The organism is Bradyrhizobium sp. Ec3.3 (assembly GCF_000472925.1).
Taxonomy (GTDB): domain Bacteria; phylum Pseudomonadota; class Alphaproteobacteria; order Rhizobiales; family Xanthobacteraceae; genus Bradyrhizobium.
The window spans coordinates 1-57,671 of the sequence record NZ_AXAS01000054.1 but is presented as its reverse complement, the minus strand read 5'-3'; the positions used below and the strand labels follow the sequence as shown (position 1 = coordinate 57,671).

The following is a 57,671-nucleotide window of genomic DNA, read 5'->3' as shown; positions in this document are numbered from 1 at the left end:
TGCGAACGAATTGATTGTCGGTGACTCGCAGCTCTTTGATTTTTGCGGAAACGTCCGGTGCCACGCTTGCAACTTGCACTCGCACTCGCCCATCTCGCGTCCACGGCCCGGCGTTGTACTGGTCCCAAGTCACGAGAGCGGCGGTCGCTGCAACGGCGGCGATGCCGACCGTCGCCAGCTTGCGCAGCAGATGCCTCGCGGTTCGCGAGCCATGACTTCGCCGCGGCGGCTTTGATTTTAGTGGAGGCAGGGCGATCTGTTCGTTGTCCGGGCAACCTTCCGATACCCTTAGGGCGACCTTGTCGAACTCGCTCGTTTGTCGAACCGGTTCCTTGGCCTCAACCGGCGACGAGCGCACGAGGCTTGTCTGCGCCGCGTTTTCCTGAACAGCTTCGTCATAAACGACAGCGTCCATGGTAACCCTCCTCTAGAACAACAGAATTAATAGGCCGATAACCGTCACATACAGGCTCATCTCAGCGACTGCGGCGTGACTGAACACCTTCGCAAACCCGACGACATGCAGAAGTGGTCGGAGCGCGAGGATGACGACAAGAGCTACCGCCAGGTAGGTTACAAGCGGCGCCATCAAGACGCCTCCGACCACCAGTTCTGCAAAGGTGTGTGCCATCAGGTTGCCTCCAAGAAATCGAGATTTTGTTTCCGATCGAAGATGTCGCTTGTCAGGGAAAGGCACGCCGCAACTTCTGCCTCAATCGAATCGTTGTGCGTAGCCTGTTCACGAAGCCTGTGCGCAATAGCGCGCAGCGCGGCCGTATCTCGCCTGACGATCGCCGCGCGCACTTCCTCTGCAAGCGGCCCATCGGCGAATTCCATCAGCTTCGCATCGCAAAGCCGGAGTATTGCCGATTGATCGAAGCAGGAGATTATTTCTGCGAGGCCGCGACTGTCCTTTCCTCCCCCAGCGGCAAGAAATTGCCCTAGCCGCGAGGCGTCCCGGAACGTCGCTTCTTCCAACGCCTCTCCCTTCCGAAGGAACGGCTCCTGCAGCTCGCTGCGGACCTCTGCCAGAAACTGCTTCCTGCGTTTGTCATCGGATACAGGAGGAATCAGTGTTTGCGTTGCGAACAGGAACGCGGCTGCCGCGATAATGAACACAGAGGTGAAGAGAAAGGCCTGCGGATTGTAGGTCTGTGGATTACTCGGCGCCAGGATGAGCATGGTGAAAGGTAGAATGGCGCGACCAAGTGACGACCACAGAAGGGTTTTGGAGGTGATAAGGAGTGCCGCGCCGATCACAAACGGCGCAAGGCCGATAGCCAGTAGAGGGAAGGCGTCGGCGCCATTGAGAATGATGAACTCGAGTATACCGGTCAGGACAATTGCGATCGGCGCAGCAACAAGTGCGACGGCGGTGAAGCCGCGCGGATTTGGAGTTGTCGCCCCCAATCCGATCATCAGCGCTACGAAGGACAGCGAAACGCTCGCTGCAGGCCACCCGGCCCAGACGTAGAATGCCGAGGCGATTGCAAACCATAGGACGGCGCGGACACCGCTTTCAGCGGCAATTCGATAAGAGCGATACAGGGGTGCACGCCACAATCGCAACGGCCACCTGCCCGATTTCAGGGCGAGCAGCTCTTGGCGAACCTCTTCGTCCCGTCGAACAAACTCGCTCCGTGCCGAGACTTCTGTTCGAGCTTCACCGCCGCGGACACAACTGCTGCTCAAGGTCCGCGCGTCCTGTAATTCGGCGATTAGCGAGACCACGGTGCTGCGGGCGGCAGCGCTCCTGACCGAGCCGCTGCTCGACTCCGCAACAAGGCTTGCGATCTCTGGCCGGAGCGCCACTATTTCGCGCAGTAGCGTCAGGAACGTCATCGAGTTGCTTGCCTCGTCGCTGAAGGCGGCGCTTGCATACGCGCGGACGCGGCGATGGATCGCCGCCAGCTGCGCAACCAGGCCCGGTTGACGGTTGGGAGCAAACATGAACGTATTCACCACGGCGATCGAAAGAATGCCGACCGCGATCGCGGCGCCACGCGCCATGCCGGACTCAAACACATGCTGCGGATTATCGATCTGCTGCGTCGCGATAAATGCGATCGTATAGCCGGACAGTACCGCCGCATAAGCTCGATAGCCGTCCAGGAGCTTTGCCGCAAAGACGCAAATGCCAAGCCACACCGCAAAAGCCACGAGGATCAGATCCCTGGCCTGCGAGAAGAGGCCGGTGACTGCGATTGACACTGTTACGCCCACCACAGTGGCGAGCAATCGAAAGCCTGCCTTGTCCAACGCCTGGCCGCGGGTTGGTTCGGCGAGAACTGCAACCGTAAGCGCGGCTGTCGTCGGCGATTCGAGCTGCAGCCAAAAGCTCACGAACAAGGCGAGGATGGTAGCCAGCCAAACGCGGATGGCGAAGCTCCAGGAGCTGACCGGAATATTCGCTACAGTGTACCGCTGCTCTGTCGTTATCGCGACCACGGTCGTGCCTCTGCGGATGCTTCGCCACTCGCGCTCAGTTGTCACGTCCCGATACATCGACCGAGGCGACGAAACAGTAGCCACGCCCAGGGACGTTGACGATGAACCGATGGCCGTCCCGGCCGTCACGCAGGGCGCGACGCAGCGCGGATATATGGACCGTGAGGTTCGCAGGCTCGACGAAGACATTGGGCCAGACCCGAGCCATCAAGTCCTGCTTACTGACCAGCTGACCGCGGCGTTCAAGAAGAGCAATCAGGATCTCCAGAGCACGACTTCCGAGGCACACGGGCTTGTCTTCTTCCAGCAGAAGAAACTGCGTCGGAAGCAGGCGGAATGGTCCGAAGGAAACGTCGGCTAGAGCGGCACCGACCGATTCGCTTCGTTTCTGGGAGAGTGGCGTAGCCGCGTTAAAAGGCCGAGCGGCGCGTCCGGTGTCAAGCTCCGGTTCGGGATGAAATTGCTCCAAGCGTCCGAAAGCTGCAGTCGAAGCTGATGCGCGCATTATGACCTCGCGTGCTTTGGCAGGCTAATCTCGCAAAGATGCCACTGACCCGTAATTTGACGATTTGGAGCACCGCGAGCTATTCCACGCGGGTCGTGCGCAATGACAGATTTGGTTGCATTGCCTAAACCTAGATTTACAAGCCGGGTGGAGGCGTTCGAACCGCGCATTGTGATTGCTCAGGCCGGATCAAGGAGGCCTGAAACTCTTGTCGCTGTCGCGCCTCTGCGTGGTGCTCGTGATCGATATAAACCGACGTATGATTAGCTGTATCTGGATTCAGTAATGCGCCTCGCTCTCCGTACATTCGCGCCCTACCGACGTGTAATGGCGTCAGTTGTCATCCTGCGATAACGTCACTCCATGCAGATCGCCAAGTGCACGCCAATCCAGATTTGGTTGTGCTCAGAGAATCGCAGCGGAACCGGACCTGCGAGCCGGCAGTTGCAAGAGGAGGCCGCCGGCGTAGCTGCCCGTCGGCCTTTTCTCTTTTCCGCTACAAGATCGCGCCCATCAAGGAATCCGCCAAAATACGCGAGAGCCGTTCCTGAGCTCCGAGCTACTTCGTCAACCCAATCTCGGAAAGCGCGGCACGCCGACTCGTGGCGAACAGCCTGATCTATCTTAGGCCGAGTGCCATAGACGCGTTGGGCTGAAGCGACGAGGCCGCATCAGCTTTGCTTCGTTAACTACCAAATTGGCGCGACGGCACAATATGTCGAAGGATCACCAGCGGACATCGTCTCGTAGTTCGTCTTACGTCCCAACCTGCTTCAACGAGTGGATAGTCGGCTTACCGTCCATGAATTCAGCCATCGCCCCCATGAGTGACTTGAAATATTCTGTGCTGAGATGGGCATCGACCGCTGCCTGATCGGTGTACCCTTCTCGTTTTCGTTGACCTTCTTGACGAGCTCCGTCGCGACCTTCTCGAAATCCGCGTTTTTGCCTTCCTTTATCTTGGTTGTTGCGACAGTTCCAAACATTCGCGTCTCCATCGAGTTTTTGAGTGCGTCGTTCTATTGAACGGCGTATGGGCTACTTTACCGACATGCGAAGGCGCCGGGAGTAAAGCTCGGCAAATCGTGCCAATTGCTGCTAGATCATGTCGACCGAGCAGGGATCGCAAACTGAAAGAGAGCCCCGCGTGGCTGGCACGCGTTGACCCACAGGCATCCGCCATGGGATTCGACGATTGGGGCGAGCAAAACGCGGCTTGTGAGATTGCGGCCATCGGCCGATAGGGGCTGTCGCCTGAGCGCGCCAATAGCGCGCCACGCAAAGGGACAGCTCAAGAGCGTTGCGGCCTATCAGGTACCAGCTTGAGCTTGTCAGCCATCCGGCCGAGCTCGGGAAGCGAACCGGCCTGCATCTTCTGCATCGCCCTGCTGCGATGCACCTTCACGGTGGCTTCGGCGATGCCGATATCGTGGGCGATCTGTTTGCTCAGGCGGCCGCGGGCGACCTGAATCATGATCTCGCGCTCCCTGGGGCTCAGCGACCCGAAGCGCTCCCTGAGAGCGACCAGGTCCTTCTCATTTTCCCGCCGCGCACGATCACGTGAGAGACCGAGCTCAATGGCGTCGAGGAGATCCTGGTCGCGGAACGGCTTAGTCAGGAACTCGATGGCGCCCCTTTTCATCGCCTGCACGGACATTGGTATGTCACCATGTCCTGTGACGAAGATAATCGGGATTTCCCTATTTGCCGTAACGAGCTCGCGCTGAAGATCGAGGCCGCTTTGGCCGGGCATTCTGATGTCAAGCACCAGGCAGGTGGGGCAATCCGGGAGATCGGACTTGAGGAACTCGGAAATGGACGCAAATAGCTGAACGTCGATGCCGAGCGATCGCAGTAGCCGCCCGACCGACGCTCGGAGGTCAGGGTCGTCGTCGACGACCAACACGGTGGAGGTGGAATCAGGCATCGCTGCTGCTCGAAGGGACCGCGAAAATGAGCCTGTGTCCTGGTCTTCTGCCAGATCGCGCATTTCTAGCCCTAATCCCCGAACCTGAACAGTCCCATTGTTCCCAAGCATGCGCGCGGGTACACTCAAGTTTACGACTCCGACTCAGCTTGCCCCCGACGTGCTGATCGACTTTAGGATCTATGGCTCGCCAGATCGCAGCTGAGCGATGCCCATCGCATCATGCATACCACTCGCCTTCAGCGCTGACAGCCGATCGAGCGAGTGCCTTGGCCGCATCGTCGCGGGAAGCCTTCTCAGCTCGCCGTTGATAATCGTCGGCAAGAGCCCTTAGCTGACCCGCGATCACCTCGTCAGTCATGGTTTTGGCGGAGCGGAGCAAGGTCTGCGCGGTCTTTAGATATTGCTTGCCTCGTTGTGAGATCTGAAGCGTCATGACGCCCTCGCGCGGTGTTCGGGCGACTGGTCGAAGGGCATTTGGAGCCAGCCCAACCAATTACGGTCACTCTGGCGGCGAGCTGCGAAGCGATCGACGCACTCCCGGGAGCAAAGCGGGGTTCGCCAAGAATAATGCCGGACGAGACCGAACTTGCCATCGCACATTGCGCATCGATTGGCCCTGTCAGACCCGTGAGTTTCTAAGCGGTAAGCCATTGTTTTCTCCTTTTCGCCCCTGCGCATTTCGGACGCATGCAGACTATTAGGATCGTTACCAGCACCTCAATTGAGCGCAGGTCGAAATCGGGCATCCAAAGAGGCGGGACGACGATACGAAGGCTTACAAACGCCCGGACGTGGGTCCTGAGGTCGCCAGGTATGATCCTAGCGATCACCTCGCCCAGCGGGGAGTTCTCCGTCCCAAGCGATGGCTGCCAGAACTCCCAATCGCCGTCGGCATAAGCCAAAGTTTAGGCGCATCGGCATTGCATCGGTGGCATTCTTGACGCAAGTCAAGCCATCCCACGCGGATCTACGGCACCGTTAGCTGCCCGCACGAAGGGGCCTGCGAATGGCATAAGGGCATGATGAAAAAGGTACTAGTTTCGGTCGTCGACGATGATCGGTTCTTTCGTGAGTCAATGTGCAGGCTCATGAGATCCCTGGGCCACACGGTCGACGTTTTCTCGTCTGCAACCGAATTTCTCGCCTCCCCGCGCCTCTCCGAAACTGCATGCCTGATCACCGACATTCATATGCCCGCCATGACCGGGCTCGAACTCTGCCGGCGCCTTATCGATGCGGGCCACGCAATTCCGACGATCCTTGTGACGGCATTTCCCAATGACGTCGACCGGGCTCGCGCGCTAAACGACGGCGTCCTGTGTTACCTGCGCAAGCCGGTAGACGAGGACCAACTCACGCGATGTGTTAGCGCGGCTTTCAACTCCGGTGGCTCGCCTGAAACGCAGTCGTGAGCTCTCTTTCGGTATCGGGCAAGGTGAACTGAAATGCAGCGCCGCGAGGCTCGTTCGCTTCTGCCCACAGCTTGCCTCCGTGAGCAAGGATGATGGAGCGGCAAATCGCCAACCCCATGCCTGTTCCACTGGACTTCGTGGTGTAAAAGGCATCGAAGATCCTATCGAGATGCGCAGGATCAATGCCCGGCCCTGAATCGCGCACGGCCACGAGAGCGCCTGCCTGGTCCAGATCGGTACTGATCAACAGCCATCTTGCTCCCTCTTCAACCGAGCTCATTGCTTCAGCCGCGTTGAGAATCAAATTCAGCAAGACTTGTTGCAGCTGAATGCGGTCCCCCAGAACCGGAAGCAATCCCTCCGCAAGCCGGGTCTGGACCGACACGCCATTCCTGACGGTCGCGCTTTGCGCTAACGCGATCACTTCGTTGATCGCCGCGTTGAGATCAAACCGCTCTTTTCGCGGCGGCGCTTTCTTGATTTGCTCTCGGATGCGATCGATGATGTCTCCGGCTCGATCTGTGTCCCCGACGACACAGGAGAGTGCCTCCCTGACCTCCCTCGCGTCCAGCGGCTCCATCTTCAGAAAATTCTGGGCCGCCCGGGCGTTGTTGCGCGCGCTGGCGATCGGTTGCGCGATCTCGTGAGAGAGCGAGGCTGCCAATTCTCCCATCATGCTCACGCGGTTCATGTGAGCGAAATCCGATTGCATCTGCTGCAACCGCGCCAGCGCCTGCGTGCGATCCTCGACATCCGTCAGGAGAACATACCAGCGAGTAATGCGCCCAGAGTCATCGCGAATTGGGACGCCGCGGACGTCAAACCATCGATATTCGCCGTCGAAGCGCCTCATGCGCGTTACGGTCTCGTAGAGAACACCGGTGGCGATTGATTTTGTGAGAATTTCAACGACACGGGGAAGGTCATCAGGATGTATCGGTCCGTTTGTGGCCCAGTTCTTCAGCTCTTCCAGTGACTGGCCGCAATACTCGACGATCTGACGATTGAGAGTTTCGATCTCACCATTCGGGGCCAAGACCGCGACGAAACCCGGTATCCCGTCAATTGCCGAACGCAAACTTCGCTCGCTCTCACGTAGCGCCTCCTCCGCACGTTTGCGTTCGGTCAAATCGAGCACGAACGCAACGCCCTCGTCGCCGCCTTGTTTGAAAAGCGTGGCGCCAATAAGCACGGGAACACGGCTGCCGTCTTTCCGAACATACTCCTTCTCGAAGGGTGGAACGATCCCCGTTGTGTCCAGCAGTGCGCGCGTGCGCAGGTCGCGCTCGCGCCATTCCGGCGGGGACAACTCAGTCCAGTGCAGCCGGCCTAAAGCCACGTCTTCGCGGTCATATCCCAAGATACGCAGGAACGCGTCATTGGCTTCAAGAATCCGACCTTCGCGATCGGCAATGAATATCCCGATGATGTTGGCGTCGACCAAACGCCGAATCTTGCCTTCCCGGTCCGCGAGGTCGCGATAAAGCCGCGAATTTTCGAGCGAGATTGCGGCCTGCGACGCCAGCATCTTCAACAAGGCGACGCGATCGGGCGTGAAGACGCTTGGTGCCAGATTGTTCTCCAGGTAGAGAATACCGGTAAGCTTTCCCTGATTGATCAACGGCAAACTGAGAATTGAGCGGACACGACACTGAAGAAGATAGGGATCAGAAAATCTCTGCTGAGAGGAAGCGTCGTCAAGAATCACCGTCTCATGCGTGCGCGTTCCATAACGAACCAACGACTCCGGCAACGCGGCTGCGCTGTAGGAGGCGTCGCGCAGATGCACGGCTACATTCTCTCCACTGGCGATCGCCTCCGCCTGTATCTGCAGCTCATCACCTCGCGGGACAATCAGAAGACCACGTTCAGCGCCGGCGTGCTCGAGGGCTGCGCGCATAAGTTTGTCGATGAGCTTTTCCAGCACCATCTCGCCAGAGAGCGCCTGCGAGACTTCGATCATCGTCGCCAGATCGAGATATTCGACCGGTGCTTCGATGGTTCCCGTCGAACCCGGAGCCCGTTCGTCGGCCCTCAGCCACGGATGGAGCTGATCGAGTTGCCGCACCTTTCCATCGGCTCCCCATCGTAGATAGTTACGCCGTGCGTTCCCCAGATACAGATGTGAGATCTCCTGAGAGCCGCGCGCCGCGTAAAAGCGAGCAGCCAACTCATAGGTAAGCGCTTCGTCGTGCACGAAGCTATTTGCGCGTGCCGACGCGATGGCGCGCTCGTAAAGGCTCATGGCATCGAGCGGCCGCCCCTCGATGCGCGCAATCTCAGCACCGAGCAGCGCGGCGCGGTGCGCGAAATTGTCCGGACAACTCTCCGCAAGGATTTCGAATTGACGGTGACGGCCGGCCATTGCCTCGAGGTGCTGTTCACGATTGCCTTCGTTGTCGGGGCCGCAGCAAGCGGCGTGAGAAAGCGCGGCGAAAAAGCCATAGTCCGACCTCGCAAATTCTGTAGGCTGGGCCCACAGCAGCTTCTCCGCGTTGGCGGCAGCCTCGAGCGCCGCTGCGTAGTCGCTCGCAAAGAACCGCGCCTGCAGCTTTCGAATCCACCACCAGCAAGCCGCAATGCCTTGACCTGCGCTACTCGGGAGTTGGCCCTCGAACTCGCTTTCGTCGAAATCCCCGTAATCGAAGCGGCCGAACGCGCGCGTAAGACCACGGAGCGTCCGGATGAGCCCGAGATGCGCCCTGGAGGTGTCGACCATGAACCCGAATCGGGCATGCTGCGCGAACTCGAAGTTAAGCTCGGCTTCGCGCTCGACCTCCGCCAGTGGATCCCCCGCGCAGAGAAGATTGGAGATAAGGATGCTCGAGCTGTACACAGCGTAACCGAGATCGCCGATCTCATTGGCAACTGAGAACGTCCGGCGCAACATACCCCTGCAGGATCGAAAGTGTTCCGCCCAGGTCTGGACAAGGCCCCCGAACCAACAATAGGTAGCAGGCTGCAAACGCTTGAGACCGCGCTGCTCCACCAGATCACACCCCAGCTGCCCGAAGCGAATGGCGTCCTTGTAGTCGCCGAAGTCACGGCCCGCGATAGTCGCGACCAAGACATATGCGCCGCAGGAGCTGTCGCTATTGCCCTTCTCGAGGCTCAAATTGATTGCCTTGCAGGAGGCGAGCGCATGGAGGTTTTTGTCCGTAAATTGCGCCGCCGGTCCGACTCTGGTCAGGACGTCGACGATCGCAAGGGACTCAGGATCGATCATCGAGGGAAGGTTGACGAGTTCCTCGATCGTACGGGAGCCAAGCAGTGACCAGATCCGATCGTATTCCCGCCGTACTTCGGCGTCCACTGGGTGTGGCGACCAGTGGATGCCGCGTTGGCGGAGATAATCGAGAGCGACCTGAACCGCTCGGTCGCTGCGGGCGAGTGCCGAATAGAGATCGATCCCCAAGCAGGCGACGAGAGCTTGCTCGACCGCGCCGGCGGTGAACGCCGACATGTTCTCCAGGCGCCGCTCCGCCGCATGGAAGTCACCGGTCAGAAATTCACATTCGGCGCGGTTGAGCTCAAGCTCGAAGGTAAGCTCGCGGCACTGTGGCCAGCGGTCGTCCGCCAGCAGCTCTCCACCTACAATCAGATAGGTAAGCGCAACAGCGTACGCTGCGGACGCCTTGGCGCGCTTTCCTGCGATCAAATTCAGCGCGGCCAATTGTTCGCGCTCCTCCCGCGAGGTGATCAGGGCCGCGGCGCGGTTGAGCTGGTTGACGATGTCGAAGATACTCTCCTCACGCTTCTCGCCGCTTGTGTGCAGGAGGATCAGCCTTCCGATTCGGAGATGCTCTTCGGGGCGCCATTCTTTCGAGATCAGCGAATAGGTGCCTTCGTGGATTCGGTCGTGCATGAATTTGTAGGAGCCGTCGAGACGCTCGATAAACTCCTGGCGCACAGCCTCCCAGAGATCTCGGTGAACCTGCTCCTCCGATGTGCCCTGAACGAGCGAGAGTGTGGCCGTTGGCGCGATATTTCCAAGGCAAGCGAACCTCGTGAGCGCCGTCTGCGTTTCAGCCGGCAGACGGCTCAACTTGCGAACCATGAGGTCCACGACGTTGTCGGTATAACCCTTTGAGTGAATGCGCGCGAGGTCCCATGACCAGCTCCCCGTGGCATGATCGAACGCGAGCAGTTCCTCATCTGCAAGAGTGGAGAGGAATTGGATGGCGAAGAACGGATTGCCGCCCGTCTTCTCGTGGACCAATTGGGCGAGCTCCGCAACCGAGGCCGGATGGCTGCGGATCGCATCTGCGATCAAACTCCCCAACTCATCGCGTGCGAGCGGCGAAAGGACAAATTCGTGCACCCGCGCTCCTGCTTTGCGGATAGCGTGCAGCTTGCGCGTCAGTGGATGGGTTGAATCGACCTCATTGTCCCGATATGCGCCGATCAGTAAGAGGTGTTGCACGTCGAACTGCGTCATCAAATCTTCGATCAAGTCGAGGGTAGCCGCATCGAGCCACTGCAAGTCGTCCAGAAAGAGCGCCAGCGGGTGCTCTGGGCGCGCGAAGACGCCGATAAAACGGCGGAACACGAGCTGGAAACGTTTTTGCGCACGTTGCGGCGGAAGTTCTGGCAGCGCCGGTTGCTCGCCGATGATGACCTGCAGTTCTGGGACGAGATCGATGATGAGCTGTCCGTTGGGCCCCAGCGCCTCGAGCAATACCCCACGCCACTCACGCAGTTCGGCTTCGCTCTTTCCGAGAAGTTGCCGGATCAGGCTTTGAAAGGCCTGCGCTAGGGTCGCATAGGGAATATCTCGTTTGTACTGATCGAACTTGCCGGAGGCGAAAAGCCCGCGCGGCAGTACCAACACCGGCTGCAATTCGTTCACGACCGAGGATTTGCCGATGCCGGAATAGCCCGAGACCAGGACCAATTCCGGGGCGCCACCGTCGACGACGCGGTCGAAGGCCGCGAGCAGGGTCTCGACTTCGCGCCGCCGCCCGTAGAGCTTCTCTGGAATCAGTAGCCGGTCGGGCGTGTCGTGTTCGCCGAGTGGAAAGTCGTCGATCCGCCGCTCCGCCTCCCATTCGGCCTGGCAGCGGCGAAGGTCGCTTTCGAGACCGGCGGCCGTCTGAAAGCGGTCTTCGGCCCGCTTCGCGAGCAGCTTCATGACGATCGCCGAGAGCGCGCCAGGGATTTCTTTCAGCCGCTCGGCAGGCGGCAGCGGCCGCCTGGCGAGGTGGCAGTGCACCCATTCCATCGGATCCGTTGCGCTAAACGGCAAAGCACCGGTGAGCATTTGGTAGAAGGTGACGCCAAGCGCGTAGAGGTCGCTCCGGGAATCGATTGACCGATTCATCCGTCCGGTCTGTTCCGGCGCCATGTAGGCGAGCGTGCCGGCGATCGTCTCCGGAGGACGAGGTGGCTGGCGTTCGCGCACGAAGCGCGAGGCGATGCCGAACCCGGTCAACCGCACTTCGCCGGTCACCTCATTCAGCAGGATGTTGCGCGGCTTGATGTCTTTGTGGACGAGCCCGCGCTGGTGAAGCTTGCCTAGCGCCACCGCGACAGGAATGGCAAGACGCAAGAAGCGTCCCGCCTCGATGGGCTCGCCGAGCAAATGGTCGAGCGGCTCGCCGCCCGCATCATCGAGCAGCAGCATGGTCCGGTCGGCATCGCGCACGAGCTCCAGCGGCCGCACCGCCCACGTCCCGTCGAGTTCATCTTTCAGTTCGTATTCGTGCGTGAGGCGCTCGAGGCTCGAACGAGGTGGGTGGTCGGCAGCAGGAGCAACGATCAGCACGGCGCGCTGGTTGCCATCATCGGCTAATCGCCAGCCACGCCGAAAGACACGTTCGTCGTCCTTCCACACGATCTGAGAGCCACCATCCGAGTACGCGACATTCAGCGAATGCGGCACCATTTGTGAGCCTCCGGCGTTCGGCCTCCCGATTGAGTTCACCAAGCCAAGCTTTGCGCGCGGCCTCTCTCCGGCCCGAAGAAATCGTATCCGATCGGCTGAGAAATGCCAGCCGTCCATCGATCTTCCGTGCTCGAAATACGCGGAAACCATGCCTTCTGGTTAGCAGCAATTTGGCGCGCTTTGCCGCGCTTTATTCGCGACAGCAGCACATGCGCGTTAAACGAGAAGTGTCGCGGTGACGTCGCGCGAGAATATCGTCCGCATCAAGTCGAAGTATGTTGTGCTGTCAACGCAAAACGAGCGGTTTTCAAAAGCGCGGTCGGTCGTAATCTGTCACGGAGGAGCTGTTATGAAAAGGCTTTGGCTTTGTGTGGCCGTCGTTATGGCAAGCCTTGTCCCGTTTGCTTCGGCAGTGCAAGCGCGCACGGCTTACGACGGATCATGGGATCTTATCTTTGTGACTCAAAGAGGCACCTGCGATCCGACCTATGACTTTTCGGTCAACATCACCAACGGAGTTGTAACCCATCCAAATCTCGTAAAGTTCAGAGGCTACGTGGCGCAGTCTGGTGCGGTTCGCGCGTCGGTGGCTGTTCAGGATAGGTATGCGTCGGGCTCGGGAAGGCTGTCGGGAGCATCCGGCCGAGGAACCTGGACTGGCCAATCGGCCGGCGCACGCTGCTCCGGCTATTGGACCGCACAGCGAAACTAGCATCTGCAATCGGAAGCGATGCGACACAACTAGGCCGCGTCTACGGAGTTGCCGGCGCGCTGCTCCTGTTTGGCGGTATGCACGAATCATGGATCGAGAAGATTGCGCCCATGGCGAGAAGGGAAAGAGACCCGGGCGTTGCGTGTCTATTTTGCCGGCTCGATCGAGCCGCACTGCATGTGCAGGATTTCTTCTTTTAAGAATAGTTCGAACTCCGCCGCCGCGACGGTAGCGTCGATATCTTGCGCTCCTCGAAGAGCCTGCTTCGCAGGCCCGGACAATCACCCCCGAACCTGCTATAATCGGCCAAATGCCCAAAGCCGCACGTGCATACGCGTCGGAGTAGAGGAACGTGGCGTATTGGGATAACGAATTTCAGCGAGTCCGGTCGCCGCCCCTGCGGTATGGGTTCGCGGTTGTTTGTGTGGGGATCGCGATTGCCGCCGCGCTCGCGATCCAACAATACCAGTTCCGTGATGTAGCGCTGCCGGTACTTGTACTCGTCATCGGCATTGTCACCTGGTACGCGGGGACCGGGCCTGCCGTCGTGGCCGTTCTGCTGGGCACGGCGGCCTTCAACTACATGTTTGTAGAGCCACTCTACACCTTCTATGTTTCAGCGCGAGACCTCCCCTACTTTCTTGTTTTTGTTCTCTCGGCGATCATAGTTGCCTCCTTCAGCGCAGTTCGGCTTCGAATCGAGGAGAATCTTCGTCACTCACGCGACCGGCTTCAGACCGAGCTCGAACAACGTCAGCGGCGCGAGGCCGAAATTCGCAAGCTCAATCAGGAGCTCAATCTGCGCGCGGCGGAGCTGGCAGCGGCTAATAGGGAACTCGAGGCGTTTGCCTATTCGGTATCGCACGACTTGCGGGCACCACTGCGTCATATCGTCGGCTACTCGGAACTGCTGCAAAAACACACGCCGAATTCACTGGACGACAAGAGTCAAAGATACATCCAGACAATTCGCGAATCAGGAAAAAGAATGGGCAACCTGATCGATGATTTGCTGGCGTTTTCTCGGATTGGCCGCACTGAAAGCAGGACGACGGCAGTGGACCTCCAGAAGGTAGTCAAGGAGGCAATTTCCGAGATAGAGCCGCAAACGAAGGGACAGGATATCTCCTGGAAGATTGATGCACTTCCGGTCTGTTATGGAGACCGTTCCCTACTAAAGCTCGTTGTCGTGAACTTGCTCTCCAATGCGGTCAAATTCTCAGGCTCACGGCGCCCTGCCAAGATCGAGATTGGCTCTGTGGATGCCAATGGAGACAAGATCGAAATCTTCGTGAGAGACAACGGTGTCGGGTTCGACATGCAGTACGTCAACAAGCTGTTCGGGGTATTTCAACGGCTGCATCGGGCTGACGAGTTTGAAGGCACGGGAATAGGGTTAGCAACCGTTCAGCGCATTGTTCATCGCCATGGCGGGATGGTGCGCGCCGAAGGCGCGGTCGATCAAGGCGCCACTTTTTATTTTTCACTGCCGAAAGCCGAACATCCAGCGAAGAGGACAGCGAACGCGCCATGAGCGAATTGGGACGAATTCTGATCGTCGAGGACGATCCGAGGGATGTTGAGCTTACGCTCACAGCTCTTGACGAGCACAAGCTCGCGAACGAGGTGGTCATTACTCGCGACGGCAAAGAGGCACTCGACTATCTGCATTGTCGAGAACAATTCGCGTCGCGCGCCGATGAAAACCCCGCGGTTATTCTGTTGGACCTAAAGCTGCCGAAAGTGGATGGATTGGAGGTCTTGCAGCAGATCAGATCAGATCAGAAGCTGAAGATGATACCAGTGGTCGTACTGACATCATCCCACGAAGAAAAAGACATGCTGGCGACCTACCAGCTCGGGGTGAACGCTTACGTCGTGAAGCCCGTGGACTTTCACGAGTTTGTCAACGCCGTCAAAGAGCTGGGCATGTTCTGGGCGATCATAAATCAACCGCCCCCAGGAAGCGCGAAGAAGGTGTCATGAGCTCGCCAATCGGAATCCTCTTGCTGGAGGATGACCGCAATGACGCGGGCCTTATAGAAGTGCTCCTTGAAACCGATCATTTGATCTGTCGCATCACCTGCGTGCAAAGTCGCGCTGAGTTTCTGGCAGCTCTTGAGAGCGCCGAATTTGACCTGATCCTCTCGGACTACAAACTTCCTTCGTTCGACGGACTCTCCGCGTTGAATCTGGCGCAGAGTATCCGCCCCGATCTGCCTTTCATCTTTGTTTCTGGCACTCTCGGCGAAGAGGCAGCTATCGAGGCTCTCAAGATCGGGGCCACCGACTATGTTCTGAAGACCCGAATGTCGCGGCTCGTGCCCGCCGTGCGGCGCGCGCTGAGCGAGGCCGGCGATCGAGCCTCGCGCCAACGGGCCGAAGATGCACTGCGTCGAAGGGAAAAAGAGCTTCGGGATACCGTTGAGGCGATACCTGCGATAGCGTTTACGACGCAGCCCGACGGTAGCAGCATTTGGACAAACCGACAGTGGGTGGAATTTTCTGGGTTGTCCGTGAAGGAGACGTCGGGATCGGGTTGGCAATCCACGATTCATCCTGACGACCTCATCCAACACGTCGCCAAGTGGCATCACTCGATGACAAGTGGTGAGCCTTTCGAAAACGAGGCCCGGCATCGCAGTGCCAGCGGAGAATACCGTTGGTTCTTGGTACGGGCGGTGCCCCTACGCGATGAACTGGGCACGGTTCTCAAATGGTACGGCATCCTGACGGACATCACCGAACGCAAGCGCGCAGAGGAGCGCCTGCGCGTGCAGCACACCGTTGCGCAGGTCCTGGCGGAAGCAGCCACGATCGAAGAGGTCGCTCCGAGAATACTGCGGGCCATAGGCGAGTGCTTGGGATGGGACGTTGGTGCACTCTGGCGCGTGGACCGGGAGACCAAGGCGCTGCGCTGTGTCGAGCTTTGGCATAAGACGTCGATAGAGGTCCCGGAATTTGAAAGAATCGGTACGGAGTTCACTTTCGTTCCGGGGGCGGGACTACCAGGGCGGGTGTGGTCCAGCCGTAAGCCCGAATACATCCCCGACGTCGTTTCTGATGAAAACTTTGCGCGCAGACGCCTCGCCCAACTCGAAGGACTGCGCGCGGCCTTCGGGTTTCCTATCCTGCTCGGGGGGGACGTCTTGGGCGTGATCGAGTTTTTCAGCCGCGAGCTCAGACAGCCCGATCAGGAGCTGCTCAACGTGCTTGCCACCATCGGCAGCCAGATCGGTCAGTTCATCGAGCGCAAGCGCACCGAGGCGGAATTACGCGAATCGGAACAGAATTACCGCACGTTGTTCGAGTCGATTGACGAGGGCTTTTGCACCATTGAAGTCTTGTTTGACCAGAACGAAAAGCCGATCGATTATCTTTTTTTGCAAATCAGCCCATCGTTTGAACGGCAGACCGGAATCAAGAATGCCGCCGGCAGACGGATGCGCGAAATCGCGCCAGAGCACGAAGAACATTGGTTCGAGATTTACGGCAGGATCGCCCTGACGGGCGAGCCGATGCGCTTTGAGAATGAAGCCAAACAACTCGGACGCTGGTATGACGTTTACGCCTTCCGGGTCGAAGACCCCAAGCGCAGACGCGTCGGAATCCTTTTCAACGACATCACCGAACGCAAGCGGGCGGAAGCCGAAGCACGAGACAGCGAGCACCGCTATCGCGAAGTGCAGGCGGAGCTGGCCCACGCGGGCCGGGTCGCGACGATGGGGCAGCTCATGGCCTCGATTGCGCATGAAATCAAACAGCCGATCGCCGCGGTTGTTAACGGCGCACATGCCGGTTTGAACTGGCTCGATGCACAACCGCCAGATCTGGATGAGGTCCGGCAGACGCTCGGTTTTATCGTCAGCGCCGGCAAGCATGCAGGCGACGTGATGGACCGTATCCGGGCACTTATGAAGAGGGCGTCTCCGCGAAAGGAGGACATGGACATCAACGAGGCGTTGCTTGAGGTCATAGCCCTGACCCGTGGCGAAGCTTTGAAGAACGGCGTCTCGGTGCGAACGCAGCTCGCCGAGGGCTTGCCAGTCATTCGAGCAGATCGGGTTCAACTGCAACAAGTGATCATCAACTTGATCGTCAACGCCGTCGAAGCAATGCGCGATGTGGGCGAAGAAGATCGGGAGCTGCTCATCAGCACCCGCAACGAAACCGATGGCGTTTGCGTCGAGGTGCGCGATTCAGGGCCGGGCTTCGGGCCAGCGGATCTTGAGCGCTTGTTCGAAGCTTTCTATACTACGAAATCGGGCGGCTTGGGACTTGGGCTGTCGATCTGCCGGTCGATTATTGAAGCGCACAACGGAAAATTGTGGGCCAGCCCTAACCTGCCACGTGGCGCAATCTTCGGCTTCATTGCACCTGCTCATCCGGCTGTCGAATCCTGAGTGGTACAAGACCTGAGAGCAACCGTCCGAATACGCTATGTTCAACCAATGCGGAACCATCCATCAGACTTCGGCATTCCGCGCTCTCGTCATTCCTTTTCGGCCCCAGGCAGAGTGAACTGAATTACGGCGCCGCGAGGCTCGTTCGCTCCCGCCCACAGCTTGCCCCCATGCGCACGGATGATGGAGCGGCATATCGAGAGTCCCATGCCCGTTCCACTGGACTTCGTGGTATAGAACGCGTCGAAGATCTGATCGAGATGCGCAGGATCAATGCCCGGCCCAGAATCGCGGACGGCCACGAGGGCGCCTGCCTGGTCTTGCTCGGTGCTGATCAACAACTCTCGTGCTCCCTCTTCAACCAAGCTCATTGCTTCAGATGCGTTGAGAATCAGATTCAGCAGGACTTGCTGCAGCTGAATGCGATCCCCCGGAACCAACGGCAATCCCTCCGCGAGCCGGGTTTGAACCGAAACGCCATTCCTGAGGGTCACGCTTCGCGCTAATACGATCACTTCGCTGATCGCCGTGTTGAGATCAAAACGCTCCTTTCGGGGCGGCGCCTTCCTGATCTGTTCTCTGATGCGATCGATGATGTCTCCGGATCGATCTGCGTCCGCAACGATACAGGCTAGTGCTTCCTCGACCTCGCCTAGGTTCGGCGGCTGCATCTTCAGAAAATTCTGGGCCGCCTGGGCGTTATTGCGCGCGCTTGCGATCGGCTGCGCGATCTCGTGAGAGAGCGAGGCTGCCAGCTCTCCCATCATGCTCACACGGTTCATGTGCGCGAAATCGGATTGCATCTGCTGCAATCGCGCCAGCGCCTGCGTGCGATCTTCGATGTCGGTCAGGAGAACATACCATCGCGTGATACGCCCGGAGTCATCGCGAATTGGAACGCCGCGGTTGTCAAACCATCGATACTCCCCGTCGAAGCGTCGCAGGCGTTGTTCGAGATGGTACGGAACCCCAGAGGCGATCGACTTTGTGAACATTTCGGCGACGTAGGGAAGATCGTCGGGATGGACTGTTCCGTTTGCTCCCCAATTTCTCAACTGCTCCAGCGACTGGCCGCAATATTCAATGATTTGGCGATTGACGGCTTCGACCTCGCCATTAGGAGCCAGGACGCCGACGAGACCTGGTATACCGTCAATTGCCGAGCGCAAACCTCGCTCGCTTTCACGCATTGCCTCTTCGGCCCGCTTGCGCTCAGTCAGGTCGAGCACGAACGCGATGCCGTTGCCTCGTTCGTCGAACAATGAATAGCCGATCAGCACGGGCACGCGGCTGCCATCCTTGCGAAAGTATTCCTTCTCGATGGGTTGCGCCACGCCAGTTCTCCTTAACTCTTCGTGGGCGCGCGCAGTGCAGTCGCGCCATTCCGGCGGAGTCAGTTCGGTCCAGCGCACGTCGCCCAACGCCAAGTCATCACGGTCATATCCCACGATGCGAAGAAACGCGTCATTGGCTTCAAAAACCCGGCCTTCGAAGTCGGCGGTGATGATCCCAATGATGTTTGCGTCCACCAAGCGCCGGATCTTGCCTTCGCGATCTGCGAGATCGCGATAAAGCCGCGAGTTTTCGAGCGAGATTGCCGCCTGCGACGCCAGCACCTTCAATAAGGCGACGCGGTCAGTAGTGAACACGTTAGGCGTCAGATTGTTCTCGAGGTAGAGAATCGCTGTGAGCTTACCCTGATTGATTAACGGCAAGCTGAGAATAGAACGGACATGGCTCTGAAGAATATAGGGTTCCGCAGAGAATGCATGCTGAGATGAAGCGTCATCGAGAATCACAATCTCATGGGTGCGCGTTCCATACCGAACCAACGACTCCGGCAACGCTGCTGTACTGTAGGACGACCCGTCCCGCAGATGCACGATTATATCGTCTCCACCGGCGATCGCTTCCGCCTCTATCTGCAGCTCATCGCCTCGCGGTACAATCAGCAGACCTCGTTCGGCGCCGGCATGCTCGAGGGCCGCGCGCATGAGTTTGTCGATGAGTTTTTCCAGGACCATCTCGCCAGAAAGCGCTTGCGAGGCTTCAATCATTGTTGCGAGATCGAGCTGTTGGACCGACGCTTCGATCGTAGCCGCTGAGGCTGGCGCGCGCGCGTCCTGCCTTAGCCGCGGATGGAGCTGGTCGAGTTGTCGCACTTTTCCATCTGCTCCCCATCGCAAGTAACAGTGACGAGCGTTTTCCAGGTAGAGATGTGCGATTGCCTCGAAACCGCGCACCGCGTAAAAGCGGGCGGCCAGCTCATAGGCGATCGCTTCGTTGTGGACGAAGCCATTTGTTTGAGCCGAGTGGATCGCCCGCTCGTAAAGCCGTGCGGCATCCAGCTCGCGACCTTCCAATCTGGCAATCTCGGCATCGACAAGGGCGGCGCGGTTCTCGAAATTTTCGGGGCAGTTCTCCGCCCAGATGCCGAGCTGTTCACGATGGGATGCCAGAGCCTCCAAATGCTGTCGGCGCTGATCGGCTGAAGCGGAGTCACAGGATGACGCGCGCGCGAGCGCGCTGTAAAAGTGATACTCCGCGAATTCGATGGCTGGCAGCGATGTCCAGAGCAGCGGTTGCGCCCTGAGGGACGCGTCGACGGCCGCAGAAAAGTCGCCGGCCAGGAAGCCCCCCTGCAGCTTGCGAATCCAATACCAGCACTCCGCAAATGCCAGGTTCCGATTGCCGGATAAACGGCTTGCGACCAGGCCTTCATCGAATTGCTGGTCGTCGAAAGAGCCGAACCGGCGTGTCGACCCGCGCAACATTCGGACCAGCGCAAGCTGCGTCGCGATGACATCGATGACGAGTCCGAACTGCATCTGCTGCGCCAACGCCAGTCCCAGTTCGACTTCGCGCTGAACCTCGTCGAGCGGATCGCCCACCATGAGCAGGTTGGAGTTCAGATGGGCGCGGCTGTACACCGCATAAGTGAGATCGCCCGTCTTGTTCGCAACATCGAACGCCCGATGCAAGAGATCACGACCACCCCGCGCATGCCTCGTCCACGGCACCACCTGGTTGCCGAAATTCATGAATATCCTGGCCAGGAAGTGCTTCAGATCGTGCCGCTCGACCAGTTCGTAGCCGACCCGTCCAAACCGATACCCGGCCTTGTAGTCCCCAAAAAACGGGCCGGCGACCATGCCTACCCGAACATACGCATTGGACGAGCCATCGCTGTTGCCGCGCTCGAGGCTGAGATTGACCGCACCGCAACTGACCAACGCCAGCAGGTTTGCATCCGTGAACACCGCCGGCGGCCCGAGCTTGGTCAGAACATCGAGAAGGGCGAGGGATGCGGGATCGGTCATCAGCGGCAGGTCAACCAGTTCCTCGATCGCGCGGCCGCCGAGCTTCGACCAGATCAACTGATATTCGCGGCGCACCTCGTCGTCCGCAGGATGTGCGGTCCACACTACGCCCACATGTTGGAGACATTCCAGACCGACAGCGACCGCTTCGCTCATCCGGCCGCGGGTCGTATACACGTCGATTCGCAGGCACGCGACGGCCGCCCGTTCCACGGTAGAGGCGGCGCGGGCTGACAGCAGCGTCAGCCGATTCTCCGCGGCGGCCAGCTCGCCGGTAAAGAACTCGCATTCTGCCAGGTGCAGCTCCAGTTCGAACATGAGCTCACGCCGGCGCTCCCACGAATCCTCCGGCATCTGTGCTGCGCCGGCAGCCAGATACTTCAGCGCCGCGCCATAGGCCGTCGACGTCTTGGCGCGCTTGCCCGCGATCAGATTCAGTCGGGCGAGCTGCTCGCGCTCATCGGCTGAGGCGATCAATGACGCGCCGCGGTTGAGCTGGTTGACGATCTCGAAGATCGCTTCGCCGCGTTTTTCCGGAGCTGTCTGTGCCACGAGCAGGCGGCCGATCCTCAAATGCAATTCGGCGCGCGACGCTTGCGGAATCAGCGCATAGGCGGCTTCCTGCACCCGATCGTGAATGAACTTGTAGGAGCGCTCGAGGCGGTCGATCAGTTGTTGATGCAGGGCCTCCGAGAGAGCGGCGTGCACCTGTTCCTCCGACGTTTCCAGAACGACCGAGAGGATAGCGACGTCTGCGACATTGCCGAGGCAAGCGAGCTGTCGCAACGCGACCTGCGTGTCGAGGGGCAGCCGCGTCAACTTTCTAGCCAGAAGCTCCACGACGTTATCTGTGTATCTTTTGGCGTGGATGCCTCCCATGTCCCAGGACCATCGCCCCCGGCCGTGATCGAAAGCCAGGAGATGCTCGCCGGCGAGCGCGTGAAGAAACTGGATGACAAACAACGGATTGCCGCCCGTCTTCGCGTGCACCAGCTCTGCGAGCGGATCAGCCTCCTTCGCATTGCATCGGAGCGAGTCCGCGACAAGGCTTCCCAGATCGCCGGCCGTCAGCGGGGCCAGATTGATATCCTGCACCCTTCCGGTTGCGCGGATCACCTCCAGCTTGCGCATGAGCGGATGCGCAGCAGTGACTTCGTTATCGCGGAAGGCACCGATGATGAGGAGATTGCGGAGATCGGACCGGATCAACAGGTCTTCCAAAAGGTCGAGCGTCGCCGCATCGAGCCATTGCAAGTCATCGAGGAAGAGCGCCAGGGGATGTTCCGGCCGAGCAAAGATGCCGATCAACTGCCGAAACACCATTTGGAAGCGCCGCTGCGCGTCCTTCGGCGGAAGCTCGGGGACCGCCGATGGTCCTCCGATAAGGAGCTTCAGTTCCGGAACGAGATCCACCATCAGTCCTGCGTTGGATCCCAGCGTCTTCTGCAAGGCGTCGCGCCATGGCGCAAGCTCGGCGTCGCTCTTGCCAAGCAACGGCCGGATCAGGCTCTGAAGCGCCTGTGCCAGCGTTGCGTAAGGAATATCGCGTTTGAGCTGATCGAACTTGCCGGAAGCGAACAGGCCACGCGGTGGCACCAGCACCGGCTGTAGCTCGTTGACGACCGACGATTTGCCAACGCCGGAATAGCCGTAAACCAGGATCAGTTCCGGGGCGCCACCGTTGACGATGCGATCAAAGGCGGCGAGCAACGTCTCCACCTCGCGTCTCCGCCCGTAGAGCTTCTCCGGAATCACGAGCCGGTCAGGCGTGTCACGTTCACCGAGCGGAAAGTCGTCAATCCGGCCTTGCGCTGCCCATTCGCGCTGGCAGCGGCGAAGATCGCTCTCGAGGCCGGCCGCCGTTTGATAGCGGTCCTCGGCCCTCTTCGCGAGCAGCTTCATCACGATCGCCGAAATGGTGCCGGGAATTTCCTTCAGCCGCTCGGCAGGCGGCACGGGCCTCCTGGCGAGATGGCAGTGCACCCATTCCATCGGGTCCATGGCGGCAAACGGCAAGGCTCCGGTGAGCATTTGATAGAAGGTGATGCCAAGTGCGTAAAGGTCGCTGCGATAATCGATTGATCGATTCATCCGCCCGGTCTGTTCGGGCGCCATGTACGCGAGTGTGCCGGCGATCGTCTCGGGAGGGCGAGGCGATTGGCGTTCGCGCGCGAACCGCGATGCAATCCCGAATCCCGTCAGCCTCACTTCGCCGGTCCCATCGTTGAGCAATATGTTGACTGGCTTGATATCTTTGTGAACGAGCCCGCGCTGGTGGAGCTTGCCCAGCGCAGCAGCAATGGGGATGGCCAAATCCAAGAAGCGCCCCAGTTCGAGAGGTACGCCAAGCAGCCGCTCGAGTGGCTCGCCGCCTGCATCCTCGAGCACAAGCACTGTTCGGCCGCCATCGCGAATGAAGTCCATCGGCCGCACTGCCCACGCCCTGTCGAGCTGATCCCTAAGTTCGTATTCGTGCGCAAGGCGGTCGAGGCTTGATCGGGAAGGAGGGTCGGCGGCTGGAGTGATGGACAACACAGCAGAGCGCTTCCCCGCGTCGTCCAGTCGCCAGCCACGGCTGAAGATGCGTTCGCCGTCCTCCCACAAGATCTGGGAGCTACCGTCCGGGTACGCACTGTTCAGCGAATGCGGCACCACCTGACAGACTCCGGGGTCTGGCTTCCGAGTCGAGTTCGGCCGACCGGGCTTTGCTTGTGCCTCTCAGCAGAAATCGTACCGCATCGCCTGAGAAATGCCAGCATCTGTTTACGTTGGCCGCGACAGCGATCCCGGCTCTCGCTCAGCCGCCCTTTGGAGATCCGGACGCTTTCCAAGGCATGTATCCATATCGAGACGTGCTGAATGACGGCGCACCAACACGGGCGGCCAAGCTGGCTTTTGAGCCACCTTCAGTGCTCCAGGCCTTCAGGAGAGGGAGGGATTCGGTCCGAACACGTGCAACGTGCCGCAACGACCCCAACAGGGCCGCTCACGCATATTCGGTCGTTGGCGCACTCGAAGTCATTCGCATGTTCAGCTGATCTCCCGACGTCGTGTGCTCGGATCGGGCAGATCGAAGTCCGGTCTAAAGACAGTGGATGGAATCGATCGGTGCCGAGACATGCCGACCGTCCATTGATCTTCCTGACCCAGCGTACGCTGATCCGCCCCTCTCCCTAGCAACAATTTGGCACGATTTGCGGCGCTTCACTCGCGCCTCCGGCGCATGCAGGTCAAATGGAAACCGACGCACTCGTGCGTGAAACAAGGAGATCCAAATGACCATCGCAGCAGCCAAATCATCAGTGCCGGCGCAGGTTCCGCTATCGATTCAGAAGGAAGCGATCATGAAGTGGACCAGCCCACGCATCGTCGAGATCGCCGTCGGTCTTGAGATCAACTCTTACGCCCGCGCCGAACTGAACTAGCACCCGCGATCAACGAGCTGAGCCTCGAGCCCTCGGAGCGTGCAAACGCTCGGCGGCAGGAGCGGCTCGGTTCGTCGTTCTTGAAACCTGGATTATCCAAAAGGAGAACGAAATGTCTTCGACAGTAGATATAGCCCCGGCAGCAGCGACTCGAGACCGGTCATCAGAGTTGCAGAAATACCTCGCGTGGACGCCCCGGGTTTTGGGCGGGATCGTCGCATTGCTCGGTTTGATCCTTGCAGGCGGTGGCGCTTACCTCGCCTCGCTGGGAGGCAGCCTCTATTACGTCGTGGTCGGCGTCATGCTCGCCGCTGCGGGCTTTCTCATGATCAGGGGAAAGATCGCGGGCATCTACACCTATGTCGGCGCATTCGCCTTCACGGCCGTTTGGAGCTTTTGGGAGGTCGGCCTGTCGGGCTGGGAGTTGATCCCGCGTCTTGTCGGCCCCTTCATCCTCCTCGTCCTCTCCATTCTGGCTGCTCCCGCAATTGACAGGACGATTGGCAGGCATGTGCGAAAGCTGGGTTCGATCGGCGCCGGAATCTTCGTTGCCGCGCTCGGCGTCCTCATCCCGATCTTCAATCAACAGGCGGCACCGAACCCACTCCCTCAGACCCACGCAAACGCCGTCTTCGGAGATTCCGCGTATGCGCCCAAGAAGGGTGAGTGGAACGCCTATGGCGGCGGCCAGGGCGGGCAACGCTATTCGGACCTCGCCCAGATTACGCCCGCGAACGTCAAGGACCTCAAGCGCGTCTGGACCTTCCACACCGGCGACATTCCGAAGAAGTACGGATCGGAGCTGACCCCGCTCAAGGTCGGCAACACCATCTACGGCTGCACGCCCATGAACAAGTTGTTCGCGCTGAATGCGGCGACTGGCGAAAAGCTGTGGATGCACGATCCCGAGGTCCCGACCTCTTGGGTGCCCTACACGGCGGCTTGTCGCGGTGTGGCGTACTATGAAAATCCCAAGGCCACAGCCGGCCAGGCCTGTGCGGCACGCATCATCGAGGGAACGCTCGACATGCGCCTGATCGCGGTGGACGCAAAGACGGGTCAGCCGTGCCAGGATTTTGGCAAGGACGGCGCGGCCGACCTCAAGGTTGGACTGGCGCAGAAGGATAGCGCTACGGGCGCCATCACACCCGTCATTCCGGGAACAGCGGCTATCACTTCGGCCCCGGTCATCGTGCATGGGGTAGTCGTCTCCGGTCATCAGGTGCTCGATGGTCAGCGCCGTTGGGCGGCATCGGGCGTCATCCGCGGCTACGACGCGGTGACCGGCGAGCTCCGCTTTGCCTGGGACATCAATCAGCCCGACGTCACGAAACTGCCGCCGGACGGCAAGCCCTACTCCCTGGGCACGCCGAACATGTGGACCACAGGTGTCGGTGACGAAAAGCTTGGCCTCGTCTACTTGCCGATGGGCAACTCGGCGGGCGACTATCACACATCGTTGCGTTCGGATGAGGAGAAGAAGTACAGCTCCGCACTCGTCGCGCTGGATGTGAACACGGGCAAGCCGCGCTGGGTGTACCAGACCGTGCACAACGACGTGTGGGACTACGACCTCGGCTCTCAACCGACCCTGGTCGAGTTCCCCACCGCCAGCGGCAAGGTGCCGGCGGTCCTGGTGCCAACCAAGCAGGGCGACATGTTCGTGCTCGACCGCGTCACCGGAAAGCCGCTGCACCAGGTCGACGAAGTGGCCGTCCCGCAGGGCGGCGCGGAGCCCGGCCAGCGTTCTCCGACGCAGCCGTTCTCGCGTTACCATACGCTGCGCAAACCCGATCTGGTCGAGCATGATATGTGGGGCATCTCGCCCATCGATCAGATGATCTGCCGGATCAACTTCAAGCGCGCTCGCTATGAAGGCCCGTTCACTCCGCCGGAGCTCGGCCGCCACAACCTTGAATATCCCGGCTACAACGGCGGATCGGACTGGGGCAGCGTTGCCGTCGATCCGCACAGCGGGGTGATCATTGCGAACTACAACGACATGCCGAACTACGACACGCTCGTGACCCGCAAAGACGCGGACGCGATGGGCCTGTTCCCTGCCGGTGATCCGCGTGCGGCCGGAAGCGCCTCGAGCGCTGAAGGCGCGGGCGCGCAGACAGGGACGCCCTATGGCATCCTCGTCAACGCGGGATGGCAGATGCCGACCGGCGTGCTCTGCACGCGGCCTCCCTATGGCGGCATCCGTGCAATCGATCTCGCCACCGGCAAGACGCTGTGGGATCGTCCGTTCGGTTCGGCCAGGCGGAATGGTCCGTTCGGAATGCCGACGTTCATTCCGCTCGAGATCGGCACGCCGAACAATGGCGGATCGGTCGTGACCGCAGGCGGTCTGATCTTCATCTCGGCGGCAACCGACGATCTGATTAAGGCGATCGACATCAAGACCGGCGAGATCGTTTGGAGTGATGTGCTCCCCGCGGGTGGCCAGGCCACGCCGATCGTCTACGAGCAGGATGGTAAGGAGTACGTTGCCATCATGGCGGGCGGCCATCACTTCATGATGACGCCTCCGGGCGATTCTCTGATCGCCTACGCTCTGCCCGACAAGAAGTAGGAGTACGCAATCTCCGCAACGCGCGGCATCACCCGATGCCGCGCGTTGTGCTGTCTGGAGCACAGAGACAGCGGTCAAGCCGACCGACTCAAGCGCACGCTGCCTTGCAGCAATTTGGCGGGATTTGCCGGCCTTTACTCGCAACGATGGAGCAAATGGGTCAAATATTTTCATGACGGTCATCATCTCCAGATCAAGCAAGTCAATTCGAGACAAGGCAACTGTGACAGCGAAGGAACCATCATGACGGTACTTGAAGCATCCCAATCGAAGAACTCATCGGGCGCCACCCGCTCAGGCCGACTGTTCGTTCTCGAGCTGAGTGGGGACCGCATTCACTCGATGAATCCGGACGGTTCCGACCGCAAGATTATCGTCACGAATGGCCGTCTCCCCGACGGCATCGCCGTGGATGTGGAGGCGGGCCATATCTACTGGACCAACATGGGTGTTCCCCCTCTCAACGATGGCTCGATCGAACGCGTCGACCTCGATGGCGGAAATCGCAAGGTCATCATTCCGCAAAGCGTTACGTACACGCCGAAGCAGATGCACCTCGATAAGGAGGGAAAGAAGCTTTACTGGTGCGACCGTGAAGGCATGCGCGTGATGCGCGCCAACCTTGATGGCTCGCAGGTCGAAACGCTGGTCGAGACCGGCCGCGGCGACGACGATCGGAAGGATCAGAATCGCTGGTGTGTCGGAATCACCGTCGATCCCAAACGGCGGCACATCTACTGGACGCAAAAGGGTCCCGATAATGGCGAACAGGGCCGCATCTTCCGCGCCGGCATCGACATCCCGAAGGGCGAGACCCCGGCGAACCGCTCCGACATCGAGGTGCTGTTCGATCGTTTGCCCGAGCCGATCGACCTCGAGCTCGATCTGACGAACCGCATCCTCTACTGGACCGACCGCGGCGATCCGCCGCGCGGCAATACCGTCAATCGCGCACCGATCGACACAAAGGCTGACCCAGAAATCGTGGTCACGCACTTGATGGAGGGCATCGGCATCGCGCTCGACGTTCCCGGCAACCGCATGTTCGTCACCGACTTCGCCGGCTCGGTCTATTCCGCCGATCTCGACGGCAAGAACGAGCGCAACTTCCTCTACGCCCAGGGCAACCTCACCGGCATTGCCTACGCCGAAATCTGACGAACGCATCGGAGAACATGACATGAGCAACACCAAACCCATTCGCCGCATCGCCATCATCGGCACCGGCGTGATCGGCGCGAGCTGGGCCTCGCTGTTTCTCGCCAAGGGCCTGCAGGTTGTCGCGACCGACCCCGCGCCGAACGCAGAAGCCTCGCTCCGCAAGTTCGTGGAGACGGCCTGGCCGGCGCTCAAGCGCTTGGGCCTGTCGGCGGGAGCGTCGCAGTCGAACCTCAAGTTCACCACAGATCTCGCGGAGGCGCTTACCGGCGTCGACCTCGTCCAGGAGAACGGGCCCGAGCGGATCGATTTCAAGCAGAAGCTCTATGGGCAGCTCGATGAGCTGCTGCCAGCCGAGGTGATCATCGCATCGAGCTCTTCGGGGCTCACCATGAGCGAAATCCAGAAGGGGGCCGCCGCGCATCCCGAGCGCTGTGTCATCGGCCACCCGTTCAATCCGCCGCACCTGATCCCGCTGACCGAGATTGTCGGCGGAGCAAAGACCTCGGAAGCGACAATCCAGCGCGCGGCGGAATTCTACACGTCGATCGGGCAAAAGACGGTGCGCGTCAACAAGGAGATGCCCGGCCACGTCGCCAACCGCCTGCAGGCCGCATTGGGGCGTGAGGTTTACTACCTCGTCGCCGAAGGGATCGTGAGCGCCGCCGACGTCGACACTGCCCTCTCCTGGGGGCCGGGTCTGCGCTGGGGAATCATGGGCAACATGATGCTCAACCACCTCGGCGGCGGCTCAGGCGGCATCGAGCACTTCTTCCAGCAGTTCGCTGGTCCGATGACGGCCTGGTGGAAGACCCTCGGTTCGCCCGTGCTGAGTCCGGAAGTTCAAAAAAAGCTCATCGACAGCGTCCATGCCGAAGTCGGATCACGCTCCGTCCAGGAGCTGGAGCATGCGCGCGACGAGATTTTGCTCGGCCTCATCGAACTGCGCAAGCGGTCAGAGACGGTTGCTCAGCGCGAAGTCGCAGCCGAGTAACGATCCGCTGCAGGCGCAGGTTCCCGGCTTTCAAGCCACAACAAGAGGAGACCCAAAATGCTTACCAATGCCCCGAAACAGCTTCCGCTGCCGAATAGCGACTTCTTTCAATTCGCTGAAACGCTGGGCGACGAGGAACGGGGGATCGTAAAAAAGGTGCGCGCCTACATGGAAACGAAAGTCGCACCCATCATCAACAAACACTGGGTCGAGGACTCGTTCCCGTTCGAGCTGCTGCCGTCGTACAAGGAGCTAAACATCGCAGGTCTCGGCATTAATGGTTACGGCTGCCCGGGCGGAAGCCCCTTGCTATTCGGCCTGATCGCCCTCGAGATCGCGCGCACCGATGTTTCGTTCTGCACCTTCCATGGTGTCCACACCGGTCTCGCGATGAATTCCATCTACCTCGCGGGCACCGAGGAGCAGAAGCACAAGTGGCTGCCGCCGATGGCGCGCATGGAAAAGGTCGGTTGCTTCGCGCTGACCGAGCCCTTGGTGGGCTCAGGGACTGGTGCTGGTCTCATGACCACGGCGAAACGTGAAGGCGACAGCTGGATCCTCAACGGCCAGAAGCGCTGGATCGGCAACGCGCCGTGGTGCGACATCTCGATCGTCTGGGCGCGCGATGTGGCCGACGACCAGGTCAAGGGCTTCATCGTCGAGAACAAGACGACGCCTGGATTCAGCGTCGAGAAGATGCAGAACAAGATCGCGCTGAAGGTTGTGCAGAACGGCCAGATCACGATGACCGACTGCCGCGTGCCCGATGCGAATCGTCTCCAGGGAGGCAAAGGAACATTTCGCGACCCTGCGCTGGTGCTGCGCGGTACCCGGCATGGCGTCGGCTGGGAAATCACCGGTGCCCAGATGGGCGCCTACGAAAATGCTCTGAAGTACTCCCAGGAGCGCTTGCAGTTTGGCAAGCCGATCGGGTCGTTCCAGCTCATTCAGGAGCTGCTGGCGAAGATGCTGGCCAACATCGTGGCCTGTCAATCTATGTTGGTTCGCTCGGTGCAACTGGAGACCGAAGGCAAGCTGACTGATGCGCAGGCAGCGATTGTCAAGGCGTTCTGCACGTCTAAAGCGCGGGAAACGGTCGCCTGGGCCCGCGAGGTGTTGGGCGGCAACGGGATCCTGGTCGACTACAACGTCGCGCGCTTCTTTGCCGATACCGAAGCGATCTACTCCTATGAAGGCACCTACCAGATGCAGAACCTGATCGTCGGCAAGGCGATCACCGGGTTCAGCGCCTTCGTGTGAGATTCGCAAGTGCGCCGGCGCCCCAAGCTTTCAAACACAGCAACAGGAGTCCAAATGCTCACCAAAACCCCGAAGCAGCTTCCAACGCCGAACAGTGATTTCTATGACTTCGCAGAGACCTTGAACGAAAACGATCGAGCGATTTTGCAGAAAGTGCGCACGTTCATGGAGTCCAAGGTCGCGCCGATCATCAACAAATACTGGGTCGAGGACGCCTTCCCGTTCGAAGTGCTTCCCGCGTTCAAGGAGCTGAGCATCGGTGGCCTCGGCTATGAGGGCTATGGCTGCGCCGGCGGGAGCCAATTGGTGGTCGGCCTTGTTGGAATAGAGATGTCGCGGGTCGATGTCTCAATCGCGACCTTCTTCGGTGTCCACAGCCATCTGGCGATGGGTTCGATCGCGCTCGATGGATCGGAGGAGCAGAAACAAAAGTGGCTGCCACCGATGGCGCGCCTGGAAAAGATCGGTTGCTTCGGCCTGACTGAGCCGTTGGTCGGCTCAGGAACCGGCGGCGGCCTCACCACGACGGCAAAGCGCGAGGGTGACACCTGGGTCCTCAACGGCCAGAAGCGGTGGATCGGCAATGCACCCTGGTGCGATATCTCGATCATCTGGGCGCGCGACGTCGACGACAACCAGGTCAAGGGCTTCATCGTCGAGAACAAGACGACGTCCGGCTTCAGCGTCGAAAAGATGCAGAACAAGATCGCGCTCAAAGTCGTCCAGAACGGCCAGATTACCCTCAAAGACGTTCGAGTGTCGGAGTCGAACCGCCTGCAGGGCGGCAACTCGTTCCGCGACACCGCGCGCGTGTTGCGTGGGACGCGGTACTACGTGGGATGGGAAGCGACGGGATGCCAGATGGGCGCCTACGAGCACGCGCTCAAATACGCACAGGAGCGATTGCAGTTCGGAAAGCCGATCGGCTCGTTCCAGATGATTCAGGATCTCCTTGCGAAAATGCTCGCCAACATCGTTGCCTGCCAATGCATGGTGGTTCGTACAGCACAGCTCGCCGACGAAGGCAAGCTTACGGACCAGCAGGCGGCGCTTTCGAAGGCGTTCACGACGGCCAAGGCGCGTGAGACGGTCTCCTGGGCGCGAGAGGTGCTCGGCGGCAACGGCATCATCGCCGACTACAACGTCGCGCGCTTCTTTGCTGATGCCGAAGCACTCTATTCCTACGAGGGCACATACCAGATGCAGAACCTGATCGTCGGCAAGGCGATCACCGGATTCAGCTCCTTCATCTGAGACTCACAAGCGCGCCGTTGCGCTTTGCGCCGGCTCGTAACCTTAAAAGAGAGATCAACATGTCATCGACAACAACGACGCTCGCATCTTCGCCCACGACGGGGCCTGCCGATTCATCGACGGAAGTCCTGACGCTCGCAAACGTCCTGTACGAGAAGCGCGGCGCGATCGCCTATGTGACCGTCAACCGGCCGAAGGTGCTCAACGCCCTGAACACGCCGACCTGGAAGGATCTGCGAACTGCTTTCGAGCATGCGCGGAACGATGCTGCCCTGCGCGGCGTCATTCTTACCGGCGCAGGCGACAAGGCCTTCATCGCCGGCGCCGACATCAGCGAACTCGCGCATGCGAGTTCAATCGACGCCGAGCGGTCCAGCCGCTACGGCCAGGAGGTGCTCGATCTCATCGAGAATCTCGGCAAGCCGGTGATCGCGGCAATCAACGGTTTTGCACTTGGCGGCGGTTGCGAGACGGCAATGGCCTGCACCATCCGAATCGCCGTCGAGCACGCGAAGTTTGGCCAGCCCGAGGTCAAGCTGGGATTGCTTCCCGGCGGCGGCGGGACGCAGCGGCTGCCGCGCCTGGTTGGGAAGGGCCGCGCGCTCCAGCTCATCCTGTCCGGAGAGACCATCAGCGCGCAGGAGGCCTGGCGCATTGGGCTCGTCAACGAGGTCGTTGCGGCAGCCGATCTCATGGCGCGTGCGGAAGCCATCCTGAAGCTGATCGCCTCCAACGCGCCGATTGCCGTCAGGCAATCGCTCGAAGCGGTGAACAAGGGATTGGACACGAGCCAGAGCGAAGGCTTCGCCCTCGAAGCTTCATACTTCGGCCTGTGCGCCGGGACTGAGGACAAGAAGGAAGGCACGTCCGCCTTCCTCGAAAAGCGCGCCCCGCAGTTCGCGGGACGGTGAAGCAATATGGCGATTTAGGAGAGACCCAATGGCAAGCGACAACATTTTTTCTGGACTGAAGGTGGTTGACTTCTCAAGCTTCGTCGCGGCGCCCGGCGCCGCCGTCATCCTGTCGGACTTCGGCGCCGACGTCATTAAGGTCGAACCGCCGAACGGCGACCCTTGGAGACATGTGCACAAGATCCCGCCGCAGCCGGCGGCAGATGAGCCCTATCAGTGGCATCTCGTCAACCGGAACAAACGCAGTATTACGCTCGATCTGAAGTCGCCCAGCGCCCCTCAAGTCCTCGAGCAGCTTGTCAAGTGGGCCGATGTATTCATCGTCAATACGCCACATCCCGCGCGCAAAAAACTAAAGCTCGAATATGACGATGTGGTGCGCTGGAATCCGCGCCTGATCTACGCGGACCTTACGGGGTTCGGCGAAAAGGGACCGGATGCCAATCTACCGGGCTTCGACATCACGGCATACTGGGCGCGTAGTGGTTTGCTGTCGATGACGCGCGATGCCGGCGCGCCGCCGACCTGGCCGGTGGCCGGCAGCGGCGACAACGCGACAGGTGTCGGAATCTATTCGGCGATCGTCACCGCGCTTTACCGCCGCGAGCGCACCGGCAAGGGAGCGTATGTCACGACCTCGCTGCTCGCCGAGGGTATCTGGTCGGCGAGCGTTTCGATACAGGCTGCGCTGGCCGGTGCAAAGTTCTTTGGGCTGCATGATCGCATGCATCCGGCCAACGCGGCGCTCAACGTGTATCGCGCAGCCGACGGCACCTGGTTCGTTCTTATCGTCACGCCCGACAAGTTGGCCGCTGTGGCGAAGGCAATCGGCCGACAGGATCTGTTGACCGATCAGCGATTCGCCAATCCGGCGAGGCTGATGGCGAACATGCCGGAACTCACGGCCATCCTCGACGAGGTTTTCTCCGCGCAGCCGATGGCGCATTGGTATGAGGTTTTCAGCGGCGCGCACGTCACGTTCGGCGCCGTGCGCGGCCCGCAAGAGGTGATTAACGATCCCCAGCTGGCGGCAAACGACATCGTCGTTCCGCTCGAAGGCGCCGGCGGCAAGCTGACTTCGACGATCAGCAGCCCGATTCAGGTGCACGGTGTCGCCAAGGTCCCGGCCCGGCGGGGACCCGACCTCGGCGAGCACACCGAAGAGATCCTGCGCGACCTGGGGTTCGACGCGAAAGGAATCGAGGACCTGCGCACGAGCGGCGCGGTGCCGAAAGTCAAGGAACACGCCTGAAAATCGTGGCGAAGAACAGCGAGCAAAGGAGCAGACAATGAGCGACATCATCACCGAGCGTACCGACGCGATCCTGCGGGTCCAGCTCAATCGCCCGGCCCAGAAGAACGCCATGACGTCGGGCATGTACACGAGCCTGGCCGGCATCCTCAACGAAGCTGACAAGGACGACGCGATCCGTGTCGTGCTCTGGCACAGCACCGGAAACGTGTTCTGCGCTGGCAACGACGTCGTGGATTTCCTCAAGAATCCGCCCAAGCCGGGCGCATTTCCGCAAGGGCTTCTGATGGACGCATTCGTCAAGTTCGAAAAGCCGATCGTCGCAGCCGTCCAAGGCGCGGCTATCGGTGGCGGAACCACGATGCTGACGCACTGCGATTTCGTCTACGCGGTCGAGAGTGCGAAATTCCAGCTGCCGTTCATCAACCTGGCGCTGGTGCCGGAGTTCGGATCGAGCTTTTCGATACCGGCCCGCGTAGGCCATCTCCGGGCGGCGGAATTGTACTTGCTGGGACAGCCCTTCACGGCCGCGCGGGCAGCTGAGCTGGGTCTCGTGACCCGCGTTGTGCCCGACAGCGATCTGCTCGCGACCGCCACCGCAACGGCGCAGAAGCTGGCGGCAAAACCGAGCGGCGCGTTGTTGGCGAGCAAGCGGCTCCTCAAGCAGCCTTCGATAGGCCAGCTCAAGGCGGCGATCGAGAGTGAAAGCCAGGAGTTCATGGAGCGGGTGAACGGGCCAGAGGCCAAGGAAGCGCTCTCGGCCTTCCTCGAGAAACGTCCACCCAATTTTACGAAGAGCCCGGCGCACGTGGCGGCCGAATAGTCCGCGCTCTCAGCAATTGATGGGCGCCGCGTCGGGCCGCCGCGGCACCAAGCGGAAATGCGTCGCGCTGATATGAAACACGTCTTGAGCATGATCACGTTCGTCCTGGGAGCCCTGGGCTTCGTGGTGTTCCTGACCACGTTGAAGCCAGAGCCGCTCAGTGCAGTCACGGCACTGAGCAAGTCCGCAAATTGCAAAATGGCGGCTTCTCGCGCGCCGGGATGCCGCGAACCCGAATGGCTGGCGCGTTGAGAGCATCACAAAAGCTTGCTGACGCAGTGGACGACAAAGAATACGAACGAGGTGAACCAATGTGTGCGATTCAGGCTGAGACCCGGCCCTACGAAGCAACCGCCAATGTCGAGGCTCCCCACCGAGAGCGAAAGCGGGTCGTCGTCATCGGAGGTGGCTTTGCCGGGATCGCCGCGACGCACGCGCTGCGGCACGCTGATGTCGATGTCGTCCTGATCGATCGCCGCAACCATCACATATTTCAGCCGCTGCTCTATCAGGTGGCGACGGCAGTCCTCTCGCCGGCCGAGATCGCAGCGCCGATCCGTCAGCTCGAGGTCAAGCAACGAAACCTCAGCGTGCTCCTGGCGGAGGTCACCGGCGTCGATGTTGCTTCCCGCACCATCGAGGCGTCCTCCCCTGGCGTGGGCGTCCGCAAGATCGCCTACGACTATCTGGTGGTCGCGACCGGCATGCGCCCGAGCTACTTCGGGCACGATGAGTTCGCGCGATTTGCCCCGGCGCTCAAGAGTCTCAACGACGCCGAGACGATCCGAGCCAAACTCCTGAGCGCGTTCGAAGTTGCCGCAACGACCGAGGACGCAAGCGAACGCGCGCGCCAGATGACATTCGTGCTGGTCGGAGCAGGCCCCACCGGCGTAGAACTCGCGGCATCCCTCGCGCAAATGGTGACGGTTACACTGCGCGGAAACTTTCGCCATATCGACCCAGCGCACGCCAGCATCATTCTGCTCGACGCAGGGCAGCGGGTTCTGCCGACCTTTGCTGAGCCACTGTCGCGCAGGGTGACCCGACGACTCACGAAGCTCGGCGTGAAGGTCTTGACCGGAGCGAAGGTCGAGACCGTCGACGCGGAGGGCGTGGTCGCCGGCGGAAGCCGGATTCCGAGCGCCACGGTGCTGTGGACCGCTGGGGTTGCGGCGTCGCCTATTCCAAAGATGCTCGGCACCAAGACCGACCGCGCGGGACGCGCACTCGTTGATCCCTTCCTGAAGGTCGTAGACGCGCCGGGCGTGTTCGTCGTGGGCGATGCGGCGTCGGTCATGCAAAACGAACATCCGGTGCCGGGCGTGGCGCAGGCCGCGATCCAGGAAGGACGCTACGTCGGGCGGCTGATCGCGAAGGAGCTGAAGGGCCAAAAAGAGAAACGTCCGTTCCATTATTTCGACAAAGGCAACATGGCGGTCGTCGGCAAGAATTACGCCGTGCTAGAGCGAGGCTGGCTGCGGACAAGCGGGTCCCTGACCTGGCTGGTGTGGGCGTGCGTTCACATCCTCGCCCTGCCGCAGCTACAGAATCGCCTGCGCGTGCAGCGGCAGTGGCTTTGGTCGTATTTCACCGGCCAGCGCAGCTCGCGCCTGATCCCCGAGCCCGCGCGGGTCGCTACTCCCGGGTCCGATCATTGAGGGGCCGCTTGTGCCATGAACACGGTCTACCTCCCTGCATTGGCAGCGTTGGCGGGGTCGACGATCGGCGGCCTTACGTCGTTCGCGTCAGCCTGGCTCACGCTACACCATCAGGATCGCGCAAAGCGGCTGTCGGGGGAAAAGACCAGACGACAAAAGCTGTACAAGCAATTCATCGATGAGGCCTCGAAGCTCTACGCCGACGCGCTCGTCCACGATCAGGCGGAGGTCTCCGCACTGGTCAGCGTCTACGCGCTGATCAACCGGATGCGTGTCGTATCAAGCACCGCCGTGATCGAGAAGGCGGACGCGGTCATTCATTTGATCATCGACACATATTTCTTGCCCAACAAGTCCCTTTCTGAAGTTCGCGAGCTGATGAACGGCCACGCCGTCAATCCGCTGCGGGCCTTCAGCGAGGAATGCCGGGCCGAGTTGCATGCGCTCAATGACCGTTGAGCGTGCGCTCAGCGTAGATGCTTCCTCCACTTTGAAGAATTTGCCGCGATTTGGCAGCGTTTACTCATGCATCCGCACTGCGCGGTCTATTTTCAACGAGCCTGAATGCTTTGCAGGCATTTGAGGGCTCCTTTCGGTCGCTCTCTCAACATTACCGTAACACAAGAGGTCCAGCGATGCACTTTGATCCAGTTCTGTTATCACGCATCCAGTTCGCCTGGGTCGTCGCCTGGCACATTCTGCTTCCAGCGTTCACCGTCGGATGTGCGTCCTTCATCGCCGTCTTCGAGGGCTTGGGCCTTGCGACCGGACGCGAAGTCTATGTCCGCAATTCGATATTCTGGACCAAGATCTTCGCCATTGCATTCGGCATGGGCGTCGTGACAGGCCTGATCATGCCATTCCAGTTCGGCACCAACTGGAGCCGCTATGCGTCCGCAGCTGGCGACGTCCTCTCGCCGCTATTTGCATATGAGGGCCTTACGGCTTTCTTCCTGGAAGCCGGCTTCCTCGGCGTCCTGCTGTTCGGCCGCAAGCTGGTGCCGCCGTGGGCGCACTTCTTCGCCGCCTTCATGGTGGCGATCGGGACGTTGTTTTCCACTTTCTGGATCCTGTCCGCCAATAGTTGGATGCAGACGCCGGCGGGTTATGAGATCGTCAATGGCCAGTTCATTCCGACAGACTGGATCAAGGTAATCTTCAATCCGTCATTTCCTTATCGGCTCGCGCACACGGCGTTCGCATTCTTCACGACAACCGGATTCGTCGTCCTCGGTGTGGGCGCATACTTGTTGCGGCGCAATCGATCCGTCCTGGAAGCACGCACCATGATGTCGATGGCGCTGTGGGCCCTGACCTTTCTTGTGCCGCTGCAGATGGTGATCGGCGATATGCACGGCCTCAATACCCGCAAATATCAGCCTGCAAAACTGGCAGCCATTGAATCGCGTTGGGATACCGCCAAGGGTGTGCCGCTGACAGTCTTTGCGATCCCGGATGACAAGGCCGAACAAAACAAGTTTGCCATTGAAATTCCTTGGCTCGGAAGTCTGATCCTGACGCACGACCTCCATGGCGAGGTGAAGGGTCTGAAGGATTTCCCCGCCGATCAACGTCCGCCGGTCGCAATTCCATTCTTTGCCTTCCGCGCGATGGTCGGATGCGCGGGCCTGATGCTGGGGCTCGTGCTTCTGGGCGGCTGGTTACGGTGGCGCGGGCAACTCTATGACACACGGCTGTACCTCTTGGCTTGTCAGTGTGCGATTCCGCTTGGCTTTATCGCGGTCGTTGCCGGATGGTTCGTGACCGAAGTCGGCCGGCAGCCGTGGACAGTCTATGGACTCTTGCGCACGGCAGCCTCGGTCACGCCGTCTCTGACAGGCCATGACGTTACGCTGTCGCTCCTGGCTTACATGGCGGTCTATCTGCTGATCTATCCCAGCGGGGTCATCCTGTTGGCTCGGCTTGTTCGCAAGGGCCCGCTCGAGAGCAGTGAAGCGGCTACGTCAATCGAGGCTGGAATAGCTGCGGCGCCGGTCCTGGCTCCCGCAATCAACGTCGTGAAAGGAGAAGTGTGATGACCGAGGTGCTCGATTTGGTTCCGATCTGGACAGTGATCCTTGCACTGGCCGTCTTCTTCTACGTGCTGCTCGATGGCTTCGATCTCGGCGTGGGGATGCTCTTTGGCCTGGCGTCCGATACGCGCTCCCGCAACACCATCATGAACTCGATTGCCCCGATCTGGGATGGTAACGAGACTTGGCTGGTGCTTGGCGGCCTTGGCCTTCTCGCAGCATTCCCGACTGCGTTCGCCGTAATCATTCCAGCGGTGTATTTTCCCATCCTGGTCATGTTGCTCGCACTGGTGTTCCGCGGCGTTGCATTCGAATTCCGGTTTCGCGACGCTGAAAACAAGACGTTCTGGGATCACGCATTCTGCCTCGGATCCGCCACGGCCACGTTTGCGCAAGGCGTCGTGCTTGGCGCATTCGTCCAGGGCTTCCCGGTCCGCGACGGACAATTTGCGGGAACGTCCTTTGCGTTTCTCACGCCCTTTTCCATTCTGACTGGCGTCGCCTTGATGTTCGGCTACGGCCTTCTCGGCGCCGGCTGGCTTATTCTGAAAACGGACGGTGCCATTCAGGCCGCTGCACGTCGCCAAGGCCGCATCTGCCTCGTCGGTGTCGTAACCGCGATCGCGATCGTGAGCATCTGGACCCCAATCATGAGCCCCGCGGTGGCGGCGCGCTGGTTTAGCTGGCCCAACATCGCGCTGTTCGCACCGGTACCCGTACTGTCCGGCATGATCGCGCTCGGGACATGGCGGTCTCTCGGCGGCAAGGTCGAGGCGGCGCCATTTTTTGGTGCGATCGCACTCTTCGTCCTGGCCTACATTGGCATGGCGATCAGCCTGTTTCCGATGATCGTGCCCTACCAGCTGACACTGTGGGAGGCCGCCTCGTCGCCGCGCACTCAGGCCTTCCTTCTGGTGGGAACGCTGTTCCTGATTCCTGTCATCCTGACCTATTCGAGCTGGTCATATTGGGTGTTTCGCGGAAAGGTTCGCGCCGATGTGGGGTATCACTGATCGTCTCTTGGCAATCTGCTAGGTCAAGCGCTGAAACGACCCATCATTGGACCACGATGTAGACCACTATTTGCCTGGGGCAGTGATGGGTCGGCAGCGGATTAGATCCACTCGCACGATGACGGAATGCCAGAAAGCGCACTCAGAATGATCATCTGCTCATGCAATGTTGTCAGCGATCATGACATCAGAGAGGCTGTCACCTCGGCTGATGCCGAGCTAAATTCGACTGCGCAGGTCTACAATTGCCTCGGCTGCTTGGTGCATTGCGGACTTTGCTCCCGCTCGGTCAGAAGAATCTTGCGGCACAAGCCTCTGCGCGATCTCTCGTCGGCCTAGATGCGGCGGCCGACCACACGATCTCCAACGGTCGGCAGCGGCGGCCGTCCGTATTGAGAGACAAGTCCAGACGAGCGACTCTCTGCTCGCAAATTCCACGGTCACGCTTTGGCAGACAGGCGCCCGCGCATGACGTCCAAGCAAGGCCCTGCATATCTCAAGGTTTCGGCTGCATGCCCTGCAAAAAGCGAAGCGGGTTGAGCGGGCCGATGGGTATCAGTTCGAAGCTCATCATATGTGCTTTACCCAAAGGCAGCTTTTCGAGCATTTCGTGAGCGACGGCCGGATCGGTGACGTTGATGATGAACGCCACACCCGGCTTTCCCTGTAGGGAGTACCACTGCTCGATCTTGCCATCGAGGTAGAGGTCGACAGTTTCCCGAACTTCATCCGGCAGGACAGCAAAGACCTGCGACTGTTCAAAACCGGGATTGATGGTCCCGATGGCGAGAATTTTGGTCGTCGGCGTCGTTTTCATAGCGGTTCCTTGTGCGTTTGCGGAATTGAAGCCGACAAGGCAGCCAACAAGTGCCAATGCGGCGGCATAAACGAGTTTCATGTTGTCTCCTCTCCGTGTGTCGCTCGGGCGACTTTGTGAACCCGTTGGGGGAGCATCGGCTACAAGGCAGCCGGATAGCAATGATAATCGCCTCTTCCGCGATGGAAAGGACAGTCGACTTGCAGACATCGAGCGAGCGAGCCAAAAATGACGCGATTGACCCGATGCAGACGTGAGCAACTTCATCCACGAGAAACACAGCAAGCAGCGAAAGGATGTGCGTCATGTCACAGCCAGTGAACGACGACGCGATCGACTTCTTTGAGATCGACAAAGATATCACGCTCAGACGAATGGTTCTGCGCCACTCGAACCCGAAAGGGACCGTTCTCTTCCTGCATGGGTTTCCGGAGACCCTGTATGCCTGGAAGGACGTTGCCAAGGCTCTAGCTGATGACTATGAGGTCCACGCTTTCGACTGGCCAGGTTACGGACTCTCATCGAGGCCAACGGTCGACAGGTTTTCTTATGCGCCCAGGGACTACGCGCGTGTTCTGGATCGATACATTGAGAAGGCGGGCATCGACACATCGAAGCTCACGATCTACGCAACCGATATCGGAGCGCTGCCGACGCTCCTGCTGGCCGTGGAAAAGCCCGACATCGCAAGGACGATCATCGTGGGCGATTTCGCCCCGTTCAACAGGCCCCAGTTCATGTATGCGAGCCTGCAAAGCCTGAAGGCGGGACCTGCGATGGACCAGGTCCGCGCCAACCTGAACAGCAATCGCGACGAGATCCTGGAGAACACCTTCACGCGAGGTTTGCCCAAGGAAGGCCATTTTGAAGTCGCGCGTGAATTCAAGGACGACATGTCCCGAGGATGGACCCAGGGAGCGATGACGACGGCAGACGCGTTCTCCCACTACTACTCGCACTTTACGCGAGACCAGGATCACTTTGAATCGCAACTGGCCCGGCTCGAGACGCCCGTGAGGGTGGTTTGGGGGGAGAAGGATCTCTACATCAACAAGGAGATGGGAGTAGAGCTCGCCGAAAGGCTGCACGCGGAGCTGACCCTTCTTCCGGGCATGGGGCATTTCCCCCACCTGCAGAATCCAAGGCTGGCCATCGATGAGATTCGTGCTGCATTCCGATGAGTCGGCACGTTCAGTCGAAGTTCGTGGACCGACATGGCAACGTCCAATGTGTCTGTATGTCCCTTCGCGAACCTCACGGGATGCTTCTTGCGAGTTTGAGAGCGTTGGGGCGGCATGACGCGACGGTATCGCGCGGGTGCGGAATATCTAGCGGTTCGCCTTGAAAGATTCCCACCGCGCGTCGCGCTCTCGTTGGTATTTGGGAGCCCGCTCGGCGACCAGATCCTCGCGATGAAGCGGCTTACCACAGGATTCGCAGGTCGGACCAAGGCCCGCCGGCTTGCCGCAGGTGAGATGCGTATAGTTCACTGCGCGGCCTTCCTTAGGCGACTTGCACCAGGTCTCTCCCCAGGCGCGTAACGCCATGATCACGGGATAGAAGGCCTCGCCTTTCTTCGTGAGTTGATACTCGTGGCGCAGCGGCCGCTTGCTGTAGGCACGCCGTTTCACCATGCCGTCCGCTTCCAGCTTCTTCAGTCGCGCCGCGATCATTTGCGGTGTGGCACCCGTTTGCGCCTGGATCTCCTCGAAGCGGTGCATCTGCATGAACAGCTCGCGTAGGATCAATATCGTCCAGCGATCGCCTACGACTGTCTCGGCGCGTGCCACGGGGCAGAGTGTTCGGTCAGCAGTATTGTCATTCATCGTCATCACGTTTTCTTCATCGTGCTTTTGCCTATGACTTTCATAGCAATATGGAACGGCGTCGGTTCAATTGCAACGGGCCGCCTTTGGCGCCCGGTTCGTCGAGAGGAGCGAACCATGACCACCGCAAGCAAGGACGCAAAACCCGGCAAGGTCGACATGAAGCTGGAAGTCACAGTCATTCCCGTTTCAGACGTCGACCGCGCCAAGCGCTTCTATGAAACTCTGGGTTGGAGGCTCGACGCCGATTTCGTCAGGGCCGACGGATCCAGGGCTGTGCAATTCACGCCTCCGGGCTCACCGGCCTCGATCCATCTCGGCACGGGACCGGCGCTACCCCGCTTTCTCATCGTGAACGACATCCAGGCGGCCCGCGCCGAGCTGATCTCTCGCGGTATCGAAGTGAGCGAAGTGTTTCACCGCGGACCGCAAGGTCCCATCCCGGGTCCCGATCCGGAACGTCCCAGCTACGGCTCGTTGGCCACGTTCAACGATCCGGACGGGAATGTCTGGCTGCTCCAGCAGGTCACGCAGCGGCTGGCGGGTCGCGTTAGCGAAGATCAGGCGACATTCGCCTCGCCAGCCGATCTCACCGCAGCACTCCGTCGCGCGGCCGTCGCTCATGGCGAACATGAGAAGCGGGCGAGCGGACCCGATGCAAACTGGCCGGACTGGTACGCCGATTACATCATGCGAGAGCAGACCGGCCAAAAGCTGCCCGACTGAATCCGATGCAACCGGCCGCATGGCGGCCCGAGGAGGCGACAGTGACCGAGACCGTCTATCCACGCGGGAGAACCGCTCTGCTTTTCGTCGATCCTTACAATGATTTCTTGTCCGAGGGCGGCAAGGTCTATCCGCGCATCAAGCCGATCGCCGATGAGGTTGGGCTACTCGACAACCTTCGCCGGCTGGATGGCGCCGTCCGTGCCGCGAGCATCCAGGTCGTGATCGTTCCGCATCGCCGGTGGGAGCCGGGCGACTATGAGCACTGGGACCATCCCAACCCCACGCAGCGGAAGGTCATGCATGTACACCACTTCGCGCGTGGCGAATGGGGCGGCGAGTGGCATCCTGACTTCGCGCCAAAACCAGGCGATATCGTCGCCAGCGAACATTGGGGTCAAAGCGGCTTCGCCAACACCAACCTGGATTTCCAGCTGAAGCAGAAGGGGATCACCCACGTGATCGTAGTCGGGCTGCTCGCCAATACCTGCATCGAGTCCACCGCCCGCTACGCCATGGAGCTCGGTTATCACGTCACGCTGGTGCGCGACGCCACGGCTGCTTTCACGCACGACATGATGCATGCCGCCCACGAGCTGAACGGCCCGACCTACGCCCACTCGATCCTGACAACCGCCGACGTGATCGCGGCTTTGCCGGCCGCGTCCCATACTGAGGAGATCGCCAAATGACTACGCAATCTCGCAAGCCAATTGCAATCGCCGCAGTGGAGCCAAAGCATGAGACTATCGACCACGACAGGCGCAAGCTGCTTCTCGGCGCTGCCACAGGATTTGCTGCGGCAGGAGTAGCCAACCTGTTTGCGCTACGTCGGGCGCCGGCCGCAACGGGCGACGATCTCCGTCCCTTCCGTATCGATATCCCGGAAGTCGATCTCGTCGACCTGCGCCGTCGCCTGGCGGCGACGCGTTGGCCCGACAAGGAGACGGTTGCCGACGACTCCCAAGGCGTGCCGCTGACAATGCTCCAGGACCTCGTCCGCTACTGGCAGACCGATTACGACTGGCGGAAGGTCGAAGCTCGGCTCAATGCCCTGCCGCAGTTCATCACCGAGATCGACGGGCTCGACATCCACTTCATTCACGTCCGCTCGAAGCACGAAAACGCGTTGCCGATGATCGTGACGCATGGCTGGCCTGGCTCGGTCATCGAGCAGATGAAGATCATCGATCCCTTGACCGATCCGACCGCGCATGGCGGCGTCGCGGAAGACGCCTTCCATCTGGTGATCCCTTCGATGCCCGGCTACGGGTTCTCGGGCAAGCCAACCACGAGGGGCTGGGATCCGCAGCGCATCGCGCGCGCCTGGGTCGTGCTGATGAAGCGGCTCGGCTACAAGAGGTTCGTCGCGCAGGGTGGCGACTGGGGCTCGCCCGTCTCCAATGAAATGGCAAAACTGGGCGCGCCGGAATTGGTCGGTATCCATGTCAACCTGCCCGGCGTCGTTCCGCCCGAGATCTTCAAGGCGGTCGCATCGGGGAATCCCGCTCCGGACAATCTTGCTCCGGATGAGAAGCGCGCCTTTGACCAGCTCAAGATTCAATTCGCAAAGCGGCGCGCCTACGCGCAGATCATGGGGACGCGTCCGCAAACGCTGGCAGCCTTGACGGATTCGCCGGCCGGCCTTGCAGCCTGGCTGCTCGACCACGGCGATGGCTTTGCCCAGCCGGCCTCGGCGATGCAATCGGCGGTGCTCGGGCGCGCCGTCAACGGGCACTCCGCGGGTGCGTTGAGCCGCGACGACGTGCTCGACAACTTCACGCTGTACTGGGTGACCAACACGGCAATTTCCTCTGCGCGGCTCTACTGGGAAAACAAAGCAAACCTCTATCTTCCTGCCAACGTCCCGATTCCGGCCGCCGTGACGGCATTTCCCGGCGAGAGCTTCGTGGCGCCCCGGAGTTGGGCCGAGAAGGCCTATCCCAAGCTGATCTACTTCCATCAGGCCGAGGCCGGCGGTCACTTTGCGGCGTGGGAGCAGCCCGAGATCTTCAGCAGGGAGGTCCGCGACGCGTTCCGGCCCCTTCGCAAGGCAACTTGAAGACTTCGCATGGCGCGCCGAGACCATGAGCACGCACAACAGATCGAGCGAGCGGCGTTGCGACATCGATCAACGCATCCCGCTCAGCCGTCAGGAAGAAGATCGTCATGGCCAAACTTGTGATCATGGGGAGCATCGAGGTCGCGCCCGAAAAGCGGGATCAGGTCGTCCCGCTGTTGATGGCCCATCGCGCGCGATGCCTTAAAGATGAACTTTGTCGAGGGTGGACTTGTCTTTCTCGATCTGCACCCGGAATTCGAACGCATCCAGGCGCTTATATGCATCACCAAATACATTCTCGGTCGCGTTCGAGAGTTTTTGCATGAGCGCCTTCATGTCAGGATCGGACAGGTCCGGGATAAGTGTTACCGCGAGCGCTCCTGCCGTTCTGATCAGCCGGGTCGCGCTCTCCTTGTCGCCAGGCAGCTCGACCTCTACCCGCTCGACCGGTCCATTTGCCTCACCTGCCCGAGCTTTTATCGCGATGCCATTTGCAAGCGTGTAGTAGCAACTGACGGCCTTAGAGGAGCGTTCGTCCTTCATGCAACGGCTCAGCTCCATTCGCAGTGCGCCTCCTCTCTTTGCTGCCGCGGCGTTGAAGCTCTCGTGCAATCGGTCGACCGGCAGCGCCGACTGCGCCGTTTGTTGAGCCAGAATAACAAGGCCGAGCGCGGCCACGGACTTGAGGGACACGGGAGCGCAGATCATCGGAATCGCTCATGGTGATGTTCGGGGATCGATGGCTTGCCGAAAGTAGAGAAAGCCTAGCGCCTCGCCATGACCCAAACGGGTCAGTTCGCCGCCATTCACTCTGGGGCGCGGCAAGGCGGACTGGGGTCGCCCTTATGCTCGGGTGTTTCATTACCTCGACTTGTTCGCACACGAGACGGCTCGCAACCATCTGAATCAGTGTTCAAGACGGAGACGCATCGACAGGCGGAGCTCGTCGCATCAAGATCAAGCAGCAGTGGCGATCGAAGGTGACATGGGCCCCCGCACGTGCCGCTGGAGAATCGGGTCCTTACTTCAGACCGGACGCAATCCCAGTGGGACGTGCCCCCAGGACTGAGCCGTCGCTATCGGATCGGCACTGAAACCGGAGGCCCTTTGTTTCGGTGTATGCCCATTCGCGCTCCCTTGAAAGGGCCATTGTCAGGCACTTCAACGATTCAGATGATGCTTCTTGGGAGGTAATAGGGGGGAATGCAGAGGCTATAAACAGCCCGACCGTCTCGTAGTAATCGGCTGACGGCGTTTTCTTGCGCGACTCCGCGACGACGCCGATCGCCTTGTGATCTTCACACATAACCGCGAGTGTTTCGACGCTCGGATGTTCGACATAGGTTCCGATCGCCAATCGGTACGAAATCTTTCCGCCGATCTTTGCGGCCGCTTCCGCAGCTTTGGAATCGCATTCGTCGGCCAACGTCGCGGTCGAGAACAGCATCGACCCTGCAATCGCTATAATTCTAAGCTTCAGCGAACTCATGGATGATATCCCCTCCCGGAATGCAGCGAATGAAGCGGCAGGCAACGTACTGAAGCGGGGTTTGAAAAGCTCGACATGTCCCGGCAAAGCGAACTCGCAGCGCTGGCCGGCCGGCTGGTGCCGCAACGATCATCGTCGCAGTGCACGCCGCTGCACCACCGGCCGACTCGAACGGTGAGCGGATAGAGTTGCGGAGAAAATCGCACCCCGAATGACCCATTTGGGTCATGTCCGTGAGCTCGGCGGCGACGCAGATTGCGGGCCAAACTTGGTGATGTCCATGTCACGATCGTGCGGAGCGCTTTCTATCCTTCTCGCCACGGCGGCGCTGCTGCTGGCCTTCCCCGGCTACGGCATCGCCGGATCGTGGAAGCTTGAATTCGACTGGCGAGATCAACCTTCCTTGACCTATTCGGAGAACGGCAAGCTCATCTTCCTGCTCGGCTGTGGTCACGCCTTTGCACTGCATGTGAAATATCCGGGCACGCCGAAAACATCCGGCAGCGCATCCGTCGAAATCAGGAATGGCCGCGCCCGCATGACATTGCGCGGCGAATTCGAAGAGCCCTCCGGGGACGATCAAACCACATTCATCCAGTGGGACCTTGGGTTTGCGAGGCAAGACGCGGACCTCTATGGACGGCGCTGGGACAGGGTGAGATCGCGCCTGCTCGACCTGATCGCAAAAGCAGACCCGCTGACGATCGCGAGCGGACAACAGCACTATGACATCCCGCACATCGACGTTTCCGGCTGGCGCCGCCCGATCGAAAAATGCGGCCGGGTTTAGCCAAGTGCTGGACGTCGCTCCCACAGCCTGCTTCGTTACAGCCCGATGCACCACCGAGCAGAGATTCGCTGAGATCACACTGTGTATTTCAGCTCCCGAATATTGAAAGCATCCGGATGAAGAGATCGCCGTTCTCAAAAGCGTTGCTTGTGCTCGCCACAGCCCCCTCCTGTGCATCGCGCTCCCGGAGACCGACGTCGCTTTTGCCGAGGTGGCTCCAGAATGGGATATTTGTGACCCTCGCGTTCCAACCTCCCCCGATGAGCGCATTCGCGGCTGTACCAAATTGATTGAGTCGAGCGCGGAAAGTACGCGCAATCGCGCAATGGCCTACAGCAACCGGGGGAACGCCTACCAAGACAAAGGTGACCTCGACCGCGCTATCGCCGACCATAGCCAGGCCCTCGCTCTCGATCCGAAAAATGCGCCGGCCTACAATAACCGCGGTAATGCCTACGCGCTAAAAGGCGACCTCGATCGCGCCATCGCCGACTACAACCAGGCCATCGCCATCGATCCAAAATCTGCAAAGCCCTACAACAACCGCGGCCGTGCCTACCGAGACAAAGGCAACCTCGACCGCGCCATCGCCGACTACAGCCAGGCCATCACCATCGATTCCAAATATGCGAATGCCTATTTTAGCCGTGGCCGTCTAAACCTTGCCTTGGGTGCGCCGGCCAGGCCGTCGCCGATCTCGCCCAATACAATCAGCTTAGCCCCAACAATGCCTACGGCGCCCTGTGGCTCGAGATCGCCACCCGGCGCAGCAATCTGCCGAGCCGCCTGGTCGAGGCAAGCCGGCTGATCGACATGACCAAATGGCCGGTGCCGGTGACCCGCCTCTACCTCGGACAGGACACGCCCGAAGCGGTGCTAATTGCGGCCGATAGCGGCACCGCCGAGACACGGCAGAACCAGCTCTGCGAGGCGCGCTTCTATGTCGGCGAGCTCGCCCTCCAGCAAGGCAGGAAGGCCGAGGCCGTGCGGCTGTTCCGGCTCGCCGCCGCGGACTGTCGGAAGAGCTTCATGGAATACAGCGGGGCGATGGCGGAGCTGAAGGCATTGGACGAGCGGCCGTAGGCGATGTTCAGGAAAGCAGGGTGCTGCGGCCTTGGCACAGCCAACCGAACCTGATCCCGTCATTGCGACCGCTCTATCGGCACACGGCTCGCGCACGAGACGAGAATGATGCATGTGAGTCGCGTCATGCACTGTCAGGCCTCTTGATGATCTTCAAATGCCGCGCGAGCGCTTTGACCAATTCCGGATCCGCCTCGCTCCTGTTCGGCTCCGGCTTGAACGCGTAGGCCTCTTTGATCTTATACCGGCCGCTGTCCCTCGCTTCGATCTTGCCGCGGTGAAAGGCCACGATGTCGCTAAAAGGGGACTCGAGCTCTTCGGCGGTCAATTCGGCTGCCAGCGCTTCGGCGGCCTGCCAGCTCGCGGCGCGTCGCAGAACGTCGAGCAGCAGCAGGCGGGTGTCGATCGATGTGATGCGACCTCCCCCGAGATGGCCGGCGGCCTTGAGGCGCAGTGCTACCGCATCGGCCTCCCGGCCTCTGTCGTCGGCGACCCAGGCCGCGCAGAGCGTATTGTGGAAGGCTGATCTGCGGTCCCCGTAATAGGCGTCCTGTGCCGCGCGGACCAGGAAGCGGCGCGATGCCGGCTCGGCCAAAGGATCGAGCGAAGCAGCCCGGAATTCCGGCGTATCGACAAAGCAGCGCGCCTTCGCATCGCCCTTGTCGATGCTCGGGGCGACATAGCCGCAGTAAGGGCATTCCTGTAGCCAGCTGCCAATGGTCGAGCGAAACATGCCCGACGGCCGCTGGTCGAGGTCGCGCGAGCCGAACGAGTTCGAGCTCATGAGCTCCCAATGTTCGGAGACCTTGCCACAGCAATAGCACTCCCGTTTCCTTTGGTCGTAGTCCGTCATGTGCGATCTAGCCCGAAGTTCCCCAACGTTTCCTCAAATTGCTCCGGAACGTCTCCTGCGCCTGGACAAGCTGCTCCAGGATGCCCGCGCCATAGAGCACCTCCCTGTTGCCGGACAGACCCGCGATGCCAGAACGATAGATCGGCTTCTTGGCATCGAGGAACGTCCGCAGCACCGCAAAGCTTCGCTCCAGCATCGGCTCGGCTTTCTCGGCGCTCTCGTCCGCATATCCTTTCGCCAGCTCCGCGAGGACCCAGAGCAAGGCCGCGGCATCATCGCCGTATGCCTGCTCGCATATCGCAAGCAGGCGCTTCAAGAGCGGCTCGGCCTTCCAAAATTCCCGGCAGTCCACATAGGCGCGTATCATGGCTTCGAGCGCCTTCTGCACCTCGAGGCTGTCCGGCGCAAACCTCTCTTCCAGCAGGGTCAGGCCGCGCTCGAAGGCGGTTACCGCTTCGTGGATATGTCTGGCTCTGGTCCCGGAGCGCTGCAGCTTACTCGCATTGGCATAGACGATGGCGGACGATAGCAGTGCCCGTGCGACTTCCTCGCTTCTCTGTCCGAAGACTTTTTCCTTCAGCTCCAGGCTGCGCTGAAGATCCGTCCCGGCGTCCTTCCATTTCTCCAGCCGCGCACTCGTCTCGGCCAGGAGATCGACGGCGGTTGCGACTTCGACGCTGACGGCGCCGCAGAGCTTTTGCTTGATCGCGATGCTTCGCTCCAGGAATGACCTGGCCTTGGAATAAGGCCCGTTCGATGCGTAACGTCGGGCAAGGGCTTCGCATTCCGCTGCGACCTCCCGGCTCGTCTCGCCGAAAATGACGGTCTTGACTGCCAGCCGCCGCAGCTGAAGCGGTTCGACGTATTCGAAGTCCACGCCTCCCGCCTTACCGATCCAGGTGTTGAGGTCGGAAAGGGTGACTTCGGGACCATGCAAGGCTTCCTCGATTGCAAGACAGCGCTCGAGAAAGGGAATGGCATCGATGGGATCTTCATACTGGCAGATCACCCGGACGAGCGATCTCAGGGCGACCGCGACCTCGTCACTGACCGGCCCGAAACGCTCTTCGAGCCCCGCAATGTGCTTGAGGTGATTGGGTGCGTAGAAAGATGTCATGGCAACCGGATCAACGTGCGCAAAAAAATGGCGACGGTGAATAAGCAGCGCGACCTCGCGGCTCGGGGAGAGCTGCTCGGCAGCACAAATCGTGTTCGGCGTGAAGCGCTTCGGGTGTCGGTCAATTAACCCTCCTCCTCGACAGGGAGTTCGAAGAGAAACGCCCACGGACGCGGATCGACCTCCAATACCGCCAAGACTAAGTCGGTCGGCTACCTGGAGTACTGATCGGCTTCGTCTCAATCGCCGAGTAGCTTCTCTTCAATCTCGACTTGCGAATGCTTTGGGAATCGACATTCCAAGGTCTGCGACGACTTTCAACATCCCGCGTCCTTATGCTCGCTGCGGAGCTTTGCCAACAGCTCGGCTGTTCGAGGATCGTCGGCCGTAGCCTCGAGCTGCTTCTCGTACAACTTGCAGCGTAGACTATCCTTCGCAATACCTTTTCGCGATTTCGGCGCTTGCGCCAGGCTGTGCGGAGGCTTGGCAGCTTCTCGCCGGGCGATTGCGGCGTCATCCAGCGCAATCTTCTCGTTGCGAACGTCCCCGGCCTTTCTGAATTCGGTAGCGGCTTCCCGAAAGCGATCTTCGGCGGTCGACCAATCCGCGGGTCCTCCTCCCGGTTCGCGCGCCACGCGCGCAGCCGCCTGCCCGGCGCTGAACAGCGTGCGTGCATATCGGGCAGCCGCTTCCGCCTTCGCTCGGTCAGCGGGGTCCGGCATTGCCTCTCTGCTCGGTTTCGGTGCCACGGTGGAAGATGGTGACGGCGATGCAGGTACCTCGCGACTGATGCCAAGAATGTCGGCAGTCACGTTAGCAGCTGCCCCTAAAGGACGCCCCTTCTTCGTCACGACGATTCCGCCTCGCGCCGTCATTGTGCCGTTAGGCTGAAGCGTGTAGTCGGTTTTATACATCCCATTGTCATAAGTGAGCACGTTTCCCGAACAGGTCCAGGTCCCCTGAACGCAGGCGGAATTGTCACTGCATAGTGCTCGACCATCGCCGAGGATCGTCGAAGTGCTCATGATCCCCGCGATGCCTTGATGGGTCCACACGCCAATAAACTTGCCCGCGCAGCTCGCAGGCGGCGCAGCCTCAGCAGGCGCAGCACAGATCAACAACAGCGAAATGGCGATCGAGCGTCTCATAACAGCCCCCCAAGCAAGTCCACCCTCCCCAATCATGCGTAGCTCCTACCATCGTCGTCAATTGGAGAACCATTCAGGCGACGACAGATCGACGTGTTCTGTCGGGCTGCTGCCTGAGACCGAAGCGTAGCTGCGCCGTTGCACGAGGCTCTCCTCATTCGGTCTGGGCGGCCGCACCACCAAGGCGTGGCTGTCGATGGACCGTCATGACCCAAATGAGCTAGGCGCGGATATTTTCCGGGCCGACGACGTTGGCAAGGGGCGGAAGCACTGCCGGCTTCTCATATTCATCGATCTCTGGCGTCTGTTCCTGAGCCGACCTCTACAGAACACGCTTGGGCCTCCCGACATGATCGGCGGCAGTATCCTTATACTCGTGTATGGCCAGTGATCGGAAGGCCGCATGACCCATTTGGGTCATGCTCCCAGCTTGGCGTTCAACTATGCCCTGAACCATTTAGTTTCCGGAGCATGAAGGATTGCCATGAAACGCTCCCAGGTCGGCGCGACGTTGCTTTTCACGGCGGCCTCGCAGGTGCATGCCTGCGACAAGGCAGCAGGGTCGCCCAACCATGCCGCAGGATGCATTTAGATCGTCATGAAGCGCAAGATCGCCGCCATTTTTGCTGCCGATATCGCTGGCTATAGCCGCCTGGTTGCCGAGGACGAAGAAGAGACGCTTCGCAGACTGAAGGCCTATCGGAAGGTCACCGACGAATTTATCGTCGAGGCCGGCGGGCGGATCTTCAACACCGCTGGCGATGCCGTGCTTGCCGAGTTTCCCAGCGCAGTCGATGCGGTGCGATGCGCCATCGACATCCAGGAAAGCCTCCGGACCAGGAACAGCGCCTTCCCACCCAGCCGGCAGATGAGCTTTCGGATAGGCATCACGATCGGCGATGTTCACGAAAGTGATGGCGATTTGCTTGGCGAAGGCGTGAACATTGCTGCGCGTCTCGAAGGCTTGGCAGACGTCGGCGGCATTTGCGTGTCACGCGGTGTCTACGAGCAGGTTGCAAACAGAGTCTCCGTCCCATTCACAGACATGGGAGCGCAGCCGATCAAGAATATGGACCCGGTGCACGCCTATATGGTCGGAAACCAAACCGGGGATGGCAAGGCACGCAAATCCGGCAAGTCGCCGCGGGACTTTCTAGCCACCCTATTCAAGCGCGTTGACAAGCACAGTGAGGGTAGCGCCGCCGGACAGAGCTGGACCGCAAGGCTTGGAACGGCATGCGACCGACAAACACTCCAAGAGGCTCTTGTCGTGCTGCTCGCGCTGGTCGCTCTATCCAAGGTGCCGGATGCGGCAACTCACGCGCCCGCCGGCATGCTGACGTATGTCGTCATTGGGCTTCTGAGCGGCATGGTCGTTCTCGTCGCTATCTGGCTCCTTGATCGAAGGCTGCAACTCGGTTGGACGGACCGCGGCAAGGCAGCGGTGGCTTATGGCGCGATCTGCTGGCTTGGCCCCGCTTCCATTCCGATACTTCGTTATGTCGGCCTGGGCAGCTACGACGCGGGTTACATTGCGTCAACGGAGCTTTCATTCTTCCTTGGCTGCGTGGGCGCAAGCGCGGCTTTATGGCGCAAGTTCCGAGACCGCACGGTCTTGGCGGCATTGATGCTCATTGCGCTCTTGCTCGTCTATCGGTATGCGGTTTTTCACTCGTCCGTGGGTACACTCTCTCTCATCGTCATCCCGCTACCCGTCGTACTCGCGGGATGTCTACTGACCACGCCGCAATCGCGCGTGTCCTCCGCCCTGGACGCGGCCACAATCACCCTCGTATGGCTGATTCCATTCGCCATGGGGCTGCTCCTGGCGGCCGTCTCGAGACTGATATCCTTTCCAACCATCTTACAAGGAGATAGTCTCATCTATTTCTTTGCCATGGCACTGCCTACAGCGTTGGCGTGGCCAGCCGCCCGTCTCGCTCGTCCGGGCTTCACCTGGTCAACGGTATCTGCCCCAGTAATCTTCGACAGGAACCTGAAGGCAGGAGCGATCATCCTCACGGGAATTTACGTCGTCGCTTTTGCCACGACCTCGGCAGAACGCAATACGCCTTTCTCTCGGTGCGCCTCAGAGAATGGCGTCGACGCATGTAACACCGTCATCGATTCGCTTCAGACTTCTACTGAGGATCGCATCAACGCTCTCGAGATTCGTGCCGATCGATATATGAACGATTCGAAGTGGGACCAGGCGATCGCCGACCGGACGAGGTTGATCGAACTCGATCCCAAGAACCCGGAACGCTACACTGCGCGGGCCGAGCTTTGGGACAAGATCGACTCCTATGATCAGGCTATTGCGGACTTTGATGCGGCGGTTGCGCTGCAGCCAAACAATCCGAAGCTCTATTTGGGCCGCAGCAGTCTTTGGAAGGAGAAAGGCGACGCAACTCGGGCTTTAGCAGATCTGAATCAGCTCGTTCGACTAGAGCCGTCGGCAGAGAACTTCGCCAAGCGCGCCGAATTCAATGTGGCTAGTGATCGCGCCGCGGCCGCGTTGAACGACTATGGCATGGCGATCAAGTTGGACCCGAAGAACGTCAGCTATCTCAAATCAAGAGCCGACTTGCTGGAGCGCAAAGGCGAGGTTGATGCAGCTCGAGCCGACTACATGTCCATCATACAACTATACGATGCCACGATTGCGAGTGCGCCGACGTCAGAAGCTGCCTACGAACGCGCAACACTTTGGAGACGGCTGAAGGACTACCAGAAGGCTCTCGCTGACTACAGTTTGGCGATCCGGCTCGATCCAAACGATAAATATAACTTCGATAGCCGCGCACATTTGGTGCAGGAAATGGTCGATGGCGCACCCCAAGTGATGAAATATCTCGACGAGTTTGTCTCCAAAGAGCCGACGTTCGCGGATAATTATAGAATTCGAGCGGAGTACAGGGACGAGAGCGCAATAGACAAGAATTTGACGGACTACGACCAGGCGATTCGCATCAAGCCGGACGATGTGGATTTGCGGTTGGCGCGGGCCGCCTTGCTCGAAAAGAAGGGCAATCTCGCCGGAGCGATCGCCGACTATGATCGGGCCGTGCAGATCGACCCGAGGAATGCGCAAGCGCTCTATCGGCGTGGCATGGCGAAATCGAGCAGGGGCGATCGGACGGGCGCCGCTGATATTGCCGCCGCCAAGGCGCTGGATCCGGACATCGCCAACTGAACACAGCGAGGCGGCGCGGGCCGCTGAGCAGAGACGACGCGAGCTTCCCGGTTGGTTCCGGGTAATGCCCCTCAAGAACACTTCTTGATATCAAGCCGGCTCACGCCGTCACAGGAGAAATAAGTGCACGCAAACTATCGTTCATTGCTCGGACAGGCCGCCGCTTGCGGCATCGTCGTGCTGCTAACGTGCGTGAACGCCGGCACTGAACCGGCATCCGCGGATGCGCTGGCGACGTCGACCCTGAGAGTATGCAACAAGGCTGGAGAGAAGGTTTCCGTGGCGCTTTCCTATCGCGACGCGGAAGAGAGCGAGTACTTCGTCGTGCGAGGCTGGTTCAACCTTGATGACGGCGAATGTACCTCGCAGCGCATGGTCAGTGGGTCGGCCTATTTGTTCGGCGCATCGGACACGGGCACGTGGGACGGATCGGTCCCGATCTGTATCGAGCGCCAGCAATTCATGCGCATGCGGACCCCGAACTACACCTGCGGACCGGACGAACTGAAGAACTTCCGGGAATTGAACGTCGTCACCGGGACGCTTACGTTTAACCTGCTAGACGACGACAGCGATGACGACGAGGAAGAAAAAGGCGACTGAATTTCCTCGATTCTCACGTGGTTGCCCCACGACATGACGAGCAGAGATGACTGCGAAGGCAATCAAGTTTTGACTAGCTCATTTGGGTCATGTCTCACGGTGGTCACAATGGACGACCCCAGCGCCCACCCTACAGAGCATTCAAATGGTCGGCTTATGACCGGCTTACCAAGAAGGATTCGCGCCTATGTCTTACCGACGAACTCTTGTGCTCGCAGCGATTGCGGTTGTCGTTGTCGCCCTGCTCGGCGTGACGAAGCCCGGCCGATCCATATTGGCAGAGCTTGGTTTTGCCACCGCCTGCGACGGCGCCTGCAACTAGGATCGCGTCTTGCTAAACAGCCGAATCGTGACGCGAAGTCGATTCGGGCTACGGTACGACTGGTGCGTCGAAACCACAGCGATCCGCGTGCAGGCACTGGAGGCCTTGCCTGTTTAGGATGCCGTGAAGAGCGCGTTGACTTCGCTCACGATTATCACGAAAAATTGCCGTAAAGGATTTCTGGGAAGCAGCATCGATGAGGCGCAAGATTGCGGCGATTTTTGCCGCCGACATCGCGGGCTACAGCAGACTTGTCGCCGAGGACGAGGAGGAGACGCTGCGCCGCCTCGCCGCCTACCGCGAGGTGGTTGATGATTTTATCGCCAAGGCGGGCGGCCGTATCTTCAATACCGCCGGAGATGCCGTCCTTGCCGAGTTTCCCAGTGCTGTCGAGGCAGTACGTTGCGCCATCGACATCCAGGAGAGTCTCCGTACCCGGAACATGGCTTACCAGCCCACCCGGCATATGAGCTTCCGTATCGGCATTACTATCGGCGACGTCGTCGAACGGGACGGCGATCTTCTCGGCGATGGTGTCAACATTGCCGCGCGGCTGGAGGGCCTCGCTGAGGTAGGTGGCATCTGCGTCTCGCGTGCAGTCCACGAGCAGGTAGCTAATAGGCTCTCAGTCGAGTTCGCCGACATCGGCGCCCAGGAGCTTAAGAACATCCCGACGCCGGTGCACGCCTACAGGGTCGCGATGCCCGGTGAGGGTGGCACCGTCGGCACACGTCCGCCCCCGGTCCAACCGCCGCCGAAGAATCGAGCCGCTGCACACGGTTGGGCCTGGCCGTTGGCCGCGACGCTGATGTGCTTCGCCGTGACCGGCACCGCCGGTTTCGTCTATTTCGAGAAGATCAGGGCGACAGTCGCGCCGGCCGCCGTGCCAACGGCGAAGACTGCGGAAAGAGCTCCCGAGGGAACGTACGCGGCACCGGCCGCGGTACCGACGCCTGTCCTGATTCCGCCCGCCGTGCCGGCCGCGCGGCCTCCCGAGCAGCCCGGTACGGCGCTCGCGACGGTCCCGCCGCGGGCGCCCGAAGCGGAGTCTATGCCGCCGGCGCCATCGGCCTCCCCCGCGCGCTCATGCGACGAGATCGCCGGCGAGGTGAACGAATCGGAGAATACCCATTCGGGTCCAACCCTGAAGAAGAACATCTTCTTTATCGATGCAACGCCAGGGTGCCGCATCACCGCCGTCAGACCCGACGTGATCAGGCAGGTGAATTTCTCGAACCTGAAGATCACGATCCTCGAGAAGGGACGGAAGGCGCGGGGCAACTTCGATCTGCTGACAAATGCAACCAGCACGGCGATGGTGAAGCTGAAATTCAAGGCGTCCCAGGAGCCGGCGATCGACTAGAAACGCAGCCGCCGCGCGGCTTCGGCTGGCCCATGGATCGAGAGCTCTCGCCCCGACTCGCCCAGCTTGGGTGCCCCCTAAAACAACGCAATGGCCGTCAAATGAAAGCGGACCTGATGGCCGTCTCTTGCCCCAGTGCGGCGAGGAGGCGGCGCTCAATTTCGGACAGCTTAAGCGCAATGCGAATTTGACGCTTACCTGTGGCAGGTGCAGCCATGTGCACGTAGCATTCAACGCCGCGTCGATGTCGATGTCGATGTCGATGTACGAACACATGAAGGCGATAGGTCGTCCCGTTGGCAAACCTCCTAAGCCTCACCGGATCGAGCCGATCGTTGTATTTCCGAGCGGGGATGGCACCGAAGTGGTCATGCGTCGATATCAAAACGGCAGTGAGCGCATGTACACGCGACGCACCAAACGAAGGAAATCACCTGATGCCGATCCGGGATCGGATGTAGAACATTGACTGTCCCACTGGGAATTGGAGTGGGACAAAAACCCAAAATTGACTAACTATTTCAATGGGAAATTTTGGAAATGGCGCGCCACTCAGAATAAAACTGCGAACTCGTATTTCATTGAAATTCCTATATAATTTGCACGGAATCGAGCCATTACTCTCGGTTGGGGACGCCGAGAGCTCGTTGCGGCGCCGCACCAGGTTGATCGGTCATGCAGCAGGATGCAGTCCGCAAGTACTGCGCTTTCGGGGAGGAGCAGACGTCGAACGGTAGCCGAAACCCGCAGAGTCGGTCGAGAATGACCCTAAGGCGACCTCGTCCTACTTCCGCTTTGCGCCAAGGGCGGCCTCACCGCAAAAATCGTCTCGGCGAGGCGAATCTCACTCAACTGTGCTCTGAGGGCGCCCGATCGGGAGGTTCTGATCGGCCCTACAGCTCCTGGCGGCGCGATTGGTCAGACGACGCGGTTTGGCGGAGGCCCGGGATTGGTTACGGTCCAATGCATGAATGACAGTCTGATCCTGCTCGCGTCCGACCGTGCCCTGACTCAGATCGCAATGAAACGGCCGCAAATTTGGCAAGCTGTCGCGGCGCTGCTTTATTTGCAGGTGCGCGATCTGCTCCAGCTCGCTGCAGAGGTGATTGCGTTGCCCCCGCGTCAGCGGCTCGCCGCCCGGATCACGCGCCTCGCGCAGGCAGAGGAGCAAGCCGGAAAATACGTGCTATCGCTCAGCCAGGAGGCGCTCGCCGAAATGGTGGGCCTAACTCGGAAGACCGTGAACGGCTACTTGGCCGAATTCGAACGCGAGGGTTTGATCAGGCGCACTTACGGATCAGCC

General features: G+C 60.1%; 44 protein-coding genes and 2 pseudogenes (1 of these 46 running past the window's edge). 31 read left to right on the top strand and 15 right to left on the bottom strand.

The features are described 5' to 3' along the window. The 6 genes from YUU_RS52745 to YUU_RS0135745 form a co-directional block, all read right to left on the bottom strand. Positions 1-415: the 5' end (the start) of an HlyD family secretion protein gene (locus tag YUU_RS52745; protein WP_051390061.1), read on the bottom strand. The gene continues 779 nt to the left of window position 1, outside the view; the window shows 415 of its 1,194 coding nt (coding positions 1-415); it begins with the start codon at positions 413-415; its stop codon lies off the left edge, out of view. A gap of 12 nt (positions 416-427) precedes the next feature. Then, positions 428-631 (bottom strand): DUF1656 domain-containing protein, encoded by a 204-nt coding sequence (locus YUU_RS0135770; RefSeq protein WP_027526657.1) that lies wholly within the window; start codon positions 629-631, stop codon positions 428-430. Next, a complete protein-coding gene (locus tag YUU_RS52740) occupies positions 631-2,448 on the bottom strand; it encodes an FUSC family protein (RefSeq protein WP_063621785.1) in 1,818 nt (605 codons plus the stop codon). The genes YUU_RS0135770 and YUU_RS52740 overlap by 1 nt, the downstream gene beginning before the upstream one ends. Positions 2,449-2,482: 34 nt before the next feature. Next, positions 2,483-2,953 carry a transcriptional regulator gene (locus tag YUU_RS57080; protein WP_084801695.1) on the bottom strand — a complete coding sequence of 157 codons (471 nt, stop codon included), beginning with the start codon at positions 2,951-2,953 and terminating at the stop codon, positions 2,483-2,485. Positions 2,954-4,244: 1,291 nt separating this feature from the next. After that, complete coding sequence (locus YUU_RS0135750) at positions 4,245-4,880, bottom strand: response regulator transcription factor (protein WP_027526655.1); 636 nt, start codon at positions 4,878-4,880, stop codon at positions 4,245-4,247. A 220-nt stretch (positions 4,881-5,100) separates the two neighbouring features. Continuing rightward, the gene (locus YUU_RS0135745; RefSeq protein ID WP_027526654.1) at positions 5,101-5,316 is read right to left on the bottom strand and encodes a hypothetical protein; all 216 of its coding nucleotides are present in this window, start codon (positions 5,314-5,316) and stop codon (positions 5,101-5,103) included. A gap of 586 nt (positions 5,317-5,902) precedes the next feature. Here YUU_RS0135745 and YUU_RS0135735 point away from each other — a divergent pair. After that, on the top strand, positions 5,903-6,295 hold the full coding sequence (locus YUU_RS0135735) for a response regulator transcription factor (RefSeq protein ID WP_027526652.1): 393 nt from the start codon (positions 5,903-5,905) through the stop codon (positions 6,293-6,295). On the opposite strand, the gene YUU_RS52735 is transcribed toward YUU_RS0135735, so the two are convergent. After that, positions 6,261-12,179, bottom strand: coding sequence for an AAA family ATPase (locus YUU_RS52735; RefSeq protein ID WP_051390058.1), 5,919 nt, complete (start codon positions 12,177-12,179; stop codon positions 6,261-6,263). The two genes, YUU_RS0135735 and YUU_RS52735, sit on opposite strands and share 35 nt — an antisense overlap. 1,064 nt (positions 12,180-13,243) lie before the next feature. On the opposite strand from YUU_RS52735, the gene YUU_RS52730 reads away from it, so the two are divergent. The 3 genes from YUU_RS52730 to YUU_RS55360 are packed head-to-tail and all read left to right on the top strand — an operon-like array spanning position 13,244 to position 17,294. Further along, positions 13,244-14,425 (top strand): ATP-binding protein, encoded by a 1,182-nt coding sequence (locus tag YUU_RS52730; RefSeq protein WP_084801693.1) that lies wholly within the window; start codon positions 13,244-13,246, stop codon positions 14,423-14,425. Continuing rightward, complete coding sequence (locus tag YUU_RS0135715) at positions 14,422-14,877, top strand: response regulator (protein WP_027526651.1); 456 nt, start codon at positions 14,422-14,424, stop codon at positions 14,875-14,877. Before YUU_RS52730 ends, YUU_RS0135715 begins: the two co-directional genes overlap by 4 nt. Next, on the top strand, positions 14,874-17,294 hold the full coding sequence (locus YUU_RS55360) for a PAS domain S-box protein (protein WP_051390056.1): 2,421 nt from the start codon (positions 14,874-14,876) through the stop codon (positions 17,292-17,294). The genes YUU_RS0135715 and YUU_RS55360 overlap by 4 nt, the downstream gene beginning before the upstream one ends. An 89-nt stretch (positions 17,295-17,383) precedes the next feature. Here the strand turns inward: YUU_RS55360 and YUU_RS52720 are convergent, their stop codons facing one another. Continuing rightward, positions 17,384-23,269: an AAA family ATPase gene (locus YUU_RS52720; RefSeq protein ID WP_051390055.1), complete on the bottom strand. Its 5,886-nt coding sequence runs from the start codon at positions 23,267-23,269 to the stop codon at positions 17,384-17,386. Positions 23,270-23,889: 620 nt separating this feature from the next. Between YUU_RS52720 and pqqA the strand changes: the two genes are divergently transcribed. The 15 genes from pqqA to YUU_RS57065 all read left to right on the top strand — a co-directional run bounded on the left by pqqA (position 23,890) and on the right by YUU_RS57065 (position 39,312). Beyond that, positions 23,890-24,039 carry a pyrroloquinoline quinone precursor peptide PqqA gene (pqqA, locus tag YUU_RS61600; protein WP_063621783.1) on the top strand — a complete coding sequence of 50 codons (150 nt, stop codon included), beginning with the start codon at positions 23,890-23,892 and terminating at the stop codon, positions 24,037-24,039. 112 nt (positions 24,040-24,151) lie between these two features. Then, on the top strand, positions 24,152-26,617 hold the full coding sequence (locus YUU_RS0135695; RefSeq protein ID WP_084801692.1) for a membrane-bound PQQ-dependent dehydrogenase, glucose/quinate/shikimate family: 2,466 nt from the start codon (positions 24,152-24,154) through the stop codon (positions 26,615-26,617). 243 nt (positions 26,618-26,860) lie between these two features. Next, on the top strand, positions 26,861-27,775 hold the full coding sequence (locus YUU_RS0135690) for a hypothetical protein (RefSeq protein ID WP_027526649.1): 915 nt from the start codon (positions 26,861-26,863) through the stop codon (positions 27,773-27,775). Positions 27,776-27,797: 22 nt separating this feature from the next. Beyond that, a complete protein-coding gene (locus tag YUU_RS0135685; protein ID WP_027526648.1) occupies positions 27,798-28,769 on the top strand; it encodes a 3-hydroxyacyl-CoA dehydrogenase NAD-binding domain-containing protein in 972 nt (323 codons plus the stop codon). A 57-nt stretch (positions 28,770-28,826) separates the two neighbouring features. Then, positions 28,827-30,029: an acyl-CoA dehydrogenase family protein gene (locus YUU_RS0135680; RefSeq protein WP_027526647.1), complete on the top strand. Its 1,203-nt coding sequence runs from the start codon at positions 28,827-28,829 to the stop codon at positions 30,027-30,029. Positions 30,030-30,083: 54 nt separating this feature from the next. Next, positions 30,084-31,283: an acyl-CoA dehydrogenase family protein gene (locus YUU_RS0135675; RefSeq protein ID WP_027526646.1), complete on the top strand. Its 1,200-nt coding sequence runs from the start codon at positions 30,084-30,086 to the stop codon at positions 31,281-31,283. A gap of 59 nt (positions 31,284-31,342) precedes the next feature. Continuing rightward, positions 31,343-32,194 carry an enoyl-CoA hydratase-related protein gene (locus YUU_RS0135670; RefSeq protein WP_084801691.1) on the top strand — a complete coding sequence of 284 codons (852 nt, stop codon included), beginning with the start codon at positions 31,343-31,345 and terminating at the stop codon, positions 32,192-32,194. A gap of 28 nt (positions 32,195-32,222) precedes the next feature. After that, on the top strand, positions 32,223-33,446 hold the full coding sequence (locus tag YUU_RS0135665) for a CaiB/BaiF CoA-transferase family protein (RefSeq protein ID WP_027526644.1): 1,224 nt from the start codon (positions 32,223-32,225) through the stop codon (positions 33,444-33,446). Between the two features lie 37 nt (positions 33,447-33,483). Beyond that, a complete protein-coding gene (locus YUU_RS0135660) occupies positions 33,484-34,269 on the top strand; it encodes an enoyl-CoA hydratase (RefSeq protein ID WP_027526643.1) in 786 nt (261 codons plus the stop codon). A gap of 84 nt (positions 34,270-34,353) precedes the next feature. Then, complete coding sequence (locus tag YUU_RS0135655) at positions 34,354-34,521, top strand: hypothetical protein (RefSeq protein WP_156944689.1); 168 nt, start codon at positions 34,354-34,356, stop codon at positions 34,519-34,521. Continuing rightward, positions 34,491-35,927 (top strand): NAD(P)/FAD-dependent oxidoreductase, encoded by a 1,437-nt coding sequence (locus tag YUU_RS0135650; protein WP_371260537.1) that lies wholly within the window; start codon positions 34,491-34,493, stop codon positions 35,925-35,927. The genes YUU_RS0135655 and YUU_RS0135650 overlap by 31 nt, the downstream gene beginning before the upstream one ends. Before the next feature lie 15 nt (positions 35,928-35,942). Continuing rightward, a complete protein-coding gene (locus tag YUU_RS0135645) occupies positions 35,943-36,386 on the top strand; it encodes a hypothetical protein (RefSeq protein ID WP_027526640.1) in 444 nt (147 codons plus the stop codon). A 176-nt stretch (positions 36,387-36,562) separates the two neighbouring features. Then, positions 36,563-37,963, top strand: a complete 1,401-nt coding sequence (locus YUU_RS0135640; protein ID WP_027526639.1) for a cytochrome ubiquinol oxidase subunit I — start codon at positions 36,563-36,565, stop codon at positions 37,961-37,963. Then, positions 37,963-38,973: a cytochrome d ubiquinol oxidase subunit II gene (gene cydB / locus YUU_RS0135635; protein ID WP_027526638.1), complete on the top strand. Its 1,011-nt coding sequence runs from the start codon at positions 37,963-37,965 to the stop codon at positions 38,971-38,973. The genes YUU_RS0135640 and cydB overlap by 1 nt, the downstream gene beginning before the upstream one ends. 126 nt (positions 38,974-39,099) lie before the next feature. Next, on the top strand, positions 39,100-39,312 hold the full coding sequence (locus YUU_RS57065) for a bacterioferritin-associated ferredoxin (RefSeq protein ID WP_371260536.1): 213 nt from the start codon (positions 39,100-39,102) through the stop codon (positions 39,310-39,312). Between the two features lie 157 nt (positions 39,313-39,469). On the opposite strand, the gene YUU_RS0135630 is transcribed toward YUU_RS57065, so the two are convergent. Next, positions 39,470-39,871 carry a hypothetical protein gene (locus YUU_RS0135630; protein ID WP_027526637.1) on the bottom strand — a complete coding sequence of 134 codons (402 nt, stop codon included), beginning with the start codon at positions 39,869-39,871 and terminating at the stop codon, positions 39,470-39,472. 224 nt (positions 39,872-40,095) lie between these two features. On the opposite strand from YUU_RS0135630, the gene YUU_RS0135625 reads away from it, so the two are divergent. Then, positions 40,096-40,971 carry an alpha/beta fold hydrolase gene (locus YUU_RS0135625; RefSeq protein ID WP_027526636.1) on the top strand — a complete coding sequence of 292 codons (876 nt, stop codon included), beginning with the start codon at positions 40,096-40,098 and terminating at the stop codon, positions 40,969-40,971. Positions 40,972-41,118: 147 nt separating this feature from the next. Here the strand turns inward: YUU_RS0135625 and YUU_RS0135620 are convergent, their stop codons facing one another. Continuing rightward, positions 41,119-41,622: a helix-turn-helix domain-containing protein gene (locus YUU_RS0135620; protein WP_084801688.1), complete on the bottom strand. Its 504-nt coding sequence runs from the start codon at positions 41,620-41,622 to the stop codon at positions 41,119-41,121. Between the two features lie 111 nt (positions 41,623-41,733). Between YUU_RS0135620 and YUU_RS0135615 the strand changes: the two genes are divergently transcribed. From YUU_RS0135615 to YUU_RS0135605, 3 genes are read left to right on the top strand one after another with little or no spacing between them, the layout of a single operon-like run. Continuing rightward, positions 41,734-42,342: a VOC family protein gene (locus YUU_RS0135615; protein WP_027526634.1), complete on the top strand. Its 609-nt coding sequence runs from the start codon at positions 41,734-41,736 to the stop codon at positions 42,340-42,342. A gap of 41 nt (positions 42,343-42,383) precedes the next feature. After that, a complete protein-coding gene (locus YUU_RS0135610) occupies positions 42,384-43,034 on the top strand; it encodes an isochorismatase family cysteine hydrolase (protein ID WP_027526633.1) in 651 nt (216 codons plus the stop codon). Continuing rightward, on the top strand, positions 43,031-44,404 hold the full coding sequence (locus YUU_RS0135605; RefSeq protein WP_027526632.1) for an epoxide hydrolase family protein: 1,374 nt from the start codon (positions 43,031-43,033) through the stop codon (positions 44,402-44,404). Before YUU_RS0135610 ends, YUU_RS0135605 begins: the two co-directional genes overlap by 4 nt. 201 nt (positions 44,405-44,605) lie before the next feature. Here YUU_RS0135605 and YUU_RS0135595 read toward each other — a convergent pair whose 3' ends face one another. Further along, entirely contained in the window at positions 44,606-45,097 is a 492-nt protein-coding gene (locus tag YUU_RS0135595) for a hypothetical protein (protein ID WP_156944688.1), read from the bottom strand. 328 nt (positions 45,098-45,425) lie between these two features. Then, positions 45,426-45,893, bottom strand: coding sequence for a hypothetical protein (locus tag YUU_RS0135590; protein ID WP_156944687.1), 468 nt, complete (start codon positions 45,891-45,893; stop codon positions 45,426-45,428). A 268-nt stretch (positions 45,894-46,161) separates the two neighbouring features. On the opposite strand from YUU_RS0135590, the gene YUU_RS0135585 reads away from it, so the two are divergent. From YUU_RS0135585 to YUU_RS52710, 3 genes are all read left to right on the top strand, one after another. Further along, on the top strand, positions 46,162-46,683 hold the full coding sequence (locus YUU_RS0135585) for a hypothetical protein (protein WP_156944686.1): 522 nt from the start codon (positions 46,162-46,164) through the stop codon (positions 46,681-46,683). Positions 46,684-47,008: 325 nt separating this feature from the next. Further along, positions 47,009-47,491 carry a tetratricopeptide repeat protein gene (locus tag YUU_RS52715; protein WP_051390054.1) on the top strand — a complete coding sequence of 161 codons (483 nt, stop codon included), beginning with the start codon at positions 47,009-47,011 and terminating at the stop codon, positions 47,489-47,491. A 5-nt stretch (positions 47,492-47,496) separates the two neighbouring features. Then, positions 47,497-47,766, top strand: a complete 270-nt coding sequence (locus YUU_RS52710) for a hypothetical protein (protein WP_027526628.1) — start codon at positions 47,497-47,499, stop codon at positions 47,764-47,766. Positions 47,767-47,890: 124 nt separating this feature from the next. On the opposite strand, the gene YUU_RS0135570 is transcribed toward YUU_RS52710, so the two are convergent. The 3 genes from YUU_RS0135570 to YUU_RS0135560 form a co-directional block, all read right to left on the bottom strand. Next, positions 47,891-48,619: a hypothetical protein gene (locus YUU_RS0135570; RefSeq protein ID WP_027526627.1), complete on the bottom strand. Its 729-nt coding sequence runs from the start codon at positions 48,617-48,619 to the stop codon at positions 47,891-47,893. 7 nt (positions 48,620-48,626) lie between these two features. Then, entirely contained in the window at positions 48,627-49,736 is a 1,110-nt protein-coding gene (locus tag YUU_RS0135565; RefSeq protein ID WP_027526626.1) for a tetratricopeptide repeat protein, read from the bottom strand. Positions 49,737-50,053: 317 nt separating this feature from the next. Continuing rightward, a complete protein-coding gene (locus YUU_RS0135560) occupies positions 50,054-50,884 on the bottom strand; it encodes a hypothetical protein (protein ID WP_027526625.1) in 831 nt (276 codons plus the stop codon). A 598-nt stretch (positions 50,885-51,482) separates the two neighbouring features. On the opposite strand from YUU_RS0135560, the pseudogene YUU_RS61595 reads away from it, so the two are divergent. The 5 genes and pseudogenes from YUU_RS61595 to YUU_RS52695 form a co-directional block, all read left to right on the top strand. Next, positions 51,483-52,001: pseudogene (locus tag YUU_RS61595) on the top strand (adenylate/guanylate cyclase domain-containing protein); the annotation flags it as partial. Positions 52,002-53,072: 1,071 nt separating this feature from the next. Continuing rightward, entirely contained in the window at positions 53,073-54,080 is a 1,008-nt protein-coding gene (locus YUU_RS61590; RefSeq protein WP_245288188.1) for a tetratricopeptide repeat protein, read from the top strand. Between the two features lie 123 nt (positions 54,081-54,203). Continuing rightward, positions 54,204-54,683 carry a DUF1036 domain-containing protein gene (locus YUU_RS0135540; protein ID WP_084801687.1) on the top strand — a complete coding sequence of 160 codons (480 nt, stop codon included), beginning with the start codon at positions 54,204-54,206 and terminating at the stop codon, positions 54,681-54,683. Positions 54,684-55,201: 518 nt separating this feature from the next. Continuing rightward, positions 55,202-56,059 (top strand): annotated as a pseudogene (locus YUU_RS62840) (adenylate/guanylate cyclase domain-containing protein); the annotation flags it as partial. A gap of 1,276 nt (positions 56,060-57,335) precedes the next feature. Further along, a partial coding sequence (locus YUU_RS52695; RefSeq protein ID WP_156944685.1) for a Crp/Fnr family transcriptional regulator occupies positions 57,336-57,671 on the top strand: 336 nt, incomplete at its 3' end.

Bases quoted from the DNA above. Each gene is read 5' to 3' on its own strand.
- YUU_RS0135625 (WP_027526636.1), top strand. From the start codon at position 40,096: ATGTCACAGCCAGTGAACGACGACGCGATCGACTTCTTTGAGATCGAC.
- YUU_RS57065 (WP_371260536.1), top strand. From the start codon at position 39,100: ATGCCAGAAAGCGCACTCAGAATGATCATCTGCTCATGCAATGTTGTC.
- YUU_RS52735 (WP_051390058.1), bottom strand. From the start codon at position 12,179: ATGGTGCCGCATTCGCTGAATGTCGCGTACTCGGATGGTGGCTCTCAG.
- pqqA (WP_063621783.1), top strand. From the start codon at position 23,890: ATGACCATCGCAGCAGCCAAATCATCAGTGCCGGCGCAGGTTCCGCTA.
- YUU_RS0135770 (WP_027526657.1), bottom strand. From the start codon at position 631: ATGGCACACACCTTTGCAGAACTGGTGGTCGGAGGCGTCTTGATGGCG.
- YUU_RS0135670 (WP_084801691.1), top strand. From the start codon at position 31,343: ATGTCATCGACAACAACGACGCTCGCATCTTCGCCCACGACGGGGCCT.
- cydB (WP_027526638.1), top strand. From the start codon at position 37,963: ATGACCGAGGTGCTCGATTTGGTTCCGATCTGGACAGTGATCCTTGCA.
- YUU_RS0135660 (WP_027526643.1), top strand. From the start codon at position 33,484: ATGAGCGACATCATCACCGAGCGTACCGACGCGATCCTGCGGGTCCAG.
- YUU_RS0135735 (WP_027526652.1), top strand. From the start codon at position 5,903: ATGATGAAAAAGGTACTAGTTTCGGTCGTCGACGATGATCGGTTCTTT.
- YUU_RS0135675 (WP_027526646.1), top strand. From the start codon at position 30,084: ATGCTCACCAAAACCCCGAAGCAGCTTCCAACGCCGAACAGTGATTTC.
- YUU_RS0135685 (WP_027526648.1), top strand. From the start codon at position 27,798: ATGAGCAACACCAAACCCATTCGCCGCATCGCCATCATCGGCACCGGC.
- YUU_RS0135630 (WP_027526637.1), bottom strand. From the start codon at position 39,871: ATGAAACTCGTTTATGCCGCCGCATTGGCACTTGTTGGCTGCCTTGTC.
- YUU_RS0135615 (WP_027526634.1), top strand. From the start codon at position 41,734: ATGACCACCGCAAGCAAGGACGCAAAACCCGGCAAGGTCGACATGAAG.
- YUU_RS52710 (WP_027526628.1), top strand. From the start codon at position 47,497: ATGACCAAATGGCCGGTGCCGGTGACCCGCCTCTACCTCGGACAGGAC.
- YUU_RS55360 (WP_051390056.1), top strand. From the start codon at position 14,874: ATGAGCTCGCCAATCGGAATCCTCTTGCTGGAGGATGACCGCAATGAC.
- YUU_RS0135620 (WP_084801688.1), bottom strand. From the start codon at position 41,622: ATGACGATGAATGACAATACTGCTGACCGAACACTCTGCCCCGTGGCA.
- YUU_RS0135590 (WP_156944687.1), bottom strand. From the start codon at position 45,893: ATGAGTTCGCTGAAGCTTAGAATTATAGCGATTGCAGGGTCGATGCTG.
- YUU_RS0135650 (WP_371260537.1), top strand. From the start codon at position 34,491: ATGCCGCGAACCCGAATGGCTGGCGCGTTGAGAGCATCACAAAAGCTT.
- YUU_RS0135570 (WP_027526627.1), bottom strand. From the start codon at position 48,619: ATGACGGACTACGACCAAAGGAAACGGGAGTGCTATTGCTGTGGCAAG.
- YUU_RS0135565 (WP_027526626.1), bottom strand. From the start codon at position 49,736: ATGACATCTTTCTACGCACCCAATCACCTCAAGCACATTGCGGGGCTC.
- YUU_RS0135560 (WP_027526625.1), bottom strand. From the start codon at position 50,884: ATGAGACGCTCGATCGCCATTTCGCTGTTGTTGATCTGTGCTGCGCCT.
- YUU_RS0135745 (WP_027526654.1), bottom strand. From the start codon at position 5,316: ATGACGCTTCAGATCTCACAACGAGGCAAGCAATATCTAAAGACCGCG.
- YUU_RS61590 (WP_245288188.1), top strand. From the start codon at position 53,073: ATGAACGATTCGAAGTGGGACCAGGCGATCGCCGACCGGACGAGGTTG.
- YUU_RS0135605 (WP_027526632.1), top strand. From the start codon at position 43,031: ATGACTACGCAATCTCGCAAGCCAATTGCAATCGCCGCAGTGGAGCCA.
- YUU_RS52715 (WP_051390054.1), top strand. From the start codon at position 47,009: ATGGCCTACAGCAACCGGGGGAACGCCTACCAAGACAAAGGTGACCTC.
- YUU_RS57080 (WP_084801695.1), bottom strand. From the start codon at position 2,953: ATGCGCGCATCAGCTTCGACTGCAGCTTTCGGACGCTTGGAGCAATTT.
- YUU_RS0135750 (WP_027526655.1), bottom strand. From the start codon at position 4,880: ATGCCTGATTCCACCTCCACCGTGTTGGTCGTCGACGACGACCCTGAC.
- YUU_RS0135665 (WP_027526644.1), top strand. From the start codon at position 32,223: ATGGCAAGCGACAACATTTTTTCTGGACTGAAGGTGGTTGACTTCTCA.
- YUU_RS0135690 (WP_027526649.1), top strand. From the start codon at position 26,861: ATGACGGTACTTGAAGCATCCCAATCGAAGAACTCATCGGGCGCCACC.
- YUU_RS0135640 (WP_027526639.1), top strand. From the start codon at position 36,563: ATGCACTTTGATCCAGTTCTGTTATCACGCATCCAGTTCGCCTGGGTC.
- YUU_RS0135645 (WP_027526640.1), top strand. From the start codon at position 35,943: ATGAACACGGTCTACCTCCCTGCATTGGCAGCGTTGGCGGGGTCGACG.
- YUU_RS0135680 (WP_027526647.1), top strand. From the start codon at position 28,827: ATGCTTACCAATGCCCCGAAACAGCTTCCGCTGCCGAATAGCGACTTC.
- YUU_RS0135695 (WP_084801692.1), top strand. From the start codon at position 24,152: ATGTCTTCGACAGTAGATATAGCCCCGGCAGCAGCGACTCGAGACCGG.
- YUU_RS0135715 (WP_027526651.1), top strand. From the start codon at position 14,422: ATGAGCGAATTGGGACGAATTCTGATCGTCGAGGACGATCCGAGGGAT.